The 56,586-nt window shown below is 67.0% G+C and carries 51 protein-coding genes and 1 pseudogene (2 of these 52 cut by a window edge); 23 read left to right on the top strand and 29 right to left on the bottom strand.

Features of this window, described 5'->3' with window-relative positions; translation table 11 throughout:
• The 3 genes in view from ASF98_RS18360 to ASF98_RS18370 are tightly spaced (at most 30 nt apart) and all read right to left on the bottom strand, a layout consistent with a single transcriptional unit that may run on beyond the window.
• On the bottom strand, positions 1-466 hold the 5' portion of the coding sequence (locus ASF98_RS18360; RefSeq protein ID WP_055804868.1) for a 5-dehydro-4-deoxyglucarate dehydratase. It extends 440 nt beyond the left edge of the window; 466 of the gene's 906 nt are visible here — the first part of the coding sequence; it begins with the start codon at positions 464-466; its stop codon lies off the left edge, out of view.
• On the bottom strand, positions 463-1,431 hold the full coding sequence (locus ASF98_RS18365) for an NAD-dependent epimerase/dehydratase family protein (RefSeq protein ID WP_055804871.1): 969 nt from the start codon (positions 1,429-1,431) through the stop codon (positions 463-465). Before ASF98_RS18365 ends, ASF98_RS18360 begins: the two co-directional genes overlap by 4 nt.
• Positions 1,432-1,461: 30 nt before the next feature.
• Positions 1,462-2,931, bottom strand: coding sequence for a Gfo/Idh/MocA family protein (locus tag ASF98_RS18370; RefSeq protein ID WP_055804873.1), 1,470 nt, complete (start codon positions 2,929-2,931; stop codon positions 1,462-1,464).
• 206 nt (positions 2,932-3,137) lie between these two features.
• Here ASF98_RS18370 and ASF98_RS18375 point away from each other — a divergent pair, with 206 nt between their 5' ends.
• Positions 3,138-4,166, top strand: coding sequence for a LacI family DNA-binding transcriptional regulator (locus ASF98_RS18375; protein WP_055804876.1), 1,029 nt, complete (start codon positions 3,138-3,140; stop codon positions 4,164-4,166).
• A 131-nt stretch (positions 4,167-4,297) separates the two neighbouring features.
• On the opposite strand, the gene ASF98_RS18380 is transcribed toward ASF98_RS18375, so the two are convergent.
• Entirely contained in the window at positions 4,298-4,888 is a 591-nt protein-coding gene (locus tag ASF98_RS18380) for a TetR/AcrR family transcriptional regulator (protein ID WP_055804879.1), read from the bottom strand.
• Positions 4,889-4,997: 109 nt separating this feature from the next.
• On the opposite strand from ASF98_RS18380, the gene ASF98_RS18385 reads away from it, so the two are divergent.
• Positions 4,998-6,335 (top strand): MFS transporter, encoded by a 1,338-nt coding sequence (locus tag ASF98_RS18385; RefSeq protein WP_235506077.1) that lies wholly within the window; start codon positions 4,998-5,000, stop codon positions 6,333-6,335.
• Positions 6,336-8,834: a beta-glucosidase family protein gene (locus ASF98_RS18390; protein WP_055804881.1), complete on the top strand. Its 2,499-nt coding sequence runs from the start codon at positions 6,336-6,338 to the stop codon at positions 8,832-8,834.
• 14 nt (positions 8,835-8,848) lie between these two features.
• Here the strand turns inward: ASF98_RS18390 and ASF98_RS18395 are convergent, their stop codons facing one another.
• The gene (locus tag ASF98_RS18395; RefSeq protein WP_055804884.1) at positions 8,849-9,556 is read right to left on the bottom strand and encodes a FadR/GntR family transcriptional regulator; all 708 of its coding nucleotides are present in this window, start codon (positions 9,554-9,556) and stop codon (positions 8,849-8,851) included.
• 93 nt (positions 9,557-9,649) lie between these two features.
• Between ASF98_RS18395 and ASF98_RS18400 the strand changes: the two genes are divergently transcribed.
• Positions 9,650-11,026 (top strand): alpha-hydroxy acid oxidase, encoded by a 1,377-nt coding sequence (locus ASF98_RS18400; protein WP_055804887.1) that lies wholly within the window; start codon positions 9,650-9,652, stop codon positions 11,024-11,026.
• 102 nt (positions 11,027-11,128) lie between these two features.
• Here ASF98_RS18400 and ASF98_RS18405 read toward each other — a convergent pair whose 3' ends face one another.
• On the bottom strand, positions 11,129-11,689 hold the full coding sequence (locus ASF98_RS18405) for an ArsR/SmtB family transcription factor (RefSeq protein WP_055804890.1): 561 nt from the start codon (positions 11,687-11,689) through the stop codon (positions 11,129-11,131).
• 155 nt (positions 11,690-11,844) lie between these two features.
• Between ASF98_RS18405 and ASF98_RS18410 the strand changes: the two genes are divergently transcribed.
• Positions 11,845-12,336 carry a hypothetical protein gene (locus ASF98_RS18410; protein ID WP_055804893.1) on the top strand — a complete coding sequence of 164 codons (492 nt, stop codon included), beginning with the start codon at positions 11,845-11,847 and terminating at the stop codon, positions 12,334-12,336.
• Between the two features lie 16 nt (positions 12,337-12,352).
• Here the strand turns inward: ASF98_RS18410 and ASF98_RS18415 are convergent, their stop codons facing one another.
• Positions 12,353-13,576, bottom strand: coding sequence for an acetoin utilization protein AcuC (locus ASF98_RS18415; protein WP_055804896.1), 1,224 nt, complete (start codon positions 13,574-13,576; stop codon positions 12,353-12,355).
• Between the two features lie 104 nt (positions 13,577-13,680).
• Between ASF98_RS18415 and ASF98_RS18420 the strand changes: the two genes are divergently transcribed.
• On the top strand, positions 13,681-15,114 hold the full coding sequence (locus ASF98_RS18420; RefSeq protein WP_055804899.1) for a TrkH family potassium uptake protein: 1,434 nt from the start codon (positions 13,681-13,683) through the stop codon (positions 15,112-15,114).
• Positions 15,107-15,793, top strand: coding sequence for a potassium channel family protein (locus ASF98_RS18425; RefSeq protein WP_043437835.1), 687 nt, complete (start codon positions 15,107-15,109; stop codon positions 15,791-15,793). The genes ASF98_RS18420 and ASF98_RS18425 overlap by 8 nt, the downstream gene beginning before the upstream one ends.
• Before the next feature lie 54 nt (positions 15,794-15,847).
• Here the strand turns inward: ASF98_RS18425 and proC are convergent, their stop codons facing one another.
• The 8 genes from proC to ASF98_RS18465 all read right to left on the bottom strand — a co-directional run bounded on the left by proC (position 15,848) and on the right by ASF98_RS18465 (position 25,049).
• Positions 15,848-16,681 (bottom strand): pyrroline-5-carboxylate reductase, encoded by an 834-nt coding sequence (proC, locus tag ASF98_RS18430; protein ID WP_055804903.1) that lies wholly within the window; start codon positions 16,679-16,681, stop codon positions 15,848-15,850.
• Positions 16,682-17,171: 490 nt separating this feature from the next.
• The gene (locus ASF98_RS18435; protein WP_082506926.1) at positions 17,172-18,503 is read right to left on the bottom strand and encodes an RNA polymerase sigma factor; all 1,332 of its coding nucleotides are present in this window, start codon (positions 18,501-18,503) and stop codon (positions 17,172-17,174) included.
• A gap of 17 nt (positions 18,504-18,520) precedes the next feature.
• Entirely contained in the window at positions 18,521-18,862 is a 342-nt protein-coding gene (locus ASF98_RS18440) for a YciI family protein (RefSeq protein ID WP_055804909.1), read from the bottom strand.
• Positions 18,863-18,984: 122 nt separating this feature from the next.
• Entirely contained in the window at positions 18,985-19,821 is an 837-nt protein-coding gene (locus ASF98_RS18445; RefSeq protein ID WP_055804912.1) for a sugar phosphate isomerase/epimerase family protein, read from the bottom strand.
• A 1-nt stretch (position 19,822) separates the two neighbouring features.
• Complete coding sequence (locus tag ASF98_RS18450; protein WP_055804915.1) at positions 19,823-20,920, bottom strand: Ppx/GppA phosphatase family protein; 1,098 nt, start codon at positions 20,918-20,920, stop codon at positions 19,823-19,825.
• 82 nt (positions 20,921-21,002) lie between these two features.
• Entirely contained in the window at positions 21,003-21,452 is a 450-nt protein-coding gene (locus ASF98_RS18455; protein ID WP_055804918.1) for an SseB family protein, read from the bottom strand.
• 124 nt (positions 21,453-21,576) lie between these two features.
• A complete protein-coding gene (gene topA / locus ASF98_RS18460; RefSeq protein WP_055804920.1) occupies positions 21,577-24,306 on the bottom strand; it encodes a type I DNA topoisomerase in 2,730 nt (909 codons plus the stop codon).
• Between the two features lie 107 nt (positions 24,307-24,413).
• Positions 24,414-25,049, bottom strand: a complete 636-nt coding sequence (locus ASF98_RS18465; RefSeq protein ID WP_055804923.1) for an ArsR/SmtB family transcription factor — start codon at positions 25,047-25,049, stop codon at positions 24,414-24,416.
• 190 nt (positions 25,050-25,239) lie between these two features.
• Between ASF98_RS18465 and ASF98_RS23825 the strand changes: the two are divergent.
• A pseudogene (locus ASF98_RS23825) lies at positions 25,240-26,364 on the top strand (MFS transporter); the annotation flags it as partial.
• A 183-nt stretch (positions 26,365-26,547) separates the two neighbouring features.
• On the opposite strand, the gene ASF98_RS24900 reads toward ASF98_RS23825, so the two are convergent.
• Positions 26,548-28,227 carry a DUF7059 domain-containing protein gene (locus ASF98_RS24900; RefSeq protein ID WP_055804926.1) on the bottom strand — a complete coding sequence of 560 codons (1,680 nt, stop codon included), beginning with the start codon at positions 28,225-28,227 and terminating at the stop codon, positions 26,548-26,550.
• A 153-nt stretch (positions 28,228-28,380) separates the two neighbouring features.
• Between ASF98_RS24900 and ASF98_RS18475 the strand changes: the two genes are divergently transcribed.
• From ASF98_RS18475 to ASF98_RS18500, 6 genes are all read left to right on the top strand, one after another.
• Entirely contained in the window at positions 28,381-29,547 is a 1,167-nt protein-coding gene (locus ASF98_RS18475; protein WP_055805133.1) for an NYN domain-containing protein, read from the top strand.
• 233 nt (positions 29,548-29,780) lie between these two features.
• Complete coding sequence (gene srmL, locus ASF98_RS18480) at positions 29,781-30,938, top strand: PheS-related mystery ligase SrmL (RefSeq protein ID WP_055804929.1); 1,158 nt, start codon at positions 29,781-29,783, stop codon at positions 30,936-30,938.
• 71 nt (positions 30,939-31,009) lie between these two features.
• Positions 31,010-31,471, top strand: coding sequence for a hypothetical protein (locus ASF98_RS18485; protein WP_055804932.1), 462 nt, complete (start codon positions 31,010-31,012; stop codon positions 31,469-31,471).
• Positions 31,472-32,161: 690 nt separating this feature from the next.
• Complete coding sequence (locus tag ASF98_RS18490; RefSeq protein WP_055804935.1) at positions 32,162-32,392, top strand: hypothetical protein; 231 nt, start codon at positions 32,162-32,164, stop codon at positions 32,390-32,392.
• Positions 32,392-32,964 carry a hypothetical protein gene (locus tag ASF98_RS18495; RefSeq protein ID WP_055804938.1) on the top strand — a complete coding sequence of 191 codons (573 nt, stop codon included), beginning with the start codon at positions 32,392-32,394 and terminating at the stop codon, positions 32,962-32,964. The genes ASF98_RS18490 and ASF98_RS18495 overlap by 1 nt, the downstream gene beginning before the upstream one ends.
• A gap of 72 nt (positions 32,965-33,036) precedes the next feature.
• The gene (locus ASF98_RS18500) at positions 33,037-33,576 is read left to right on the top strand and encodes a hypothetical protein (RefSeq protein WP_055804940.1); all 540 of its coding nucleotides are present in this window, start codon (positions 33,037-33,039) and stop codon (positions 33,574-33,576) included.
• A gap of 6 nt (positions 33,577-33,582) precedes the next feature.
• On the opposite strand, the gene trhO is transcribed toward ASF98_RS18500, so the two are convergent.
• Positions 33,583-34,476 (bottom strand): oxygen-dependent tRNA uridine(34) hydroxylase TrhO, encoded by an 894-nt coding sequence (gene trhO, locus ASF98_RS18505; protein ID WP_055804943.1) that lies wholly within the window; start codon positions 34,474-34,476, stop codon positions 33,583-33,585.
• A 144-nt stretch (positions 34,477-34,620) separates the two neighbouring features.
• Between trhO and ASF98_RS18510 the strand changes: the two genes are divergently transcribed.
• Together ASF98_RS18510 and ASF98_RS18515 are read left to right on the top strand one after the other, a co-directional pair.
• Positions 34,621-35,313, top strand: a complete 693-nt coding sequence (locus ASF98_RS18510; protein ID WP_055804946.1) for a GNAT family N-acetyltransferase — start codon at positions 34,621-34,623, stop codon at positions 35,311-35,313.
• A gap of 114 nt (positions 35,314-35,427) precedes the next feature.
• Positions 35,428-37,854, top strand: coding sequence for a DEAD/DEAH box helicase (locus ASF98_RS18515; RefSeq protein ID WP_055804949.1), 2,427 nt, complete (start codon positions 35,428-35,430; stop codon positions 37,852-37,854).
• Between the two features lie 7 nt (positions 37,855-37,861).
• Here ASF98_RS18515 and ASF98_RS18520 read toward each other — a convergent pair whose 3' ends face one another.
• The 7 genes from ASF98_RS18520 to ssd form a co-directional block, all read right to left on the bottom strand.
• Positions 37,862-38,287, bottom strand: a complete 426-nt coding sequence (locus tag ASF98_RS18520; RefSeq protein ID WP_442854049.1) for an Rv3654c family TadE-like protein — start codon at positions 38,285-38,287, stop codon at positions 37,862-37,864.
• The gene (locus ASF98_RS18525) at positions 38,284-38,766 is read right to left on the bottom strand and encodes a TadE family type IV pilus minor pilin (protein WP_055804952.1); all 483 of its coding nucleotides are present in this window, start codon (positions 38,764-38,766) and stop codon (positions 38,284-38,286) included. Before ASF98_RS18525 ends, ASF98_RS18520 begins: the two co-directional genes overlap by 4 nt.
• Entirely contained in the window at positions 38,763-39,056 is a 294-nt protein-coding gene (locus tag ASF98_RS18530; protein ID WP_055804956.1) for a DUF4244 domain-containing protein, read from the bottom strand. Before ASF98_RS18530 ends, ASF98_RS18525 begins: the two co-directional genes overlap by 4 nt.
• Positions 39,057-39,221: 165 nt before the next feature.
• On the bottom strand, positions 39,222-39,839 hold the full coding sequence (locus ASF98_RS18535; protein WP_055804959.1) for a type II secretion system F family protein: 618 nt from the start codon (positions 39,837-39,839) through the stop codon (positions 39,222-39,224).
• Complete coding sequence (locus ASF98_RS18540) at positions 39,836-40,669, bottom strand: type II secretion system F family protein (protein WP_055804962.1); 834 nt, start codon at positions 40,667-40,669, stop codon at positions 39,836-39,838. The genes ASF98_RS18535 and ASF98_RS18540 overlap by 4 nt, the downstream gene beginning before the upstream one ends.
• The gene (locus tag ASF98_RS18545; RefSeq protein WP_055804965.1) at positions 40,666-41,946 is read right to left on the bottom strand and encodes a TadA family conjugal transfer-associated ATPase; all 1,281 of its coding nucleotides are present in this window, start codon (positions 41,944-41,946) and stop codon (positions 40,666-40,668) included. The genes ASF98_RS18540 and ASF98_RS18545 overlap by 4 nt, the downstream gene beginning before the upstream one ends.
• The gene (gene ssd, locus ASF98_RS18550; RefSeq protein WP_055805139.1) at positions 41,943-42,962 is read right to left on the bottom strand and encodes a septum site-determining protein Ssd; all 1,020 of its coding nucleotides are present in this window, start codon (positions 42,960-42,962) and stop codon (positions 41,943-41,945) included. Before ssd ends, ASF98_RS18545 begins: the two co-directional genes overlap by 4 nt.
• Positions 42,963-43,482: 520 nt before the next feature.
• On the opposite strand from ssd, the gene ASF98_RS18555 reads away from it, so the two are divergent.
• Both ASF98_RS18555 and ASF98_RS18560 read left to right on the top strand, forming a co-directional pair.
• The gene (locus tag ASF98_RS18555; protein WP_055804968.1) at positions 43,483-45,189 is read left to right on the top strand and encodes a bifunctional 3'-5' exonuclease/DNA polymerase; all 1,707 of its coding nucleotides are present in this window, start codon (positions 43,483-43,485) and stop codon (positions 45,187-45,189) included.
• Between the two features lie 161 nt (positions 45,190-45,350).
• The gene (locus ASF98_RS18560; RefSeq protein ID WP_055804971.1) at positions 45,351-45,551 is read left to right on the top strand and encodes a YegP family protein; all 201 of its coding nucleotides are present in this window, start codon (positions 45,351-45,353) and stop codon (positions 45,549-45,551) included.
• A 66-nt stretch (positions 45,552-45,617) separates the two neighbouring features.
• Here ASF98_RS18560 and ASF98_RS18565 read toward each other — a convergent pair whose 3' ends face one another.
• From ASF98_RS18565 to ASF98_RS18575, 3 genes are read right to left on the bottom strand one after another with little or no spacing between them, the layout of a single operon-like run.
• Positions 45,618-46,295 carry an NUDIX hydrolase gene (locus tag ASF98_RS18565; protein WP_055804974.1) on the bottom strand — a complete coding sequence of 226 codons (678 nt, stop codon included), beginning with the start codon at positions 46,293-46,295 and terminating at the stop codon, positions 45,618-45,620.
• On the bottom strand, positions 46,292-47,125 hold the full coding sequence (gene nth / locus ASF98_RS18570) for an endonuclease III (RefSeq protein WP_055804977.1): 834 nt from the start codon (positions 47,123-47,125) through the stop codon (positions 46,292-46,294). Before nth ends, ASF98_RS18565 begins: the two co-directional genes overlap by 4 nt.
• 9 nt (positions 47,126-47,134) lie before the next feature.
• Positions 47,135-48,604 (bottom strand): MFS transporter, encoded by a 1,470-nt coding sequence (locus ASF98_RS18575; RefSeq protein ID WP_055804980.1) that lies wholly within the window; start codon positions 48,602-48,604, stop codon positions 47,135-47,137.
• Positions 48,605-49,095: 491 nt separating this feature from the next.
• Here ASF98_RS18575 and acs point away from each other — a divergent pair, with 491 nt between their 5' ends.
• From acs to ASF98_RS18600, 5 genes are all read left to right on the top strand, one after another.
• On the top strand, positions 49,096-51,213 hold the full coding sequence (gene acs, locus ASF98_RS18580) for an acetate--CoA ligase (protein WP_082506937.1): 2,118 nt from the start codon (positions 49,096-49,098) through the stop codon (positions 51,211-51,213).
• 221 nt (positions 51,214-51,434) lie between these two features.
• Positions 51,435-52,745 (top strand): ABC transporter substrate-binding protein, encoded by a 1,311-nt coding sequence (locus tag ASF98_RS18585; RefSeq protein ID WP_055805144.1) that lies wholly within the window; start codon positions 51,435-51,437, stop codon positions 52,743-52,745.
• A 15-nt stretch (positions 52,746-52,760) separates the two neighbouring features.
• Positions 52,761-53,738: a carbohydrate ABC transporter permease gene (locus tag ASF98_RS18590; protein WP_055804983.1), complete on the top strand. Its 978-nt coding sequence runs from the start codon at positions 52,761-52,763 to the stop codon at positions 53,736-53,738.
• Entirely contained in the window at positions 53,735-54,649 is a 915-nt protein-coding gene (locus ASF98_RS18595) for a carbohydrate ABC transporter permease (protein WP_055804986.1), read from the top strand. Before ASF98_RS18590 ends, ASF98_RS18595 begins: the two co-directional genes overlap by 4 nt.
• Positions 54,650-54,707: 58 nt before the next feature.
• Positions 54,708-55,499, top strand: coding sequence for a DeoR/GlpR family DNA-binding transcription regulator (locus tag ASF98_RS18600; RefSeq protein ID WP_055804988.1), 792 nt, complete (start codon positions 54,708-54,710; stop codon positions 55,497-55,499).
• Positions 55,500-55,517: 18 nt separating this feature from the next.
• On the opposite strand, the gene ASF98_RS18605 is transcribed toward ASF98_RS18600, so the two are convergent.
• Both ASF98_RS18605 and ASF98_RS18610 read right to left on the bottom strand, forming a co-directional pair.
• Positions 55,518-56,540, bottom strand: coding sequence for a LacI family DNA-binding transcriptional regulator (locus ASF98_RS18605; protein ID WP_055805147.1), 1,023 nt, complete (start codon positions 56,538-56,540; stop codon positions 55,518-55,520).
• Between the two features lie 14 nt (positions 56,541-56,554).
• Positions 56,555-56,586, bottom strand: partial view of a Gfo/Idh/MocA family protein gene (locus tag ASF98_RS18610; RefSeq protein ID WP_055804991.1) — the 3' end only. Its footprint extends 1,171 nt past the window's final position; only the last 32 of its 1,203 coding nucleotides appear in the window; its start codon lies off the right edge, out of view; its stop codon occupies positions 56,555-56,557.

A 56,586-nucleotide genomic window follows, 5' to 3' on the forward strand; every position in this document is an offset into this window, starting at 1 on the left:
CGATCACCTTGGGGTTGGCGGCCAGGCGGGCCATGGCGGCGGCCGTGTACTTGGCGTTGCCGCGGTGGTAGACGATCACCGGCAGGCTGCTGGCCGCGGCCACCGCCTCGATGTACGCCACCAGGCCCTCGGTGGGGCCGGTCACGAGGTACGGCGGGAGGACCAGCAGGGCGTCCGCCCCGGCTTCCTCGGCCACGCGGGCGGCGGCGAGGGCGTGTCCCAGCGGCCCGCCGGCACCGGCCACCACCGGCACCTGTCCCGCAACGGCTTCGACGGCGGCGGTCACCACGGTGCGCACCTCGTCAATGCTCAGCGCATGGAACTCGCCGGTGCCGCAGGCCGGAAACACGCCTCCCGGTCCATGCGGCAGGCGGGACGTGATGTGCTCCTTGAGGATGTCCACGTCCACGGTCCCTTCCGGTGTGAAGGGCGTGACGGGAAAGAACAGTACGCCGTCGAATTTCATCGGGTCTCCTTTGATCCTGTGCCTGCCGCGACCAGCACGGCAGGGGTCTCGTCGTTGAGGTTGGTGTCAGTCTTCAGCTCGCTCCGCCAACTTCGCCTGGGTTCCCAGCCGAGCAGCTCGCGGGCCTTGTCGATCGAAAAGGCCGGGCTGGTGCCGGTGAGTCCGGCCGCAAGCTCCGAACTGCCGGGCAGGAACTGCGGCATCAATTCGGAAAGAGGTGTGGTGGCCAGCGCGTCGGCGGCTCCCACGAAGAAGGTCTGGCCGTTGGGGATGGTGTCCATCTTGGCCAGCAGCAGGTCCAGGAAGTCCGCCACGTCACGCGCGTCCACGTAGTTGAAGAGCGCCGGCGCCGAAAGTGCGGGGTCTGCGAGGCGCTCGGCAACGGTGTGGCCCTGCTGGGTGGGCGCCCCGTCCCATTCCTCGGGCGAGATCACATAGCAGGGCCGGAAGGCCGCGTAGCGGATGGCGTCTCCCTGGGCAGCGGCGAACATCTGCACTGTCTGTTCGGCAATGAGCTTGGACAGCGCGTAGGCGTTCCAGGGTTTTGGGGTGGTGCGCTCATCCACCGGGAAGCCCTGCGGCAGCCAGCCGGCCGGCGAACCGTACCCCAGCACGGTGGGGCTGCTCGCCGTGACGATCTTGCCGATGCGCAGTTCGGTCGCCGCGCTGACGACGGCGTATGCCAGCCTCGTGTTGGTGCTGAAGATGACGTCTTCCGGCGCGCTGAACGGTACTGCGATCGCCGCAAGGTGGACGACGGCGTCGGGCGCTGTTTCGCTCAGGAGGCGCACTGCCTCCCCCGGCGCCAGAAGGTCGGCTGTGTGCTGCTCAACGCCGTCGGGCAGCTGGGCCGCGGGGACGGCGTCACGGTCCACGGAGATGACGTGGTGGCCTGCGGCGGCGAGGCCGGCAACAACGCTGCGCCCCAGCCGGCCGGAGCCGCCGGTAACAAAAATCCTGCTCATGGTGCTTCCTTTAGGATTTCAGGCCGCGGGCTAGGCGCCGCGGCGAAGGTCGGCGCCGAGGTCCAGGTCCGCGGTGCGGACCGGCAGCCCGGATTCCAGGGAGGCATTGCCGGCAATGCCTACGGACACGGAGCGGAGTCCGTCGAGGTAGCCGGATGGGCGGCCCAGCGGGTCCTCGCCGGGGCCGTTGAAGAGGTCGGAGAGCAGGAGTTCGTCGCCGCCGCCGTGGCCTCCTTCGCCGTTGACGATCGGCACTTCATAGGCCGCCTCCCAATGCCGCTGGACCACGAGTCGTTCGCCGTTGCGGCGGACCGCGTCATCCTCTTCGACCGGCGTCGCGGAGGGGTCCACCACGGTCTTCTTGTCGGTGCTGTGCACAACTGCTGCGCGTTCCACCACTTCGAGTTCGGCGCGGCCCTCGGTGCCGTTGACGGCCACGCGGTAGCCTTCCCACGGGCTGTGGGCGTTCAGGGAGTAGCTCAGGCGCGGTCCGCCCTGGTACTCCACGACGAGGGCAAGGTTGTCTTCGATGGTGATGCCGCCGGTGAAGACGTCCTGGTCGCGGCGGTAGCCGTCGTAGTGCTCGTTGTCCAGGAACAGTGCCTTGAGGCGTTCGTCTTCGCGCAGGTCCAGTGCGAAGGGGTCCTTTTTAGCGGAAGCCTGCCCGCCGGCGTCGGGCGTTCCACGCTCCGGACGGGGCCCCAGGCCGCGCTCGGCGGCGTTCTTGTCGCCGTAAAACTTCAGTCCGCCCGAGGCGAAAACGCGCTCGGGAACGTCGTCGATCCACCAGTTGACCAGATCGAAGTGGTGGGAGGCTTTGTGGATCAGCAGTCCCCCGGAGTTCTTCTTTTCGCGGTGCCAGCGGCGGAAATAGTCTGCGCCGTGCACGGTGTCCAGGACCCAGCTGAAGTCGATGGAGGTGACCTTGCCGATCACGCCGCTCTGGATGATTTCCTTCAGGGCGCTGTTGCGTGGCGAGTACCGGTAGTTGAAGGTGACCACCACGTTGCGGCCAGTCTCTTCCACTGCCCTGGTGATCCGGCGGCAGCCCTCGGCGTCGATGGTCAGGGGCTTTTCGACGACGACGTCGGCACCGGCCTCGAGGCCTTCCACGATGTAGTCGGCGTGGGTGTAGTCCGGCGTGGTCACCACGACGCGGTCAATGCCGTTGGCCCGGATGAAGGCGGTCAGATCGGCGGGATCGAAAGCCGCGACGGGACCGGGAGCGCCGAGTTCCTGGATGAGCTTCTGGTAGAACTCCACGCGGCCGGGGTTCACGTCGGAGAAGGCCACCAGTTCGGCGGTGTCCGAGTGCTTGCCGAGGATGGCACGGATGTACATTTCGGACCGGCCGCCCGTGCCGATCAGCGCGATGCGGGCTTTGCGGACAGGGCTGGCGGAGACAGAGCCGGCGGCTGCGTCGGCTGTTGTGTCGCTGGCTGTTGTGTCGTCGGCTGCGACGGTGCTGCCCGGAGTGACGGTGTTGGCGGTGTTGCCCATTGCGGTGTAACCCTTTCGGAAGGCAGGAACGCTGGCCGCTTGACGGCCGGTAGTGGTGCGGTGAGAATTGTGAGAAAGCGTTTTCTCGGAGCGTTATAAGCTTTGTATCAAGACTCTGGCGGTCCCGTCAACCATCCACCGAACGGGGAGGCCCGAACGGGAAGACAAAACCGGCAGGAGTCGGAGTAGCCCGGAAAGGGGCAGCATTGGGCAGGAGAGCCACCACCCGGCGAATCGGCATTGCCGACGTCGCCCTCAAGGCCGGCGTTTCGCACGCCACCGTGTCGCGTGTCATGAACGGCAACTTCACGGTTGACCCCACCATCGCCGAGCGGGTCCGGGCGGCCGCAACCGAGCTGAACTATCAGCCAAACCCGGTGGGCCGCAGCCTGGCGCTCGGCAAGACGGACACCATCGGGATCGTGGTGCCGGACCTCTCCAACCCCACGTTCCAGGCCATCCTCCGCGGCCTCAGCATGGCGGCCGCACAGGATGGCTACCGCGTCCTGATCGCCGATTCCTCCGAAGTGTCCAGCGAGGAAGCCATCCTCGCCGGCGAGGCGCGCCGACGCTGCGACGGCCTGGTGTTGTGCGCACCGCGCATGGCCGACGCCGAACTGGAAGAGCTGGCGCCGTCGCTCCAGCCCATGGTGCTGATCAACCGCACCACCGTGGACACCCATACGCCGAGCCTCATGGTGGACTACGGCCAGGGCATCCGGGAACTGGCCGAGCACCTCGTGGGCCTGGGCCATACCCGGCTCGCCTTCCTGGCCGGCCCGGCCCGAAGCGCGTCGAACGGCCTGCGCCTCGCGGGCCTGGCAAAGTTCACGGCGGCCCACCCGGGGATTGAACTGCAAATGCTCGACGGCGGCTCCACCTTTGAGGCGGGGCACCAGTCAGTGGATGCCGTCCTGGCAAGCGGCGCCACGGGCATCCTGGCCTTCAACGACCTCGTGGCCATGGGCCTGCTGAGCGGACTCCACGAGCGCGGGGTCCGGGTCCCTGAAGACATGTCCGTCACCGGCTTCGACGACATTCCGTTTGCCCGCTACACCACCCCAACGCTTACGACGGCGGCGGTTCCCATCACCGAACTTGGCCAGCAGGCCTGGCACCGGATGCGGGACCTGATCCGCAACATACCCTCCGACGAAGCCGCCGGGGGGCCCACGGTGTTCGAGCCAAAGCTCGAGGTCCGCAGCAGCTCGGGAGCCGCACCCGGGACCGCCTAAACCGCCCAGCCCGGACTCGGGCGAGTTCCGCCTAACCCGCTCGCCTAGGCGCCGGGCGGTGCCAGCAGGGGCGCCAGCGGCTCCGAGCCGAGGCGCCGGCCCGGAGCCTCGGCTCCGGGCGGGCCGGCGGCCTAGGCTCCGGGCGGTGCCAGCAGCACGTCGACGAGCTGCGTCAGGCCGTCCGCCATGTCCACGCTTTTGTCGTAGAGCCACTGCAGCTGGAGGCCGTCGAAGGCTGCCACCACCAGCCGGGCCAGCATCGTGGCGGACACGTCCGCGCGCACTTCACCGGCGGCCTGGCGCCGGCCGATATCCTCGGCCAGCTCCGCCACCACCTGGGCATAGCGTTCCTGGAAATAGGGGTGCGAGTCATGCCCCGGATCATTCGCCGTCGCCGAAGCCACGGCATAGAGCGTGGTGAGTCCCGGCTCCTTGCGGTTGCGCTCAGCGATCGGCGCCATCAGCCGCAAGCCCACCTCCTCGTGGTCGCTGATGGCCAGGCTCCGCCGGTCCCGCTCCGCTAGCACCGCCGTCAGCAGCTCCTGCTTGCCCCGGAAGTAGTGGAACAGGGTAGCCTCCTTGACCCCCACCAGCTCCGCTACGCGCTTGAGCGCCGTCCCTTCGAAGCCTTCGGTGGCAAAAACATCGGTGGCCGTCTGGATGATCTGTTCGCGGCGTTCCGCTCCCTTTGCGTACTGGCCGCGTGGCTTCGACGTAGACATTGAGTCAGTGTATTTCACTTTTTTCGTTGAAAATCTAGTCACACTCGGTTTTTGTCGCTACCATCGTTCTCAGGACCCAACGGAGGGTCACTTTTCGTCAGGAGGCAATGTGGCCGTCAAGACCATTCCCCAGGATTCCGAGGCTTCTCCGGCCGGCGGAACACCCATCAGCAGTACTTCAACAAGCACCGCCGCTTCGAGCACCACCGCCTCTGGCGCGGCGCCCGCTGCGGCACAGACCAAGGCCCCGCGCGCCTACGTCATCGGCATGCCCATCGCCAGCGCGGGGCTCTGGATGGCGGTGCTGGCACCGGCCCTGGTGGTCCTGGCCATCAAGGTCTCGGAAATCACCACGCCGGACACCCGCGCCGGGGCACTGAGCCTCGTGGCCGGCGTCGGCGCCCTGGTTGCCCTGCTCGCCAACCCGTTCTTCGGCAGGCTGAGCGACCGCACCACGTCACGGTTCGGCATGCGCAAACCCTGGATCGTCGGCGGCTCCCTCCTGGGGCTCGCTTCCTTGTTCCTGCTGGGTTCAGCCACGGGTGTTGCCGGCGTGCTGGTTGCCTGGGTCATCGCCCAGCTCGGCTTCAACGCCGCCCTCGCAGCACTCGTCGCCACGCTTCCGGACCAGGCAGCCCCGGCTGAACGCGGGCGCCTCTCCGGCCTGATCGGCATGACCCTTCCGATCGGCCTGGTCGCCGCCGCCTTCTTCGCGCAAATGTTCGACAACGCGCTGCAGATGGCCGTGGTGCCCGGAATCGTCGGCACCGCAGTGGCCATTGCTTTCGCATTCACCTTCAAGGACCGCGTGCTGACGGAAAAGCCCGCCCCGCTGAACCTCAAGGAGATCCTGGGCTCGTTCTACTTCAACCCCCGCACCTACCCAGGACTGGGCTGGGCGTGGCTCACCAAGTTCATGGTCTACATCGGCTACTGCGCCGGCCTGCTCTACCTGCCGTACTTCTTCACGGACCACCTGCACGTGGCTGAAACCCAGGTCACCAGCCTGGTGTTCCAGGCCACCCTGGTCAGTTCCGCCGGCACGGTCGCCACGAGCCTCGCCGGCGGCTGGATCAGCGACCGCATCGGCAAGCGCAAAGGCATGGTGATCATCTCCGCCCTGATCATGATGGTGGGCCTGATTGTCATTGCCACCAGCAGCACCACCGGCCAGGTCCTAGTGGGCCAGGCGATCGCAGGACTGGGCCTTGGTTGCTTCAGTGCCGTGGACGTCGCCCTCATCACCGACCTCCTGCCCGGCAGCCAGGGCGACAACGCCAAGACCTTCGGTGTCTTCAACATCGCCCAGGCACTCCCCCAGTCCCTTGTGCCCGCCGTCGCCTTCCCTGTCATTGCCTTCGGCGGCTACCCCGCACTGTTCCTCGGCGGTGCGGCCATCGGCATCATCGGCGCCGTCCTCGTCATCCGCATCAAAGGAGTCAAGTAAATGAACCCCGCACTTTCACCGGCCGTGCTCGCCCCGGCGTCGGATTCCCCGGACGCCGAGGCCCGGATCCGCGAACTCGCCCAAAGCCTCACCCTCGAACAGCAGGTACAGCTACTGACCGGCGCGGACGTCTGGTCCACCCACGCCATTCCGGAAATCGGCCTGAGCCGCGTGGTGATGTCGGACGGCCCCGCCGGCGTCCGCGGTGAAGACTTCGACGAGCGCCACGACTCCGTCTCCCTGCCGTCGTCGTCCGCTTTGTCCGCCACCTGGAGCGTCGAAACGGCGCGCCGCTACGGCCAGGTCCTCGGCCAGGAGGCGCGCCGCAAGGGCGTGCACGCCGTCCTCGGCCCCACCATCAACCTGCACCGCTCCCCGCTGGGCGGCCGGCACTTCGAATGCATGAGCGAGGATCCGCGGCTGACCGCAACCATGGCCGCCGGGTATGTTGCCGGCGTGCAGTCCATGGGTGTCGGCGCCACCCCCAAGCATTACCTGGCCAACGAGGCCGAGACGGACCGTTTTACCGCCGACTCGGTAGTTGACGAACGTCCGCTGCGCGAGCTCTACCTGGCGGCCTTCGAGGACGCCATCACAGAAGCCCGCGCATGGCTGGTGATGAGCTCCTACAACTCCATCAACGGCACCACGGCGAGCGAAAACAAGCTGCTCGAAACCCCGCTGTCCACGGAATGGGGTTTCAACGGCGTCGTGGTCTCGGACTGGACCGGAGTCCGCTCGGTGGATGCGGCCAACGCCCACCAGGACCTGGAAATGCCGGGACCCGTGGGCCACTGGGGCCCCAAGCTGCTGGCCGCCGTCAAGGACGGCCGTGTCAGCCGCGACGCCATCGTGGAGAAGGTCACCCGGATCCTGCGGCTGGCGGCGCGCGTCGGCTCACTCGAAGGGTTCGCGCCTGCGGTGACCGAGCTCCCCGCCCAGCTGAACGGCGCCGCCGTCGCCCGTGAAGTGGCTGTCCGCGGCGCAGTGCTGGTCCGCAACGAAGGCGGAATACTTCCGCTCGACGCCACGAAGCTCGGCAGCGTGGCGGTCATAGGCCACAACGCCGAAGAAGCACGCACGCAGGGCGGCGGCAGCGCCACCGTGATGCCCAAGTACACCGTCTCGCCCCTGCAGGGCCTCCGCAAGGCACTGCCCGACGACGTCAAGGTCACCTATGTCCGCGGCGCCAAGGTGGCCGAGGGCCTCCAGGCCTTCCCCCGCACCTCGCTCCGCAACCCCGTGTCCGGAGTGCCCGGAATCCGCGTGACGTTCCTTGCCCCTGACGGCACGGAGATCTCCGGCGAAGACCGCCTCGCCTCGCACCTGATCTGGTTCGGCATCGGAATTCCCGACGGCGCCGCCTCCATCCGGATGGAGGCCGACTGGACTGCCGAAACGGCGGGCGTCCACCACCTGGGCGTCGGCACCGTGGGCCAGATCCGGCTCGTACTTGACGGAGCCGAGGTGTTCAACAGCGAGCTCGAAGACGACACCGACGTCCTCGGCGCCGCCCTGTTCGATCCGCCCAAGACCGTCCATGCCATCGCAACAGCCGCCGGCCAGAGCGTCCGGATCGAGGCCGAATACCAGCTGCCCGCGGAGCAGGTCATCCCCTTCACCGCCATCCTGCTCGGTGAGGAAACCGTGGTGGCGGACCCGCAGTCGGAGATCGACGCCGCCGTGGAAGCCGCACGGGCAGCCGATGTCGCCGTTGTGGTGGTTGGCACCAACGCGGCCATCGAATCAGAAGGTTTCGACCGCAAGGACCTGGACCTCCCCGGCCTGCAGAACCAGCTGGTGGAAGCCGTGGCCGCAGTGAACCCGCGCACGGTGGTGGTGGTGAACTCCGGTTCGCCCGTGCTCATGCCGTGGCTGGACAAGGTGGGCGCCGTGCTGCTGGGCTGGTTCGGCGGCCAGGAATTCGGCACGGCCATCGCCGACATCCTGCTGGGTGCCGAGGAGCCGGGCGGCCGCCTGCCCACCACCTGGCCGGCCGCGCTGGCGGATGTCCCCGTCCTCAACACCACGCCGGTGGACGGCAAGGTGGTCTACTCCGAGGGGATCCACATCGGCTACCGGGCGTGGCTCAAGCAGGAAGCCGCGGGCGGAGCCGCTCCGGCCCTGCCGTTCGGCTTCGGCCTGGGCTACACCACCTTTGAGCTGGGCACCGCCCACGCGCCCCAGTACGTGAGCGCCGGCCAGGACGTTGTGCTGCACGTCCCGGTCCGGAACACCGGCACACGCACCGGCCGCGAAGTGGTCCAGGTGTACCTCGACCGTGCAGAGTCTGCCGTGGAGCGACCGGTCCGCTGGCTCGCCGGCTACGCCGGAACGCACCTGGCGCCGGCGGGAACGGACAGCGTTGAGGTCCGTATTCCGGCAAAGGCCTTCGGGCATTACGACGGCGGCTGGCAGTTCGAGCGGGGCACGTTCCGCCTGCTGGTGGGACGGCACTCTGCCGACGACTTCCAGACGCTGGAGATCGAACTGCGCTAAGCCATCGCTCATGGCTAAAGCCGGGCTGGGTCCGAATCCTTCGGGCCCAGCCCGGCTTCTTTGTAATACCCCTCGATGTGGGCCGCCACGAGCCCGGCCGCCCTGCCGCCGTCGTGGTTGTTAATGGCGGCGAGGATGTCGCGGTGTTCGGCGCGGAGCCGTGCGGCGGTGGCGTCCCAATCGGGAAGGTTCGCTGTGAGTTTGCCGGCGTAGCTTTGGATCGCTTCCCGGAGGGAGCCCATCATGGCGCTGACCACGGCGTTGCCCGCGGCCTCGGCGAGGGCAAGGTGGAAACGGACGTCGAGGGCCAGGAACTCATCGGTGTCCGGGCAGGCGTCCATCTTTTCGAGCAGCGAGGCGGCCTCCGCCAGGGCCGGAGAGTCCGTGCGGGCCCGGGCAACGGCCCAGGACTCAAGCAGGACGCGGGTCTGCACAATGTCCGCGACCGGCAGGTGCGAGGTGGCCACATGCAGGCGCAGCGCCGAGCCGAGCGCCGCCGTCGGGTCTGCGATGACCACGGTGCCGGCGTCGGGACCGGACCCCACGCCGGCCCGGACTACCCCCATGGCTTCCAGAATGCGGATGGCTTCACGGACGGAGGTGCGCGAGACCTGCAGCTGTTCGGCCAGCGTCCGCTCCGCCGGCAGCCGGCCGCCCAGGGCCAGTTCGCCGCTGGAAAGCTGGTTCTCGATCCATTGCAGGACCAATTGATGAGTACGCATGGGCCAATGGTACTTGATGTGGTTGGACCACATCCCTTAGAGTGTGGTTAGACCACAGAGCCACCACCACAGCCCGATGCCCCGGAGGCAGCAATGACGCACACCATCCAGCCCAACAACCCCGAGACCACCCCGGCCCCCGAAACATCGGATGCGCCGGCCGCTGGCGCCGCCGCGCCAGCGGGCACCTCCCTGTCCGGCGCATTGAACGGCGCAGTAGCCAAGGCCTCAGCCGCGGTCCCGGCAGCCCTCAAGCGCCGCGTGCCTAAATACTCGGACCTAGCGCCGCTGATGCAGTTCAAGAAGCCGGAGTTCAGCCGCGCCGCGAAGCTGCAGCGCGCCAGCACCATCTGGGAACTGCGGGACATGGCCAAGCGCCGCACCCCGCAGGCTCCCTTCGACTACACCGACGGCGCAGCCGAAGCCGAAATCACGCTGCGCCGTGCCCGTGAGGCCTTCCTGGACATTGAATTCCGGCCGGGCATCCTCCGGAATGTCTCCAGTATCGACCTGAGCACCGACATCCTGGGCAAGCCGTCGCGCCTGCCCGTCGGTATCGCGCCCACGGGCTTCACCCGGATGATGCAGTCCGAAGGCGAATACGCCGGGTCCCAGGCCGCCGAGGCCGCCGGGATCCCCTACACGCTCTCCACCATGGGCACTGCCTCCATCGAGGACGTGGCCGCCGCCGCCCCGAACGGCCGCAACTGGTTCCAGCTCTACCTATGGACGGACCGCGACCGCTCGCTGGAACTGATCGAGCGCGCCGCCAAAGCCGGCAACGACACCCTGATGGTCACCGTGGACACCGCCGTCGCCGGCGCCCGCCTCCGCGACGTCCGCAACGGCATGACCATCCCGCCGGCACTGACCATCAAGACCGTGCTGGACGCGTCCTACCGCCCCGCCTGGTGGTTCAACTTCCTCACCCACGAGCCGCTGACCTTCGCGTCGCTCTCCCGCTACACCGGCACGGTGGCGGACCTGATCAACTCCATGTTCGATCCCACCCTGACGTTCCAGGACCTGGACTGGCTGCGCGAAACCTGGAAGGGCAAGCTGGTGGTGAAGGGCATCCAGACCGTCGACGACGCCCGCAAGGTGGTGGACCACGGAGCCGACGGCGTAGTGCTCTCCAATCACGGCGGCCGCCAGCTGGACCGCGCGCCCATCCCGTTCCACCTGCTGCCGGACGTCAAGGAAGCGTTCACCAGGGACAACTCGGACGCCGCAATCATCCTGGACACCGGCATCATGAGCGGCGCGGACATTATTGCCGCGCTTGCACTGGGCGCCGACTTCACGCTGATCGGCCGCGCCTACCTCTACGGCCTCATGGCCGGCGGCCGGGCCGGCGTGGACCGTGCCATCCAGATCCTGGAAAAGGACATGACCCGCACCCTGGCGCTGCTGGGCGTCAGCAAGCTCTCCGAGCTGACCCCGGACCACGTGCGGATCCTCGGCAGGTAGGCCGGGTCCCGTTTTCGGAGACCCGCCCAACTGACTGGCAGTTAACGCTCCCAAAACGCGTTTTCACAGCGTTAACTGCTAGTCAGTTGGGTGAAGGCCGGGCTACTTCTTGCGGCCGAACTTGGGCAGGTTCGCGATGAGGTCGGCGGCCTTCGTGGCGGCCCGGCCCACGGTGCGGCCGATCTGCTGTGGGACGGTGTCATCCCCGGCCGTGGCCACGGGGATCGCAACGGCCGGGCTCAGCTGGCCGCCTTCCGAGGCCGCGGACACCGCCGCAGCGGCCGGTCGGGCGGTGCCAGCAGCAGCCGGCACCGGCGACGGCGCCACGGTTTCCGCGATCTGCTCCGTCTTTACCTCCAGGATCTGGGCGGCCGGGGAGCTGACGACGGCGGCGGCGCGCGGCCCGACGTCGAACGTCCCCAGCCAATCGGCGACGCCGGCAAGGGGCTTGGGGTTCAGCGCGTAGTAACGCTTCTGGCCCTGGGCGCGCATGCTGACGAGGTCGGCCTCGCGGAGTACCTTCAAATGCTTGGAAATGGTGGGCTGGCTGGCGTCCAGTTCCTCTACCAGTTCCCCCACTGCTTTGTCCCCCGAGCGGAGGGATACCAGAATGTCACGCCGGGTTGCCTCAGCAATGACGGCAAATACGTCGTCTGTCACCATGTGATCCACCCTAGCGACATATACGCCGGATGGCATCCACTATTTCGTCCCGCGCACGACCGCCATTGCCCTGTACCGGCGCCGGTGCTAGAACGGACTCACGGTTGCCCCGGGCTGTCCGGCTGCAGCCGCTCAAACATGAGGGGTGGGTGGCAATGGATTTCCTGCGCCAGCAGCTGTTCAACATCATCGCGTTTGTGTTTTTGGGCCTGTTCGTGGCGGTCTGGGGCTCCGTGCTGCTGCGCGTCGGGTTCTGGGTGCCGGACGGAAGGACGGTTGCGCCGCCACTGAACGGTGCCCTGGTCACCGCGGCGGGCGTGCTGGCCACCTCACTGAGCTCGCTGACGGCGTCGGCCCTCGGATTCACCATCGCCGAGGTGCGCCGCGACGAAGAGGCCCGCCGCGACCTTGCGCCAGGCGACGCGGATGCCGTCTCCTTCAACCCGGCCGAGGTCACTGCCCGCCTGTCCGGCCGGATTGTGGCCGCAGTGGTGGTGTACCTGGCGGTGGGGCTGCTGGTGTTGCTGCTCTGGCTGGTGAAGGGAACAGCGTCCACCGACTTGATCGGCGCCTTCGCGCTGTCCTTGCTGGGCTGGCTCATCGGGGCCGCCGGGGTGGTGTTCCAGACCGAGAAGCCGATTTCCTAGCCTAGACAGGCCAGCGCTAGTCGAACCAGGGATCCAGTCCGTACAGCGGGAACACTTCCTTGCGGGTGGCCATCACGGTGCGGTCCACTTCGTCGTTGGGATCGAAGCCCACCTCCCACGAACGCCACCACACATCCACGTCGTCGCCCATGAATTCGGGCGCCGGCACGCCGTAAACGGCCCCGTACTTTTCCTGGACGTACTGCCGCCAGTCGGCCGGGACGGGGGTGCGGAGCGGCACCGGACGGCCGGCCGCGATGGCAATCAGATGGCTCCAGGACCGCGGCACCACGGTGATCACGTTGTAGCCGCCCCCGCCGGTGGCAATCCACCGGTTGTCGCAGTAGCGGGCAGCGAGATTCCCGACGGCGGTGGCCGCTTCACGCTGGCCGTCCACGCTGATGTTGAGGTGCGTCAGTGGATCCAGCCGGTGCGAGTCGCAGCCGTGCTGGCTCACAATCACCTCGGGCTCGAAGGCACCGATCAGTTGCGGCACCACCGCGTGGAATGCCCGGAGCCAGCCGGCGTCGCCGGTGCCGGCTGGCAGGGCCACGTTCACCGCGCTGCCTTCCGCGTTGGGGCCGCCGATCTCGTTCGCGAAGCCCGTCCCGGGGAACAGGGTCAGGCCGGTCTCGTGCAGTGAAATGGTGAGGACCCGGGGGTCATCCCAGAAGATGCTCTGCGTCCCGTCGCCGTGGTGTGCGTCGACGTCGATATATGCGACGCGCTGCACACCGCCGTCGAGCAGTTTCTGGATCGCCAAGGCCGCATCGTTATAGATGCAAAAGCCGCTGGCGCGTTCACGGGAGGCGTGATGCATGCCGCCGCCGAAATTGACGGCCCTGACTGCGCTGCCGTCCAGGATGGCACGGGCAGCCAGCAGTGAGCCGCCGGCAAGCCGCGCGCTGGCCTCGTGCATGCCGGCAAAAGCGGGGTCGTCTTCCGTCCCGAGGCCCCGTTCAAGGTCGGGGACGTCCGGGTTTGAGCTGACGCGGCGGACCGCAGCCACGAATTCGGGACTGTGGACGGTGCACAGTTCGTCGTCGCCGGCCACGTCCGGGGCGGCCACGGTGACGTGTCCCAGGTCCAGCAGGCCCAGGCTGCGGGCCAGGCGGGCGGTCAGCTCCATGCGTTCGGGTGCCATCGGGTGCCCGTGGCCGAAGTTGTAGGCAGTCATGGCCATGTCCCACACCACCATCGTTGGCAGTGCGGGCTGCGTGAGTCCGGGCAGGAATGTCATCAAGGACAGGCTACCTGAGCCGGGCACCCGGATTTCCCGGTCATCGCGCGGAATATAGTGGTTTACTACTGAAGGAAGCCGATTCAACCGAGGAAAAGCCGCACATGACGCAAAGCCAGCCGAGGTCCCAGAGCCCGGCTAACTGGCATCCCGGCGTGCCGGAGCGTGAGGGCCTGTGGATTTTCACGGGTATCCGCGACTTTATCGACAACATCGCCAACACGTCGCCGGCACGGCTGGCGCTGACCGCGTTCGGTGTCGTCATCATCTTGTTCACGGGGCTTCTGTCCCTGCCGGCGTCCTCCGCCTCCGGCGATTTCACTCCCCTGCACCAGGCGCTCTTCACCGCGGTGTCCGCGGTCTGCGTCACCGGCCTGACCGTCGTTTCCACCGCGGTGCACTGGTCCTTCTTCGGCCAACTGATCATCCTGATCGGCATTTTCGTCGGCGGCCTGGGCACGCTGACGCTGGCCTCGCTGCTGGCGCTGATGGTCAGCAAGAAGCTAGGCGTCCGCGGCAAGCTGATTGCCCAGGAGGCCATGAACAACGCCGGCCGCCTTGGCGAAGTGGGCACCCTGCTGCGGATCGTCATCACCACCTCCGTGGTCATTGAGGCTGCCCTCGCCGTTGCCCTGGTCCCCCGCTTCCTGGCGCTGGGAGAGAGCTTCGGCCAGTCGGTGTGGCATGGCGTCTTCTATGCGATCTCAGCCTTCAACAACGCCGGTTTCACGCCGCACTCGGATGGCATCGTCCCGTACGAGACCGATCTCTGGATCCTGGTCCCGCTGATGCTCGGCGTCTTCCTGGGCAGCCTGGGTTTTCCCGTGGTGATGGTGCTGCAGCAGAACGGGCTGAACTGGAAGAAATGGAACCTGCACACCAAGCTGACCATCCAGGTGTCGTTCATCCTGCTGGCGGCCGGAACAGTGCTGTGGGGGCTCATGGAGTGGGAGAACATGCGGACCATCGGTTCCATGGACATCGGCGACAAAATCACCCACTCGCTGTTCGCCTCCGTGATGACCCGGTCCGGCGGCTTCAACCTGGTGGACCAGAACCACATGGAATCCACCACCATGCTCCTCACCGATGCCCTGATGTTCGCCGGCGGCGGTTCGGCCTCAACGGCCGGCGGCATCAAGGTGACCACCATCGCCGTCATGTTCCTGGCCATCGTGGCCGAGGCCCGCGGCGACGCCGATGTGAAGGTTTACGGCCGCACCATCCCGCAGGGAACCATGCGGGTGGCCATCTCGGTGATCGTCGCTGGCGCCACGCTTGTCTCCGTCTCAGCCTTCATGCTGCTGCACATCAGCGGGGCGTCCCTGGACCGGGTGCTCTTCGAAACCATCTCAGCTTTCGCCACCGTGGGCCTCAGCACGAACCTCAGTGCCGAGCTGCCGCCGTCGGGCGTTTATGTCCTGTCCGCGCTGATGTTTGCCGGACGCGTGGGCACCGTGACCCTCGCCGCTGCGCTGGCCCTGCGCCAGCGCAGCCAGCTGTACCACTACCCGGAAGAGAGGCCCATCATTGGCTGATTCCTCAGGCGCCGTAAATCGCCCCGCCCACAACGCCCCCGTGCTGGTGATTGGACTGGGCCGCTTCGGCTCATCCACCGCCGAACAGCTGGTCAAACAGGGACGCGAGGTCCTGGCGATCGAACGCGACCGCAACCTGGTGCAGAAATGGGCTCCCGTACTCACACACGTCGTCGAGGCCGACGCCACCAACATCGACGCCCTGCGGCAGCTCGGCGCGCAGGAGTTCAGCTCCGCCGTGGTGGGGGTGGGCACGTCCATCGAGTCCTCGGTGCTGATCACCGTGAACCTTGTGGACCTCGGGATCCAGCACCTCTGGGTCAAGGCGATCACCCCGTCCCATGGCAAGATCCTGACCCGGATCGGCGCCAACCACGTGATCTACCCGGAGGCCGACGCCGGCGTCCGTGCCGCGCACCTGGTGTCCGGACGGATGCTGGACTTCATCGAGTTCGACGACGACTACGCGATCGTGAAGATGTATCCGCCGCGGGAGACTGTCGGGTTTACCCTCGAGGAATCCAAGGTCCGTTCCAAGTACGGAGTGACCATTGTGGGCGTCAAGACCCCGGGCGAGGACTTCACATACGCCCGCCCGGAGACCAAAGTGTCATCGCGGGACATGCTGATCGTGTCCGGCCACGTGGACCTGCTGGAACGGTTCGCCGCCCGCCCGTAACCGGTGCAGCCCGTAACCGGTGCAGGGTTTGTGCGGCGGCCCCGGCCGACGCGTCTAGCCCAGTTGCTGGGTGATTTCGGCTGCCCGGGCGGCCGCGGCGCGGGCGCCGTCGGCGATGATCGCTGGCAGGCCGCGCTCGTCGAACGTGGCAATGGCGCGCTCGGTGGTGCCGTTCGGGCTGGTCACGGCCTTCCGCAGTGCGGTGGGATCCGCGCCGGGCTCAGCCAGCATCAGGCCGCCTCCCGCAACCGTTTCCCGTGCCAGCAGGAGTGAAAGCTCCGGATCCAGCCCCAGTTCGACGCCGGCCGCCGCCATCGCCTCGGCCAGGTAGAACACGTAGGCCGGCCCCGAACCGCTGATGGCGGACAGGGCATCCACCTGCTCTTCGGGCACCTCCACGACGGTCCCGGCACCTTTGAGGATGTCCTTGGCCAGTTGCAGCTGTTCGGGCGAGCAGTTGGTTCCGGGCGAGACGGACACGACACCGCGCCCGAGTTTGGCAGGCGTGTTCGGCATGGTGCGGATCACGGGCTGGCCCGCCGGCAGCGCAGCTTCGAGCTGCGCGATGGACACCGCGGCTGCCACACTGATCACGATGGTTTTCGGGGACAACGCACCGCTGATTTCCCTCGCGAGGTCGGCAATTCCCACAGGCTTGACGCCAAGGATTACGACGTCGGAGCCGGTGGCCGCCTGCATGTTGTTCTCCGGCTCCTCTTCGCCGGCTATGGCCGTAATGCCGGGGTGCCGCTGGGCAAGTTCGGCGGCACGCTCTGCGCGCCGGACGGTGGCCACGACATCCGCGGGATCCGTTCCAGCCTCCAGCATGCCGCTCATGACGGCCTCGTTCATGGATCCACAGCCAAGGAATGCGATTCGGTTGCTCATTGGTCCATCATGGCAGTTCGCCGCGCTTTGTCGCATCCGGCCCTATTCACAGCTCGCTCACATGATGGCCGCAGCTTCTTCACAAAGTGGACCCATAACGTAGTTATTACCTCATTGAGGGTGCGAGTGATGAGGCAAGCATGGGGATGTTTGCCTGGCACCGGTGGTCTGCAGCAGGTTTCCCCCATTTTCCTGCAAGGGCCGCCGGTGCTTCTCTTTTAAGTCCTGACTCCCGGCCCGGCCCTCAGCCCCGGCCGGTGCACATTGCCAGCCAACGCACAGGGAAAATTCCTGAAACACCCAAACTGGGTCGCTAACTTGGAAAGTGCCTCACAGGTGCGAGTGATGACAGCCGGTTCTTCGGAACCGGCGCGGCGCCGGGCGGCTGCGGAAGGGTTCCCCCAATTCCTTCGGCAGGACCGTCCGGCGCTTTCTCTTTTAACCGGCGCCTTTCTGGTTTACAAGTGCTTTGCGCCTGGAACGGAAGCGTTCAGGACAACGGCTGGTCAGCCGCGGGTAGTTCAAGCAGCCGGCCGTCAAGGAACCGGCGCTCCGCCGCGTTTCCGGCCAGGGCAAGCGCGTTCTGGTATTCCTGGCTGGCTTCGGAGTAGCGGCCCAGGCGCCGGAGGAGGTCCGCACGCACCGAGTGGAATACGCCGTAGCCTCCAAGGTCCAGCCCGTCAACCAGCTCGAGGGCCGCGGCGGGGCCGTTCACTTCGGCAACAGCCACCGCCCGGTTGAGGGCCACCACCGGACCGGGCGACGCCTGAAGCAGCTGATCGTACAGCCGCAGGATCTGGTCCCAGTCCGTCGCACCGGCCGACGCGGAGTCGCTGTGGACCGCGTTGATGGCGGCCTGAAGCTGGTAGGGTCCCGGCCGGTTCAGGCGGAGGCACCGGCGCACAATAGCCTGGCCTTCGAGGATCAGGTCCTGATCCCACAGCGCCCGGTCCTGGTCCGCCAACAGTACTGTGCCGCCGTCGGGCGTCATTCTGGCTGCGCGCCGCGATCCAATCAGCAGCAGTAGCGCCAGCAGCCCCTGGGCTTCGGGTTCGTCCGGCATCAGCGAAACCAGGACCCGGGCCAGCCTGACGGCCTCCGCGCAAAGCTCGTCCCGGACCAGTGCCTCGCCGGAGCTGGCGCTGTAACCCTCGTTGAAGATGAGGTAGACGACGGCGAGCACGGCCGTCAGCCGCTCCGGCAGTTCCGCGCCGCGGGGAACGCGGTAGGGAATCCGGGCGTCACGGATTTTGGCCTTGGCCCGGACCAGCCGCTGGGCCATGGTCGTTTCCGGCACCATGAAGGCGCGGGCAATCTCCGCGGTGCTCAGCCCGCCCAAGAGGCGAAGCGTCAATGCCACGCGTGCCGGCGTTCCGAGGGCGGGGTGGCAGCAGGTGAAGATCAGCCGCAGCGTGTCGTCGTTCACTCCGGCCTCCCCTCCCAGTTCATCCAGCAGGTCTTCGGGCGCCGCTGCCGAGGCGTCCCCGCCCCGGGCGTCAAGCAGCGCCGCCTGGGCATATTTGTCGTCGCGGGCGGCGTCACGCCGGAGCCGGTCAATGGCCCTGTTGCGGGCAGTAGTGATGATCCACCCGGCCGGGCTGGGCGGGATGCCCGCGGACGGCCAGTGCTGCACGGCCGCGGTGAACGCGTCCTGGACGGCGTCCTCGGCGATGTCAATGTTGCCGAATACCCGGACCAGGACTGCCACGGCGCGGCCGTACTCCCGGCGGAAGATCCGTGCCATCGCGACGGCGGGATCCGCGAGGCCGGGATCCCCCGGACTTGGACCCCCCGGACCGGTCCCGGAATCGTGTCCCGTCATCGGAAGCGTCCGAACGCCTAATGCTGGAAAGGGCGGACTTCGACCGGCAGGGTCACGATCTTTGCCAGCCTGCGGGCCCAGCCGAGTGCAGCGTCGAGGTCGTCCACGTCAACGACGGTGAAGCCGCCCAGGTGCTCCTTGCCTTCCGTGAAGGGGCCGTCGGTGATGAGCACGTCGTCCCCCTGCGGTCGCAGGACTGTGGCGGTGTCCGCCGGATACAGGCCGGCAGCGAACACCCAGGCGCCGGCCGCCTTCATCTCCTCGTTGAGGGTCCCCAGCTCGCGCATGATGGGCTTCAGGATCTCCGCGTCCGGCACGGGACCGTCGGGCTGGTAGATGCTGAGCAGGTACTGTGACATTTGGTTTTCCTCCTTGCGGATCCGGCCGGCCTGGTGCCGGCGTCTCACCCTCTACACGAACGGCCGCCGCCCGTATCGACGCATCCCGCTTCCCTTTTTGAGAAAACCTGTGGAAAGGGTGGCTAGGCCTCCCGCGCCGCGACCAGCGGGTGGCTGAGATGCTGGCGTGCGAACGTCAGGGTTTCGTTCAGCCACTCTTCGCGCTCCCCCGCGAACTTCGCCCGTCGGGTGGAGATTTCCGCCACCACCACGCCGTCGAATCCGTTACTTGCCAGGTGCTGCAGCGCTTCGGCGCAGCCCTGGTTGCCGCGCCCGGGAATGAGGTGCTCGTCCCGTCCGGAGCCGGACCCGTCCGTGAGGTGGATATGCCTGAGCTTGCTGCCGAGGGCTTTGATCGCCTCAACGCTGTTGGCCCCCGCGGTGGCGGCGTGCGAGAAGTCCCAGGTGACGTCGTCGTAATCCTGCCCCAACGGGTCCCAGTGCGGCAGGTAGGCGACCGTCTCCCGCCCGCGCACGCGCCACGGGTACATGTTTTCGACGGCGATCCGTACCTGGTACATGTCGGCGAGCTGCCGGATGCCGGCCGGGAAATTCTCCGCGTAGTTGTTTTGCCAGCGGAACGGCGGATGAACCACCACGGTGCCGCAGCCCACCTCGCGGGCCATCCGGCAGGACATTTCGATCTTGTTCCACGCCGAACCCCAGACTTTCTGGGTCAGCAGCAGCGTGGGCGCATGGATGGAGACGATCGGCTGCCGGTAGCGGTGGCTGAGCTCCAGGAGGGAGTGCGGGCTTTGGCTGGTCGTGTTGTTGGTGACCATCACTTCAACGCCGTCAAAGCCGAGGTCCTGCGCCACGGCGAAGGCGTCGTGCACGCTGAGCGGGTAGACGGACGCGCTGGACAGCGCCACCGGGATCACACGCTTTTCGTCAGGGGAACGTTCGACGCCGGCGCTCATCTCAGTCGGCCCTACCGCCGGCCGCGCCGGCCGGGGCCGCTGCGGCAGCCGCGGCAGCTACGGGGGCGGGGCCCGGGGCGGTTATCGGGGCGGGGGTGGTTGCGGCGGCCGGGCCCGGGCCGGCCGCTACCGGCGGCAGCGCCACGTGGGACGCGGGTTCCAGGGGACCCTCGAAAATCAGCTGGTCCAGCCTGCGGAGGATCAGTCCTTCACGCAGCGCCCACGGACAGATCTTCACCTTCTTGAACTCGAAGAGTTCCAGGGCGGCTTCGGCCACGAGTGCTCCCGCGAGGAGCTGGTTGGCGCGGGCTTCGGAGACACCGGGGAGGTGCAGCCGGTCCTCGGTCTTCATGGCCGATATCCGCTGTGCCCAGATGCCGAGGTCCGTGGCGCCCAGTTCGCGCTTGACGTACGGTCCGGCGGCGCTCGGGGCCGCACCGGCTATGCGCGCCAGGGAACGGAAGGTTTTGGATGTCCCGGCCACCACGTTGGCCCTGCCCAGCTCATTGAAGCTTTTTACAGCGGGTTTCAGGGTGGCCCGGATGTAGCGCCGGAGCTCCTTGACGCTTTTCGCGGTGGGCGGGTCCTCGTGCAGCCAGTCGCGGGTGAGGCGGCTCGCTCCCAGCGGCACGGACGTGGCCAGTTCCGGCAGCTCATCCTGGCCCAGTGCCATTTCGAAGGAGCCGCCGCCGATGTCGAGGTTCAGGATGGGTCCGGCGCCCCAGCCGTACCAGCGCCGGACGGCAAAGAACGTCATGGACGCTTCTTCGCTGCCGGTGAGTTCCTGGAGCGTCACGGTGGTTTCGTGCTTGACCCTGGCCAGCACGGCCGGCCCGTTGGTGGCTTCGCGGATGGCCGAGGTACAGAATGCCAGCAGGTCCTGGGCTTTGTGCTTGGCAGCGAACTCCCATGCTTCCAGCACGAATTCGATGAGTTCGTGCTGGCCGGCGTCGTTGATGTTTCCCTCGGCGTCGAGGAACTGCACGAGCGACAGCGGGCGTTTGTGCGAGGCAAAGGGCACCGGTCGAGCGCCGGGATGCGCATCAACCAGGAGCAGGTGGACGGTGTTTGATCCTATGTCGAGGACGCCAAGACGCATTCTGCCATTATTCACCGATAGCAAGCCGCCGGCGCAACTGCGTCGGCGGCTTGCCTGTCTGCGTCGGGATTAAAAGCGGCTGCTACTCGACTGCTGCTTCGGTGGACTCCGTTGAAGGCTGGTCGGCCCGCTTGAAGTCGCGGCGGATGTTGGCCACGCCCTCGGGGTCGATTTCAAAGCCGAAGGCGCTGCCCGGATTGATCACCATACCGAGCTCATCGCCGAGGTTGCCGATGATGGCGGCTCCCTGGGTGCCCAGGACGTTGGGGGCCGCGTCGAGGAACTGCTGGTCCACCCGGCTCGGGTGCGAGAAAACGGCGAGTACGGGCTTTCCCTCGGCGTTGGACAGCACCAGTGGTTCCACCTGCGCGTCTTCGCCTTCAAGCGCATCGGAGCTGATGATGTAGACCTCGTTGTTGAGGAACGACAGGATGACGTCCACCGGGTTGGCATCCGGGTGGTCACCTGTGGCGAGCTTCTCTTCAAGGTCGTTCAGGGGCTGGATTTCCGCGGGTGCAGGCTGTTCAGTCATGTCTCTACTCGACCACGTTTCCCGGGCGGGGCGCAAACGCGAATTCGCCGGACAGCTGCGAAATCGCCGGAAATTTCCGGCGAATTCGCAGGCTTCCGGCGAATTCAGCGAGCACGGGGCCACTCTACTTCTTGGCGACGGCCTTCTTCTTGGCCGGGGCCTTGCGTGCGGCGGCGGGACGCTTGGCCGGGCCCTTGGCGCGCTTCTCCGCCAGGAGTTCCACGGCCTGCTCGCGCGTCAATTCCTCCAGCGAGGTGGAGCGCGGAACGGTGATGTTGGTGATGCCGTCGGTGATGTACGGGCCGAAGCGGCCTTCCTTGACCACGATGTTCTTCTCGGACACCGGGTCCGGGCCGAACTCGGCGAGCGGCGGCACGGCGGCGCGGGCGCCCCTCTGCTTGGGCTGGGAGTAGATCTCCAGCGCCTGTTCCAGCGTGATGGTGAAGATTTCCTCTTCGGAGCCGATGGACCGCGAGTCCGTGCCCTTCTTCAGGTACGGGCCGAAGCGGCCGTTCTGAACGGTGATGACGTTGCCTTCGGCGTCCTCGCCGAGTACGCGCGGCAGGCTCATGAGCTGCAGGGCCTCTTCCAGGCTGACCGTGTCCACGCTCATCGAGGCGAACAGCGAACCGGTGCGCGGCTTGGCCTTGACGGGCTTCTTCGGCGGCTTGGGCTTGCCGTTCTTGTAGTACTCCACCGGCTGGTTGGCCAGTTGCTCGTCCGTCATTTCCGGAATGACTTCCGTAACGTACGCGCCGTAGCGGCCGTTCTTGGCGACCACCGTGTGACCGGTGTGCGGGTCATCGCCCAGGACACGTTCCTCCGGCGCGGCCGTCTCCATCAATTCCTTGGCTTTGGCGGCCGTCAGCTCATCCGGAGCCAGGTCCTCGGGGACGTTGGCACGGGCAGACTCGACCACCTCGCCGGTCTTTGGGTCGACCGTGGGGATTGAGCTTTCCAGGTACGGGCCGAACTTGCCCACGCGAAGGGTGATGCCCTCGGCGATCGGCACGGAGTTGATTTCCTTGGCGTCGATTTCGCCCAGGTTGTTCACGATGCTCAGGAGACCGGGGTCGGAGTCTTCGCCGTAGTAGAAGTGCTTGAGCCAGGCGGCGCCCACGGCCTGGCCGTTGGCGATCTTGTCCAGGTCGCCTTCCATGTCCGCGGTGAACTCGTAGTCCACGTAGTCATGGAAGTGCTGTTCGAGCAACCGGATCACGGAGAAGGCGATCCAGCTCGGGACCAGCGCGGAGCCCTGCTTCCGCACGTAGCCGCGGTCCTGGATGGTGGAAATGGTGGAGGCATAGGTGGACGGGCGTCCGATGCCTTTCTTTTCCAGCTCTGCCGTCAGGGAGGCTTCCGTGTAGCGCGGCGGCGGCGAGGTCTCGTGGCCAACGGCAACAATGTCCGAGGCGGTGAGTGCATCATCCTTGGCCACGTTGGGCAGGCGGCGGGCTTCCTCGGAATCGTCGTCGCCGCGGCTTTCGTCCTTGCCTTCCTCGTAGGCTGCCAGGAAGCCGGGGAACGTGATGACCGTGCCGGAGGCGGAGAACTCGGCATCCCGGCCGTCCGCAGCCACCGCGCCGAGGCGGATGGTGGCCGTGGAGCCCTTGGCGTCGCCCATCTGGGAGGCGACGGTGCGCTTCCAGATGAGCTCGTAGAGCCGGAATTCGTCACCCGAAAGCTGCTTGGCCACCTGCGCCGGGGTGCGGAAGGAGTCACCGGCGGGGCGGATAGCCTCGTGGGCTTCCTGCGCGTTGGCTGCCTTGCCGGTGTAGACCCGGGGCGACTGCGGCACGTACTCCGGGCCGTAGAGTTCGGAAGCCTGGCGCCGGGCGGCCGTCACAGCTTCGTCACTCAGCGCGGACGAGTCCGTACGCATATAGGTGATGTAGCCGTTTTCGTAGAGGCGCTGGGCCACCTGCATGGTGCTCTTGGAGGAGAACCGCAGCTTGCGCCCGGCTTCCTGCTGCAGCGTGGAGGTGGTGAACGGAGCGGCCGGACGGCGGGTGTACGGCTTGGTGTCGACGGAGCGGACACGGAATTCGGCGGTCTGCAGGCCCGCCGCGAGGGACGTGGCGAGTTCCTCGTTCAGGTGCGCGACGTTGCGGGAGGTGAGTTCGCCGTCGTCGTTAAAATCACGGCCGCTGGCCACCTTGGCGCCGTCAACGGCCGCCAGCTTTGCTTTGAAGGAACCGGAGCCGGCGCCGAACTGACCCGTGAGGTCCCAGTAGGACGCTGCCTTGAACGCCATGCGTTCCCGTTCACGGTCCACCACCATGCGGGTGACCACGGACTGGACGCGGCCGGCTGACAGGCCGCGGGCCACCTTGCGCCACAGCACCGGGGAAATTTCGTAGCCGTACAGGCGGTCCAGCACGCGGCGTGTTTCCTGCGCATCCACGAGGTCCTGGTCGACGTCGCGCAGATTGCCCATGGCGCGCTGGATGGCTTCCTTGGTGATTTCGCCGAACGTCATCCGGTACACCGGCACTTTGGGCTTGAGCACTTCCAGCAGGTGCCACGCGATGGCCTCGCCCTCGCGGTCCCCATCGGTTGCGAGGTAAAGTTCGTCGGCGTCCTTGAGCGCTGCTTTGAGCTCAGACACCTTCTTCTTCTTGTCCGCGGACACCACGTAGTACGGCTTGAAGTCGTTTTCGATGTCGACGGCGAACTTGCCAATGGAGGTCTTCTTGAGTTCGGCGGGGAGCTCCGAAGGCTGCGGCAGATCACGGATGTGACCGATGGAGGCCTCCACGATGAAGCCCTCGCCCAGGTACTTGGCGATGGTCTTGCTCTTGGCCGGAGACTCCACGATCACGAGTTTTTTGCCGGTTTTGGCCTTGCTTGGCACGGTGCTCCTACAGAAAAAGGTTGGCTCGGGCAGATGAGCCCATACTCGCCTAGTTCACCATATTTTGAAGGATGATGCGCATTCATGTGGAAAACGGGTGCCGGGCATCACTTGCGGTCGTCAGGAATCATGGACCACATTGTGGCCATTCTCTCGGCACCCTCGGGGACCTGGTCCGGGTCCTCCAGCTCGTATTCCTTCAGCAGCCCGAACACCTTCGCGGTGAGCTCCGAGCGCTGCGCCGCTGTCAGGTACAACAGGTGCGTGGAGAGCACCACGACACCGGGCGCCTCCGTGGATTCGCTGATTTTCCGGCGTTCGTCACGGACCTTGGCGTAGGCATCGACCCTGCGCCGGAAGGCGTCCAACTCCAGGTCCAGGACGGCAAACTCGGGGCTGGCCACTCCCCCGCCTGAATTGATGGTGAAGTCCGTTCCGGCAGCCCGCCACCGGCGTTCCCGTGCATCGCCGGCAGTGGCGGCCGGCTCCACGATTCCCCATTTCTGCAGGGCCCGCAGATGGTAGCTCATGGCGCTCGGCGTCAGGCCGGTCTGCGCGGCAAGCTCCGTGGCCGTCCGGCTGACCTGAGTGGAATACAGCTCCGAGATCACTTCCAGCCGTGCCGCGTGGGCAAGCGCGCGGATGGCCTTGGGGTCGGTGATCTCCACCTTCTTCTCCGGCCGTGCCCTGCGCCTGGCACCCTCTAGTGCGGCCGGCTCCGTTTGTGGAGTTTCTGCATTCACGCCTCCATTCTATCGGCGATCCGGCAACTCTGAAAGAAACGCTTGACATTCCCTTGCGGCGGGGGGTAGTTTCGCGGACATGGGGGACACGGCCGGGAGATCGCCTGCCTTAATACAAATAAGTCCAGCGCTTTGGCGAAACCGGGACTTCCTGCTGGCAAGCAGCGCCCGGTTCATGGCTGCCGCCGGCATGGGTGCCGTTGTGGTCAGCGTGATGCTGCATCTGCAGGCAGTCACCGTGGCCGGCACCGTCCCGCTCGCGGGCTCCTGGCTCGTAGCCACCTACCTGCTGTGTTCGGCCCTTCCGCTGGTGGTCCTTGCTCCGTGGGCAGGACGGCTCGCTGACACCAGGGATTCCCGGACACTCGCGACGGCGGCTTCCGCAGGAAGTGCCGCAGCGGTTGCAGGCATGGGGCTGAGCATGCACTATCTGGAAAACTACATTCCCGTGCTCTTCGCCCTCACGTTCCTTCTGAACGCCTGCCAGGCCGTGGCCGGCCCGACGTTTCAGGCCCTGTTGCCCCGGATTGTCGGGGAAGAACGAACACCCAGTGCCGTGGGCACCATGCAGGCAACGATCATGATCGCGGGAATGGCAGGGCCTGCGGCAGGCGGAGTGCTCAGCGGGTGGGGCGGTTCACTGCTCGTATTTTCCGTGGCGAGTGCCCTATACGTCCTGATGGGAGTAGGCGCGTTCCTGATCCGGACCCGGAGGGGCACGTCCGCCGACCGTGCCGGGCGGAAGCTGCCCGCTCTGATGAACGGGCTCGGGCTTATCCGGCGGGACAGCCTGGTGTGGGCACTGGTGCTCGGCGCACTGTTTTTCATTGCCGTGGGGGAAGCAACCAACGTCCTTGAGGTGTTCCTCGTCCGGGGCGAGATGGGCGCTTCCGAAACGCAATACGGCCTGCTCGTGGCCGCTTTTGCCCTGGGAATGGCCGCCGGGGCCGTTCTCGCCGGCCGGATCAAAACAGCCCCGGTCCGGCTCCGCATCCTCTTGGGGTCCATGGCGCTGACGTCCGCGGTACTCGCCGTCATTGGGCTGGTGCCCACCGTGGAGATGATGTTCGTCGCGTACACCGGGATGGGGGTATTCTGCGGTGTCCTCAATGCCTGCTTCGGAGCGATCGTGATCCTGCGGATGCCCGAGGAAGGCCGCGGCCAGGCGATGTCCATGATCGGCGGCCTGACCCGCGCCATCACCGTTGTGGCGTTGGCGTTCGGGGGACTCCTCGGCGTCCTGCTGCCGGTCCGGGCCGCCTTCCTACTGGTCGGCGGGATCGGCGCGCTGGTGTCCTTGACCATCGCCATAACTGTTCTGTGGCGCTTCGGTTCAGACGACCTGGCTCCGGCCGGACAAGCCGGAGCCGGACGAGCCGGAGCGGGACAAGCCGCAGCGGGCCAAGCCGAAGCGGGCCAAGCCGGCGCCGGGCAGACCGGCGTCATCGCAGATCCGGCAGGTCCGGGCGGTCCGGAGGAAGCGCCCGCAGTGTCCGGTTCAGGCCGGCAGGAGGAACCCGTCGAGGACCAGGTTCCGGACTTCGGCGAGGAGCCCGTTCCGGAACGTTTCGCCGTCGAACCCGTCGCCCCCGCCCAGCAGCGCTTCAAGGGCACCGGTGATCTGCCCGACGGACAGATCACCGTCGCACGCTGACACGAAGCCGGCAAGCTCAGTACTCAGCAGGTTGGTGCGCCGAAGCCCGGAGCCCTGGCGCAACAGGATCACGCCGGGGTGTTCCGCACCGGGCCGCTGGTGGCGCTCCTCCGTGACGTCCTCCGCCACCAGCAGGTGGGTGGCGGCAAGATTGTTCGCGGCCACCCAGTCGGCCCGCTCCACCGCTGCGCCCAGGCACGGGCCAATGGGCTGCTCGATGGGATAAGTGATTTCCTCGAAGCGGCTGATGACCGGCCGGGCGCCCGCGGCGGGGCGCCGAAGGAAGATCATGCCGAAGCCGATCCCGGCCACGTTGCGTGAGGCAAAGTCGTCCAGGTAGGCGGCGTAGGCGTCCTGGTAGTGCTGCCGGTCGCGGGATTCCGAAGCGTCCCGCAGCCACGTTTCGGCGTACTGTTCCGGCCCCACGAGCTCGCGCTGGATGAACCAGGCGTCCACGTCCGGTCCGGCCCAGCTTTGCGGCCGCTCCTGCCAGGAGGTCCCCGCGGTGACCTCCCAGTTGCCCAAGAGCTGGGCTGTTCCGGCCGGAGCCAGGACGGACGGCAGTTGCCGGACCAGCGACGCGACAATGTCGTCGCCGGGCAGCCCGCCGTCGCGGTAGGTGAACTGGTCTGCGGCGGCCTCCCCCAGGCTCCGGGGCGTGATCACGAACGGCGGATTGGACACCACCAGGTCAAAGGTTTCGCCGGCCACGGGTTCCAACAGCGAACCCAGCCGCAGGCTCACCCGGTCCTCCGGCTTGGCCGGGTCGATATGCAAGGCTTCGGCGTTCAGGAGAAGGTTGAACCGGGTGAAGGCAAGGGCCCGCGCAGAGATGTCCGTGGCTGTCACGTGGTCCGCGTGGTGCAGGAGATGGAAGGTCTGGATGCCGCAGCCGGTGCCCAGATCGAGGGCCTTGGAAACCTTCCGGCGGATGGTGGTCTGCACCAGCGTGGTGGAGGCTTGCCCGATCCCCAGCACATGGTCGTGGCGCAGGACGCCGGGCTGCTGATGCGCCGCGAGGTCGCTGGCCACCCACAAGTCGGCGCCGCCGCTACTGTCCGCATCCCTATCGTCCGGGTCTGCCTCGTCTGCGCCTGTCACGGCATTGCCGCGCCAGCCGTACGGCCGGAGATCGGCCTTCGCCCTGACGGTTCGCCAGACAGCATCCGTGCCGACCTTCCCCGAGGACGGTTCGACGAGCCCCAACGCGAGGAGACCCTCCGTGCGGATCCCCGGGAGGGCGGCGTCGAGCACTTCAGCGTGCTGCGGCACGGCCAGGAGCCACAGGCGTACGACGGCGGCGAGCGCCGCTGCGTTAGGGTCGCCTTGCGCGGCGGCGTCGGTGGCAATCAGCGACGGGATGAGCTGGTCGCGGCCGAGCGCGGAATAGGCGGATTCGCCGAGCAGCCCGGCGACTCCGTCCACGGTGTAACCGATGGCCCGCAGGTCCGCCGCGAGGGCGGACAGCAGCTCCGGGAGGTCGCTGCGTGGGGCGTCGGAGGTGTTGCCGGCCGTGAAGTGCATAGCTGTTTCAGTCACGGTGCAAGTCTAGGGTTCCGGGGCGTGCCCGCTGGGCTTCGTCCGCCGGTGTACGCTCGCCTTCGTTCGCCGGCCCGATTCACCGGGATAGTCCCGCCTACGGCGGGATTGTCAGCAGCACCACCTATGCTTCTGAGCATGAGCCGCAAAAGTGTGATCTTCGTTGACGCAGGTTTCCTCCTGGCCACGGGCGGGCTGCGGGTCACCGGGAACTCCCTCCGCTCGGCATTTTCGGTTCAGTACAAGAACCTTGTGGACGGCATCCAGGAATTTGTCAGCGAACGCGACAGCCGGGATCTGCTGAGGATGTACTGGTATGACGCCGCCAAGGATGGCGTGTTCAGCGACGAACACAAGCGGATCGGCCTGCTGCCCGGAGTCAAGGTCCGGCTGGGGCGGATGTCCTACAACGGCGAGCAGAAGGGCGTGGACCTCAAGCTCGGCCTGGACCTCGTGGGAGTTGCGCGGAACCGTTCGGCCGACGTCGCCTACCTGTTGTCCGGCGACGACGACCTTGCCGAAGCGGTGGAAGCAGCGCAGGACCTCGGCATGAAAGTGGTGCTGCTGGGGATTGAGAACCAGGGCCACCGGCTCGGCGTCACAGCGGTGGCCGAGCATCTGGCGCTGCAGGTCGACGACATCGCCACACTGCCGCAGTCACTCTTGGACCGTTGCTTTGCGAAGTCGGCGCCGGTGGCGGGGGTTGCCGTCCAGGCCGCTGCGCCCGCCGACGTCAGCGTTTCGAGCAACGGCGCGGGCCATGCTCCCGGCACGAGGCCTGTTCCGGGGCCTGGTGTTTTGCCGGCCTTCAGTCCCGCGGGGTCGGAAGCAGGCGCTGCCGCAGCCTCCGGTGCCGAGGCTGCCGGCGCTCCCGCTGGCGCCGAGCCCGCCGATGACTCCGTGTCCGCTGCTGCCAGCCCGGCAGGCTCACCCGGCCGGCCCGTGCCGACGCCGGGCCCACGGCGCGTACCGCAGGACCTGCGGCCGGTGCCGCCAGCCGGCATGGTGCGCCGGGAACCGGTGTATTCCACCGCAACAGGCGCCCCTGCTGCCCAGAGCCCCTGGTTCGACCTGGTGGAGAGCGCCGAGGCGGTGGCAGTCAGCCTGGCGGACAACTGGCACGGCAGCGTCAGCCAGCGGGAACTCAACGAACTCCTTGCAGAGCGTCCCCTGCTCCCGCCGACGATTGACCGGGTCCTGATCAAGGACTGTGCCGCGAAGATCGGCGAAGCGAAGACGGACCTCCAGGACATCCGGAAGGCCATCCGGGCTGCGTTCTGGCGCCGCCTCGACGAGCTGGTTTAGCAGCGCCATGGCAACGCCCCGCAGAGGCCGGCAGCGCCGAAGTTGGTTGCGGCCGGGGCGCGTTCCGGGGCACCATGGTCCTATGCATCTGCAGCAACGATTTATCAGCCCTCGGCCGCTTTCCGGCCGCACGGGCTTCTTGTTGCGCGCATAATTTGCGGGCGCCGGGGTCCGTCCGGTGCAGCGGCTGAGGGTGATTCTTCCCTTCCCAAAGCTGCCCCAAAGGATCCCCCATGAAGAACTACCTCTCCCTGACAGAACTCAATGCCGCACTCGCCCTGCGCGACCTGACGGACCCCGCCACCGGAGCACACGCCATGCAGCGGCTGCTGGCGGACGTCGTCGCAGCGCTGGAACGGCGCTGGGACATCCCGTCCGAAACCCACCGGCTCAACCCGCTGGTGGCCACCGCGGACAACTACGACCGGCTGGGCTATGCGCCCGGGGACGTCACCCGGAACTCCCGGTATTCGCGCCATGTCAGCCCCACCGTGATGCTGCGGAGCCACACGTCGGCGGGCATCCCGGCAGTCCTCGACTCACTTCGCGGCGAGCAGGGCCGCTACGACCGGCTGCATGTGCTGCCCGGGCTGGTCTACCGCCGGGACGCCATTGACCGCACGCATGTGGGGGCGCCGCACCAGGTTGATCTGTGGCGCATCACGGCGCGCGGCTTGCTGGGGCCCGCGGACCTGCAGGCGATGATGGCGGCAGTTGTTGAAGCTGTACTTCCGGCGGCAGAGCACCCCGGCGTGCAGTGGCGGGCAACCCCGGCCACGCACAGCTATACGGCGGCCGGCCGGCAGCTGGACGTATTCGTCACCCTGCCGGACGGCCGCAGCGGATGGCTGGAACTCGCCGAGTGCGGCCTGGTGGCTGCCCCGGTGCTGCGCAGCTCCGGCTTGGATCCCCGGAGGTGGGCCGGCCTGGCCCTCGGCATGGGGCTGGACAGGGCGCTCATGCTGCGCAAGGGCATGGACGACATCCGGCTGCTCCGCTCGGAAGATCAGGAGATCCAGGCGCAGCTGCTGGACTTGACGCCCTACCGCCCGGTTTCACTCATGCCTGCAGTCTGCCGGGACCTCTCGCTGGTACTCACGGACTCTGCCGACGCCGACGTCGAGCTGCTGGGCGACCTCGCACGGTCCGCCCTTGGCAAGGAGGCGGATGTCCTTGCCACCCTGGAGATCAAAGCAGTGACGCCGACGGCGGAACTGCCGCCGGCCGCCGTCGACCGCCTCCGCATGGGGCCGGGCGACGTCAATGTCCTGCTCCGTCTGGCGCTCCAGCCGCTCGACCGGACGCTGACCGATGAGCAGGCGAACCGGCTGCGGGACCGGGTGTACGTTGCGCTGCACCAGGGAAAGGTGCAGGAGCTGATCGCCGGCTAGGCTTTCCCCGGGGCGGGTCAGGGCCCCGGCAGGGGTCCGGACCAGCCCTTTTCAACAGGTAAGTTGGAGGTATGTTTTCACGTTCAACCGGGCCCTGGCGGCTGTCTGCGCTGAGGCGCGTCGTCGGCATGGCGGCTCTCGGCGCCTGCCTCGTGGTGGCCGCTTCGGCCTGCTCCTCAGCCGTGTCCATCGAGAATGCGGACGTCCCGGCCTGGAAGGCCACGGCCCTGCCAACCGTCGGCGGAACCGTGCTGGAGGATGCCGGCAGGATCCTGAACCGCCAGCCGCTGGTCAAGGACGCAGCCGACGTTCCGGCCGGCGTCTACACGCTGACGATGACGTGCGACGGCGGGGGCAAGGCCTTCTTCACGGTCAGTACCGGAGGAACGAAGCTCGCCGAAGCCGGGGCCGCCTGCAACGGCAGCCGCGAGCGCGCCAAAGTCACTGTCCCTGCCACCGGGCCCGTGCAGATCAGTACCTCCAGCGTGGACGCTCCGCTTATCTACGCCTACTATTTGGCGGCGGCGGGCTAGCTGTGTGACTTGCACCGTCAGCGATGGTGCGTATGCTCAGGGGCATGTCAGCTCTTTGGGGGAAGCGGATGGTCAGCGTTGCCGTGGTTGTGCCTATTCTGGCCCTGCTCGCCGCGGTGCTAGGCGGTTGCGAATACGGCACGGACCAGTACGCGGACGACGGCGATCCTGATCAGTCCCGACCGACCGCCGGTGCGTCCCAGCTGCCAACGGATGCTGGCCGGGACCTCTCGGATTCCCGGGCCGCCCGACGTAGCCCGCAGGACAATATCGACGCGCTGGCCGAGCTGCTGGGCAGCCCTGACGGGAGCGGGCTTCCCTACATGTCAGGCGGCACGGCCTCGTGGACCGCTGACATTCCTGCCGGGGAGTACTTCCTTACAGCTGCATGCGTTGCCGCACCGGGCGCGGAACTGGTGGTGCGACTGGGGAGCGCCGACCCGGAACGCACCTCTTTCCGCTGCGGAATGGGCAAGGTGACGTACTTGGACCACAAGGGTGGCAGGATCAGCGCCGAAGTTGTGCCGCCGGCCGATGCGCCGTACTTCGTCACAGGCGTCAGGCTGGATCCCGACAAAGCGCCTCGTGGCCCCTCTGCCGCCGTAACAACAGCCTGGGCTGCCGGAGAGCTCGGCCGAATTCCGGGGTTATCCATGGGAAGGCCAGTGGCATCATTCCGGCGCGCCCGCAGTGGCGGGCAAGCTTACCTTCACGTTCGTCTGCGACGGGCCCGTCATGGTGGACATCACCGTTCTCCGGCCCAAGGGTACGGATCTGTTCCGAGGCGACGTTCCCTGCGGCAGGCCGTTTTCGGCCGATTTGCCAGTAGGACCCGACGGCGTAATGGTGATGATGGACTCGAACAACTATCCCGTCCAGTCTGCCTACAGCCTGGTGCCCGCCGCCGGAGGCGGGCAGTGATGGGGACCCTGGCCCGACGCCGGGCGGCCTTGCTGGCGGCAGCGGCCCTGATTGCGGTCGCCGTGGCCGGGTGTGAATACGCGGACGATGTCGGGCCAAATCAGTCCCGACCGACCGGCCGCCCGGCAACCACGGTTGCCGGGCGGCCGGTTCCGCTCGCTAGCATGGATCCCGCACTCGAGGCTGAGCTGGAACGAAACATGGCCGCCGTCGAACTGAAGCTGGCGGACCTGCCCGCGGGGGCGAGCGGCGGCGCAGGGAGTATCGGCGGGCACAGCAGCGCGGGCGGCGGACTCACATTCAGCGTCGTCCTGACACAGGCGGGGACATATACGCTCACGGCCATCTGCGTAGGCGCGGACAAGGCGAAGCTGATGGTCACCTCACGCGGAGCAGTCAGCAGCTCCCAAGGCAACGATGTGCTGTGCGGAACGCTGGTCAAATGGCGGGTGGAGCTGGGAACCGGGCCGGTCACCGTCCACCTCGTGAGTCCGGACGAAGCCGGCCTCCACAAAGCCGCAGTGGGCGTTGTACGCATCTTCGACCCCGTGCCTGGCGACCCCGTGCTCTGACGTTCGCGTGGCTCGGTTGGCCGCGTCCGGCCGCCTCTGGTTCGGGCCTGTCTGCGGGCCTAGAGTCAGAGTATGCACACCGTGCGGGCACCCCTGGTGCCACGGCGGACGGCCGCGGCAGCCGCCGTCGTGCTTTCCGGTGTTCTGGCCGCAGGAGCGGCGCTGGGCGGCTGCGAGTACGTGTACGACGACGGCCGCGGGCCGCTGCCGACCGCAACGGCGCCGCCGTTTACGGATCCGGCACTCCCGCAGGACCCCCGCCGGAACCTGCCGGTGACCGGCGCGGAACTTGATCAATGGGTGGAACAGGTCCTCCCGGAGACGGCCGGGCAGGTTTTCCATACGGGCTTCGGGCTGCTCAAAGCGGGCACCACGCGCCAGGAAAGCACCGGGCACCTGCCAAGCGGGACGTACTCGCTGACGCTGGCCTGCAAGAGCCCCCGCCGGGTGTCGTTCACGGTACGCAACGGGGAGCTCGCGCTCGTGGACCTAAGCCTGCGGTGCGGAACGTCAAGGGTGAACGTGATCCATGTGGCGAATGACGCCGTGCTCAGTGTGGAAGTGGCAGCACAGTCGGCAGCGAACTTCGCCTACCGGATCAGCCGGCTCTGAACCGGACTAGGCAGCGCAGCCTTCCGGGCAGCGGAGGGTCTCCGGGCTGGAGGCGCACTCCGCGCAGTACAGCGTGAGGGTGCGGCAGCTCGGGTTGGAGCAGTTCTCGAATTTGCTGGTGGGGCCCGAACAGCGAACGCACTCGCCGATCGTTTTGGCGTCCTCGCTGAATTCGAGGTGCATGCGCTTGTCGAAGACGTAGAGCGACCCTTCCCAGAGGCCCTGGTCCTTGAAGGTTTCGCCGTAGCGGACAATTCCGCCGTCGAGCTGGTAGACCTCCTTGAAGCCTCGGTTCACCATGAGGCTGGAGAGCACCTCGCAGCGGATTCCGCCGGTGCAGTAGGTGACCACCGGTTTGTCCTTGAGGGAATCGTACTTACCGGACTCGAGTTCCTTGATGAAGTCGTGCGTGGTGGCCACATCCGGAACTATCGCGTCCTTGAACTTGCCGATCTGGGCTTCAAACGCGTTGCGGCCGTCGAAGAACACCACGTCCTCGCCGCTTTCCTTCTTGGCGTCCACCAGCTCGTGGAGTTCCTCGGGCTTGAGATGCGTGCCTCCACCCACCACGCCGTCGGCGTCCACCTTGAGTTCGCCGGGGGCACCGAAAGACACGATCTCATCCCGCACCTTGACGCTGAGGCGGGGGAAGTCGGCCGCTCCACCGTCCGACCATTTGACGTCGATGCCGTGGAAGCCCTTGTATTCGCGCGTTGTCTTCACGTACTGTTTGACAGCGTTCAGCTCGCCGCCCACGGTGGCGTTGATGCCGTCCTTGGAGATGAGGATGCGGCCGGTCAGGCCCAGCTTTTCGCAGAGGGCGCGCTGCCACAGGCGCACGGCGTCGGGGTCCGCGATCGGAGTAAAGCCGTAAAAGAGCACAATTCGGTTCAAAGCCACGTGTTTAAGGGTACTTGCTGACTGAAAGCGGCTGAAACGGGGCCTTTGCCTCTACCGGCGGCTCCGGTCACAATTCAGTAAGCAAGCCCGCTTCCCGGCCCATACCCCCTGTTGCTCGCGGCAGGGCTGGAATACTCTCATCACATGAGCCCAGACGCCATGGTTGAAGACATCACCCGCCTCGTGGAAATCTGGGTGACCGGATGGGCCGGTTGCCGAGGCTACGAGACGCGAACGGAAGGCCGCTTCCCGGCCGCGCTGCGCGCGGACACCACCAAGGAGTGGGAGTACTTCGCCCACGATCCCTCTGACACCGAATTCGCCGAGCTCGCCGCCAAGACCGCCGAAGCTCCGGCCAGGATCCTCACCATACTGACCAACGACGTCGCTCGATACACCTATTTGGCGCAGCAACACGGGCTGAACGTCACATCTGCATCCCAGACGATGATGATCGTGGACATGGAAACCCAGGACTCCGAAGATCCTTGGCTTTCCGACGATGACTTGAAGCTGACCACATCCAAGAAGGACAACGTCCACCACGCCGTGGTGCGCGCCGGTGAGGCCGTTGCCGCCAGCGGACGCGTTTTTGTGGTGGGTCACACCGCCGTCTTCGACAAGATCGTCACGGAACCGGCCTACCAGCGGCGCGGCCTGGGAAGTTTCATCATGAAGGCGCTGGCGGCGCAGGCCTTTGAGCACGACGTGGAAAATGGCCTGCTGCTGGCTTCCCTTGACGGGCAGAAGCTGTACTCGCACCTGGGCTGGACCACCTTGTGCCATGTGCTGATGCTGTCCGCCTCGGACGAAGGCTCCGACCTGTCCGTCGGCTGACGCTGCCTGGACCGGCAGGCTTGTTGATGCTGGTCGTCGCTGCCGGCTGCGTCCGGGGGCGTAATTCCGGCTGTTCGTGCCGGGCGATTTGAGCCCGGATGAAACAATACTGAAGTGAACCCCCATGACTCCCTGATTCCCCTGCTGGGCCGTGGCCCGGACCCGGAACAGCTGCGTCATGTCCGCACCATTCCCGCCCGGCAGGCGGTGAACGAACCGTGGCCGGAATGGGTCCACCCCGACCTCGTCAAGGCATACGGCACGCTGGGTATCCACGAGCCGTACCGTCACCAGATCCAGGCGGCAAACCTTGCCCACGGCGGGGAGCATGTGGTGATCGCCACCGGCACAGCGTCCGGCAAATCGCTTGCCTATCAGCTGCCTGCGCTGGACGCGATCCACCGCTCGGAGCTGCGGGTACTTGCCGAACCTGGAAAGATCCACGACGACGGCGCCGTCGCCTTATACCTCTCACCCACCAAGGCCCTGGCCGCCGATCAGCTCGCTGCCATCAGCTCTCTCAGGCTCCCGACCGTCAGGGCTGAAACGTACGACGGCGACACGGACCCCGCGTCGAGGCGCTGGATACGGGACCACGCGAACGTAATTCTGGCCAACCCCGACATGCTGCACTTCGGCATCCTGCCCAACCATGCCTGGTGGGCCAGCTTCTTCCGTCGGCTCAAGTACGTCATTGTGGACGAGGCCCATAGCTACCGGGGTGTCTTCGGTTCCCATGTAGCCAACCTGATGCGGCGACTGAGGCGAATCTGTGCCTATTACAGCGCCGGCGCCTCCCAGCCCGGCCCGGTGTTCATCGCGGCCTCGGCAACGGCATCCGAGCCGGGAACGTCCTTCGGCCGGCTCATCGGGGCACCCGTCCGGGCTGTGTCCGAGGATTCCTCACCGCACGGCTCCACCACGGTTGCCTTCTGGGAGCCGGCCCTGACGGAGCTGCGTGGCGAGAACGGTGCGAAGGAACGCCGGACGGCCGTGGCGGAAACCGCCGAGCTGCTGGCCAATCTGGTGTCCTCCCGCATCCGGACGATTGCGTTCATCAAGTCCCGGCGCGGGGCGGAGACCATCTCGGCAATCACCAAGCGGCTCCTGGATGAGGTGGATCCCAGCCTCCCCCAGCGCGTTGCCGCCTACCGTTCCGGCTACCTCCCGGAGGAACGGCGGGCTCTGGAGAGGGCCCTGAGGTCCGGGGAACTCCTGGGTGTCTCCAGTACATCGGCGCTCGAACTCGGCATCGACATCTCCGGGCTCGACGCCGTCCTGGTCGCTGGCTGGCCCGGCACCAGGGCTTCCCTGTTCCAGCAGATTGGCCGGGCGGGGCGGGCCGGCCAGGACGCCATCGCCGCTTTTGTGGCCAGCGACGATCCCTTGGACACCTACCTGGTGAACCACCCCGAAGCCATCTTTGATGTTTCGGTTGAAGCGACGGTATTCGATCCCTCCAATCCGTACGTGCTGGGGCCGCACCTGTGCGCCGCCGCAGCTGAACTGCCGCTGGGTTATGCAGAACTTGAACTGTTCGGCCCCACGTCGGAGAAACTGCTGGACCAGCTGGTGTCCCAGGGTTACCTGCGGAAGCGGCCGGCAGGCTGGTTCTGGACGCATCCGCAAAGCGCGGCGGCCATGGTGAATCTGCGCGCCGACGGTGGGGGTCCGGTGAGCATCGTCGACGCCGAGACAGGTTCCCTGCTCGGCACGATGGACTCTCCGCAAACGCATTACCAGGCCCACACGGGTGCCGTGTACGTGCATCAGGGCGACAGCTATGTCGTGGAGGACCTGAAGGAGGGAGACCACTGCGTGATGGTGCGCCGCGCCAACCCGGACTACTACACCACGGCCCGCGACGTCACCCAGATCGAGGTCCTGGAGACGCAGCGGACAGCTCAGTGGGGCGACGTCGCCGTGCACTTCGGCGATGTGAAGGTAACAACACAGGTGGTCTCCTTCCAGCGCAAGGCACTGATTTCGAATGAGATTTTGGGCGAGGAACCGCTTGAGCTGGGCGCCCGGGACCTGTTCACCAAGGCTGTGTGGTTTGTGGTGGACAACCGTTCGCTGACGGGGGCGGGGCTGATCGAAGCCCAGTTCCCCGGCGCATTGCACGCCGCCGAACATGCTGCCATCGGGCTGCTCCCGCTCGTCGCTTCCAGCGACCGCTGGGACATCGGCGGGGTGTCCACTGCCATTCACGCCGACACCGGAGTGCCCACCATCTTCGTGTATGACGGGCACCCCGGCGGCGCAGGCTTTGCCGAACGCGGCTTCGACAAGGCCAAGGTATGGCTTTCCGCGACCCGTGACGCCATAGCGGCCTGCGAGTGCGACGCCGGCTGCCCGTCCTGTGTGCAGTCGCCCAAATGCGGCAACAAGAACAACCCGCTGGACAAGGCCGCGGCGATCACCTTGATCGACGTCCTCCTCAAGGACGCCACCGAGCAGCCCGCCGGGCAGCCTGCCGGGCAGCCGGGAGCTCCCCGGCCGCATACCGCCGGGGCGGAAGAGCGCGCGGCCCGCTTCTGAGACCGGCCTATGGCGGCGGGCCTGCCCGGGCATGCCCGGTGGCCGTGCCGAACATGCTTCGGTTCAGGAGCTCCGTCCGCACCTCCATTGTGTTGCTTCCCCCTTCCGTGCAGCTGGTGATTTTCGCCCCGTGCAGGCCTGCGACGTCGGCCGCAACGGTGCACGGCACACCCTGGCTGATCCCTCGCAGTGCGTCCGCGGCGGCCAGCGCTGCGAGGTCCGCAGCTGCTGCAGCCCTTGACGCCATCACGGCTGACTGAGCCAGGAGCAGCATCAGCGCCATCGCCACCATCAGCACCATCCCGAGCCCGGCGGCAAGAACCGTCCCGGATCCGCGCTCATGAGCCTGGCCCGGATGGCCATTTTCCACAGTCAGCGGGTCCGGAAGCCCGGCTTCCGAGTTTCCCCGCGGCGAAATTGCCGGCGCGCTCACGAGGCCTCAGCTTCCAGATCTTGAAGCCTCCCCTGTGCGGTCGGCGCCCGTACGGGCCACGCCTCCTGCGGACGCAGGCGTGCGGACTCGGCCGTTTCGCCCCGTGCCAACGCCCGGGCAGACAACGTCCACGGCACAATCGACCCGACGGGGCCGGAGACCCTGCCGGACACCGTGACACTGACCCATTCACCGTCCGCCACGACCGATGATGACGCCGAGGCTCCGGCGAGCTGCCGCACGATTCCCTCGACCGCGCCCGCATCCTCCCCGCGCGCCAGGGCCCTCGCCCCTGCCCTGGCAGCCTCCTCCAGCCGAAGCTGGGTAATCCCCGCCGCCGACCCGGCAAGCAGCAGTGCCAGGAGAAGGAGGACGGCCGGCAGTGCCACCGCAAATTCGGCAGTGACCGCCCCGCGGTCCTTCCCCGAACCCCGGAAGGCCTTCATCGCTGGCGCACGCCGGCGCAAGCCCGGCATCATGGCAACGCCAGCGCCGTCCGGATCAGGTTCAACAGGAAGCCCCGCACTTCATCGCTTCGGAGGATGAACACCAGGATTCCCGCAAAACCTACGGCAGCCAGTGTGGCGATGGCGTATTCCGCGGTGGCCATTCCCACCTCGGATCCCATGAGCCGGCCGCGGGCCGGGGCCGTAACGGGCGCCGCGTCCCTGGCGCCGGGGTAGATCTCGTGCACCTCCGCGTCGGCCTGGCCAGCGGCTTCGGAGGGCTCAGGCTGAGCTTGGGGACGGTGGTTGGAAGTGATTGACATGGTATTTCCTCTCATTGGTTTCCGGCTGATGTGCCGGCTGACTCGACTCTCCCGGCTGGGCCGAACGGAGATAAGGGGGAAGCCCGGCTAAGTGGATAAGCCCGGAAAGTCCCGGCTGTGGAGGAACACTTGGACGTCGTGACGCCCCAGGCCCGGCTGCAGGAGTCAGCTTCCCGACGGCAGCATCGCGAGCAACACCGGGACCACGCCAAGGCAGATAAAGGCGGGCAGCGAACAGAGGCCGAGCGGGACCACCAGCCGCACGCCGAGCGCGGCCGCGCGCTTTTCCGCTGCCCTGAAGCGCTCCCGCCGCAGCCTTGCGGCCTGAGCGTAGAGAATGGCCGACGACGGCGCCCCCGTCAGGGCCGCAAAACCCAGGGCCTGCCGCAGGACCAGCAGCTCAGGGGTCCGGACCTCGGAACTGCGCCACGCTGTCTCCCAGTCGGCACCAATGGCCAGCGCGGACACCACGGGCCGCAGCGACCGGTGATACTCAGGTGAGGCTGAGTCCGCGACGAGCTCCAAGGCACGCCCGATCCCCGACCCGGCGTCCAGCATTGCTCCGATCAGCTCCAGCATCATTGCTATGTCGCGCAGGCCCTCGCCGGCCGGCCGAGTGGCCCCGGTTGTGGTTCCACCCTGGCCGTTAATTCCGACGCCGGGACGCCCCTGGCGCTGCCGGAGGAGCCTCCTGTGGGTGCTGGCGCGCCCGGTCAAAGCCAGTGCCGCGGCGGCGGCCAGCATCAATGCCACGGCCACGGACGGCAGCCATGCCGCCGTCATGATGTTCCAATGGCCGAGCGGACAAGCCTGGCAGACCAGATCCGGCCAGCCACTGTCAGCACCACGCCGGCAGCGAGCGCAGCAATCCCTAACGGCGTGCCGAGCAGGATGGACAGCGGATCCACACCCAGGGCGACGCCCAGCCCAAGACCCAGGACGGGAAGCCAGGTCAGGAGGGTAACGGTGGCTTTCGGCCCGGCCAAGGCGGTCTGGCGGGCTGCTTCTGCGTCGTCCTCCACTTCAAGCTGCGCCGCCAGGCGGGTCAGGACGCCCGCCAGCGGGCATCCGCTCGCTGCGGCAATGTCGAAGCACGCGGCGAGCTCACCCCAGATTCGTCGTTCGCGGCTTTCGCTACCGGGGAAGGCCGCAGCGGACGCCGACCGGATGGCCTCGGCCACGGGGGAACCCCGCATCGCGGCCGCCCTTGCCACGGACACCATCGACAAGGACGCAGGAGAGAGTCCCTGAACGTCGTCCGGTCCGGCCCCGGGACGCTCCTCCGCGGCATAGACCAGCCAGAGTTCGTCCCACAGCCGCGACGGTGTTCGGCCGCCTTTGAGCAGTGCAGCCAACTGTTGGACCACAACAGTGAGGGGCACGTAGCGGGATCGTTGACGGGGCTTTCCGGGCAAGACGGAGAGCCGGGCCCTTGCCGTATCGCGGGAGGCGCCGCTCCGCCTGCCATTACGGGCACTTGGGCCGCCGGTCCGGCCCCGCGATGCGGGGTGCCCGGTACGCAGCGCCGTGCGGATTCTTCCTGATCGGCCGCCGGGAGGCCGGGCCACCAGCCACGCAGCCAATGCCAGCACGGTGATCAGCAGAATCATCATCCGTTTGCCCCGGACCCGGGTTCCGTCGGCACCGCATCGCAGCCACCGGTCAGGGATTCGTCAATGCCCAGCCTCCGGGCCAGCCCCGGCCACGACGGACCCGGGCTGATGGTTCCACCGCGTACGGAAACAGCCACTGAGACTTCCAGTCCGTGGGCGCCGTCTTCAACGACACCGATGCACGCCACGTGACGGAGGCCGCGGGACCGTTCAACGTGCACGACGACGTCCAGGGCACTGGCAACCTGCAGCCGCATGGCGTCCTGGTCCATCCCGGCGAGGGCGCCGAGCGCCGTGAGCCGGGCAGGCACGGCCGCCGCTGTGTTGGCGTGGATGGTTCCGCCGCCGCCGGTGTGTCCGGTGTTCATGGCTGTCAGCAGTTCGCGAACCTCTGCCCCGCGGCATTCCCCTACCACCAGGCGGTCGGGCCTCATCCGGAGAGCCTGCCGGACCAGTTCGGCCAGATCCACTGCACCGCCGCCTTCGAGGTTTCCGTGCCTCGATTCAAGCGACACCACGTGGGGATGGACGGGATTAAGTTCGGCGGCGTCTTCGATCAGGACCAGCCGTTCGCCGGGATGGCTCAGCCCCAGAAGCGTGGACAGCAGGGTGGTTTTACCTGACCCCGTGGCACCGCTGACCAGGAAGCTCAGGCGCCGGGAAACCATGCGTTCCAGCACGTCCTGGACCAGGACACCGAACATGCCGCCGTCCCGGAGTTCGTCCAGCGTGAACACCTCATAGCGTCGGATTCGGACGCTCAAGAGTGTCCCAGCGGTCGAAATGGGCGGCAGGACCGCGTGGATGCGGTATCCGGCCTCCAGCCTGACGTCCACGCAAGGGGACCCGTCGTCAAGGCGCCGCCCGCCCGCAGCCACGAGGCGGGCCGCCAGGGAACGGACCTCATTTTCAGAGGAAAACGACACCGGCGCCTGCTCCAGCCCGTTTCCGCGGTCCAGCCAGACAGAGTCCGGGGCGTTGACGAAAATGTCGGTCACGGCCGGGTCCCTCGTCAATACCTGCAGCGGCCCCAAACCGTTGAGCTCAGCGCTGATCCGCTCGACGGCGGCCAGCGATCCGGCCGTACCCAGGAGTCTGCCCGTGGCCTGAACCGCCGCTGCCACGCGGGACGGGGTCACCGGGCCGGAATCGGCCATCACTGATTCCCTCACCGATTCGAGCAACCCGGCGTCCAGGGCGCTGCTCTGCCGCCGCCTTAAGCCTCCGGCCGGGCCGGGAAAGCGGGGCAGCCCCGGCGACTGCGACGGCGTGGTCATGGCAACCCGCCGCCCAGCAGATCCAAAACCGAGGCGGCGAACCGGCGCACGGTGCGCCGCCGGCCCATCTCCAGCAAGCGGCCGAGCTCCGTGGCATTGGCCGTGCCCTTCACTTCCGGGACGAGTCCCTGCAGGGGCAGCCCCACGGATTCGGCGATCAGCGGCCCGTCGAGGACGGCCCCCGCTTTGCCCCGGATCACCAGGGCCGTGTCCACCGGCGGAAGTTCCTGCAGCAGCCTGGCGGATGAAACGGCGGCTTTCAGCTGCGCGGGCGCCACTACCAAAATGCGGTCGCAGTCCCAGGCGAAAGTCCGCAACGGTTCCGTTCCGCGGCCGATGTCCACCAGGACCAGTTCGTAGCCCCGCCGCGCAGCGTCGAGAACGCCGCCCACAGTGGCGGCTTCCACGCCGGGCTGGCGTTCGCGGCTGCCCGGCCAGGACAGGAAAGAGAACCCGCCCGCCACAGGAAGAGCGTCGGACAACTGTTCAGGATCGATGCTCCCGCTGGCTTCCGAAAGATCGGTCCATCGAAGGCCCGGTATTTCCTCCGCGGCCAAGGCAAGCTCCAGGCCACCGCCCCACGGGTCGCCGTCGATCAACAGGACCCGGGCTCCCCACTCCGCCGCGGCCTGGGCGATCCAGATCGCAGCGGTGGTGGCACCGGCTCCGCCGCACCCCCCGGTCACCCCCAGGACCAGTCCGCCGGCTTCCGGCGACCGCGAGCGGCTCAGGTATTCTGCCAGCCACGCGGCAGCGTCCGGCAGCACGGCCACCCGTTCGGCTCCCAGGACCGCGGCGAGGTGCCAGAGGCTGTCGCCTTCGCCGCTGAGCCCGACGAGTACAGCGGGTGCGCGGCGGCGGGGCGGCAGTTCGCGGATATCACTGCCCACGAGGACCACGGCCGCGGTGTCCCAGAACGGTGCCGCCTCGGTGGCGTCGGCGGCGACGCGAAGCTGGCCGCCGGCAGCCGCTACGATCCGCTCAACCTCGCCGCGCAGGAAGTCGAAGCCGGTCACCAGGAGCGTTTCCGCGGACTCGGCGGGAAGCCATGCGCCGGGAGCCCGCTCCCCCGCTGACGCGCCCCTGCCCGAGGCAGCTGCCGCGGGTACACCGCGGGCCGCCGGACCGGCCAGGCCGGCCGGATCAGGCGGCCTGCCTCCGTCAGGCTGCCGCCCCAACTGCTGCCGCCCCCGCGTTTGCTGACTCCGCGCTTGCCGGCTCCGCGCTTGCCGCTTCCTCGCCTGCCGGCCGGTTGGCTCCTGCGTACCGGGGACGGCGGCCGTCACGTGGCCGGGACTGGTGAATTCCGGTGTGAACTCCGGTGTGGGTTCCTGAAGATGCTGCCTGCTCATCCTGCCACTGTGCCGGGCGGCCGCGCCGCCGGACAGCCCCACGGCAAGCCATGTGGACAACCCCCTGCACCGAGCACCTGTGGAGGGATAGTGAGCCCACAGGACCAGCACTCGGAGGCAGGCCGTCAGCGATCGCCGAACCTGCGGCGCAGACCATGCCGCTCCACAAGGCAGAATTGAGGCTATGTATCTGCTGCTGTCCGCCCACGCTGACGGCGCAGCCCTCCAGGAGCTCACACCGGACGGCTCCCCCGCCCCGGGCAGTCCCGAACCGCGCCTGATCAGCGCCGGTGAGCTGGCCGGCGTCGTACGTCAACTCGAAAAGCGGCGCCCGCGCTGGATCTGGCACCGGACGCAGGAGTGGTACCCGGCGCTACTGGCGGCAGGGGTTGAGCTGGAGCGCTGCCATGACCTCGCGCTCTGTGGCGCCATCCTGGCCCATTCGGAGTTCACCGCCCACACGGACTACGCCCGCAACGCCGAAAAGCTCACGCAGGACGACGACTCGCAGCAGCCGCCCCGCACCCTCCAGCCGCCGCCCCAGCCGGCACACCAGGGGGCACTCTTTGAAGACTCCGGACTCGGCCGTCAGCCCAGGCACTCGCCGGAAGAGCTGCGCACCGAGTTCGCAGCCCAGCAGGAAGCGCTGGGCCAGGCGGGCACGGATGCGAACCGAAGGCAGCGCCTGCAACTGCTCCTCGCCGCGGAATCCGCCGGCGCCATGATCGCCGCGGAAATGCAGCACACGGGCGTGCCCTGGCGGGAAGAACTGCATGAGCAAATCCTGGCGGACTACCTGGGCCCTCGCCCGCCGCTGGGCCACCGGCCCGCCAAGCTCGAGGCGTTGAACACCGAGCTCCGCAGGCTCCTGAATTCCCCAAGCCTGAACCCGGATTCGCCGCAGGACCTTATGCGCGCCCTGCACCGGAACGGTATCGAGGTCAAGACCACACGGCAATGGGAGTTGAAGGAATCCAGCCATCCGGCCATCGAGCCGCTCCTTGCCTATAAGAAACTGTCCCGGCTGCACGCGGCCAACGGCTGGGCCTGGCTGGACGCCTGGGTGAACAACGGCCGCTTCCAGCCCGAGTATGTGGTGGGAGGTGTCGTCTCCGGACGGTGGGCATCCCGCGGCGGCGGTGCACTGCAGATTCCGCGCCAGATCCGCGGCGCGGTGCACGCCGATCCCGGCCACAAACTCATCGTGGCCGACGCCTCCCAGCTTGAGCCGCGCGTTCTGGTTGCCCTGGCCCAGGACTCCAAAATGGCCGAAGCAGCCCGGGACAAGGACCTCTATGCCGGTATCGCTGCGCAGGGTTTCGGCGGTGACCGCGCCAAGGCGAAGGTGGCCCTGCTCGGTGCCATCTACGGTGCCACAACGGGCGAATCCGGGCGGCTCATGCCGCAGCTGACGCGCACCTATCCGCGCGCCGTCGGCTTCGTCGAACAGGCCGCCCGGGATGGCGAAGCGGGCGGAACCGTCACCTCGAGGCTGGGCCGCAGCAGCCCGCCGCCGTCGGACCGCTGGCTGCAGAGCCAGCAGTCCACTACGGCGGAGGAACAGCGCCGCGCAGATGCAGTTGCCCGCTCGCGCGGCCGGTTCACCCGCAACTTCGTGGTCCAGGGCTCTGCCGCAGACTGGGCAGCCTGCTGGCTGGCGGAATTACGACGGCGGCTCCGCGCAATGCGGTCGGCCGGCGGCACCGCCGGCGAACTGGTGTTCTTCCTCCATGACGAAGTGATGGTCCACTGCCCTGACGATTCAGTGGATGCCTGCATTGGCGCCATCGAGGAGGCAGCCGCGGCGGCCAAGGAACTGCTGTTCGGCCGGATTCCGGTGGAATTTCCGGTGAGCGTGGCCGTTGTGGACTCCTACGACAAAGCCAAATAGCTCTCCGAAAGACGCGGCCTGTAACGTACCCGCGGGTAGCTTTGTGAACTGTCTCACCTCCCGGTTAAGCTCAATTAGCCGGTTCGCAGCAGTGGCAGTGCAGCACCGAAAAAGAACCGGCCGATGCAATGACGCATGGAAATTTGGGGAGGCACCACACAATGGCTGGCACATTCGAAATCATCAACGCTGAAGAAGAAGCTTTCTACTTCCGGCTCAAGGCCGACGACGGCACGGTAGTGGCGGTTTCGCCGCGGTTCAAGACACTCAAAGGCGTGGTCGCTGGCATCGATGCCGTCCGCGAGAACGCAGCCACAGGACTCGTGGTCAACCGTGCCCGGCGGGAACTGGCCACCGGCTAGCCCCGGGCCGACGGGGCGGGTGCCCTGAGGCGGACGCCGGTCCGGCCCGCAGACCCGTCCGGGAAGTCAAATATCGATCTGGTGCAGCCGGGTCCGGTCCCACGGAACGGCCCAGCCCAACTGGTCAAACAGTTCGTTCAGGATCATCCCGGTGAAACCCCAGACCACTACGTTGTTCACTGCAAAGGCGGGGCTCAGGAACGACTGGCCGCCCCGGCTGACGGTTGCCATCACCCTGTTGTCCGGGTCCAGCAGGTCGCGGACCGGGATCCGGAACACCTGGGCCGATTCACCGTAGTCCACCACCCGGACCGGAGACGGCGAGTGCCACCAGGCGAGCACCGGCGTCACCAGGAAATTCCCGCGCGGCAAGGCCAGCTGCGGCATGGCGCCGAGAACCTCCACACCGGCCGAATCGAGGCCGGTCTCCTCCTCCGCTTCACGGAGGGCAGCTTCAATGGGTGTTTCGCCCGGGTCGATTCCGCCGCCCGGAAACGCCACCTGGCCGGGGTGGTCGTCCAGGGTGTGGGCACGTTCCAGCAGCAGGACATCGAGGTCGGCCGGGGCCAGGTGTTTCGAGGAAACGGCGGGCACGTTGTCCAGGGCGCCGAAGAGCATCAGCACGGCGGCCTTGCGGGCAACGGAATCGTCCACGGTCAGGTTCCGCCAGTAGGGATTGCGCTCCGGGCCGTTCCCGGCGGTGATGGCGTCAATGAGGCCGACGAGGTCCTGGCGGGCAGTCATTTCCCCCGCTTTTGTGATTCCATCCGGATTTCGGCAGCCCGATGGGTCTCCGCCAGGAGCTGGGCCAGAAGGGCTTCCTGCCCCGGGGCCAGCTCGTATTTGAGCAGCTTGGCTGCTTTCACCGGATCCGTCTCCCCTGCTCCGTAGCTGGGGCACCACGTGGCCACCGCGCACGCACCGCAGGCGGGTTTGCGCGCATGGCAGACGCGCCGCCCATGAAAGACCACCCGGTGCGACAGCATGGTCCAGTCCCTCGGTTCGAACAGCTCGGCCACGTCGGCTTCGACGCGCACGGGATCATCCGAGTCGGTCCAGCCGAACCGGCGGGCCAGCCGGCCAAAGTGCGTGTCCACGGTGATTCCGGGAATGCCGAAAGCGTTGCCCAGCACCACGTTGGCGGTTTTCCGGCCAACTCCGGGCAGCGTCACCAGGTCCTGCAGCCGGGGCGGCACCTCGCCGTCGTACTCGTCCACCAGCCGGTTGCAGAGCGCCATAACGTTCCGCGCCTTCGCGCGGAAGAACCCCGTGGGCTTGAGGATCACCTCAAGCTCGGCGGGGTCCGCCTCTGCCATGCTCCGGGCGTCCGGATAGCGGGCGAACAAGAGCGGCGTGATCTGGTTGACCACGACGTCGGTTGTCTGGGCCGACAGGACCGTGGCCACCAGCAGCTCGAAGGGGCTGCGGAAATCCAGCTCGGCGTGCGCGTAAGGGTAGAGCTCCGCGAGCGCCCGGTTGATCCTGCGGGCGCGCCGCTTGAGCGCCAGCAGGGATTCGCCCGCCGCCCTGGGGGTGATGCTGCCCGGATTCGGAGTCCCGGAAACGGTGGCCATCAGGACCGGCTAGCCGCGCTCGATGTTGCTGAGGTCCCGCAGCACGCCGACGCGGCCGTCGGTATGCTGCACCAGGAATTCGTGCCCGCGGTCTTCCAGGGCCAGAACCCACCCGCCGGGTTCGATCACGAACGCAGGCATGCCCGTCCGCTCGTCGACTGCAGTCCGGGGCTGGGCGACGGCGAACCAGAACGCCTCGTGGACCGGCTGTTCGCCGTGTTCTTCCGGACGGCTGTAGGGGTCTACGGTGGCGCCGATGGGCTCCTGCGACTTCACCTGCGGGTTCAGCATCGTCGCAGCGGGCGCCGAAGCTGCCGGAGCCGCCGCTGCATGCTCCGAGGCAGCGGGCGCCGACGTTGCGGGCGAAGCACCCGTGGCGGGACCGGTGGCTGACTCCCGGCCCACGGCCGCGGGAACTGCGGCAGCCTGCGTCCGCTCTGCAGCGGAAGGAACGACGTCGGCAGCCTGCGTTGCGGGCGAAGCGTCTGTACCGCGGCTGGCGGCCGCGGCACCTACTGCTGCTGCCGCAGTAGCGGCAGCAGCGTTGTTGCCGGCTGCGTTGCCAGACATGGCAGTGGCGGCCGCAGCCGGCACTGAGTCTGCCTGCGGCGCGGCGCCCTGCGTCTTACCCCGCTGCGTTGCTGCATGCTGCGTCTCTCCGTATGAGGTTGCTGCGTGCGGGGCTTCACCGGAGCCAGCTCCGGCGTACGGGCGGTCGGCCTTCGGCGCACCGGTGGCCGTTGCGCTTCCTGCTGCTGCGGCGCCTGCTGCACCCGCGGCACCCGCGGCACCCGCGGTCAGTCGCTTCGACCAGCCAGCCAGCGTGCTGGAACCCGGCTCCTTGGCGGCCTTGGGCTCCTTCGGGGCGCTGGGCTTGCGGAACGGCGCGGCGGACTCTCGGGCCACAACGTGTGCGGGAACTTCCGCGCGGTCCAGGAAGTCACCGGCAAGGACGGGAATGAAGCGTGCCAGCACCGTGGCGGCAAACAGTCCGACGGATCCGATCAGGCCCACCAGCATCACCGGAATGAAGGCTTCGGCGGCGGACAGGAAGAAGAACCCTGCGGAGAACGACGCCACCACGGACGCGAACTGGTCAATTGACAGCGATCCCACCCGCACCTTGGACTCCGGGCTAAGCCGGCGCGCCACGAAGAGGGCCGTCACGATCAGCGGCAGGATGATGCCCAGGCCCAGGAAGAACAGGCTGCCAAGGTTCCACAGGTTGTAGCGGGAATCGAACATCGGGATCAGCGACGCGACGAACAGAATCAGCGTTGAGGTGAAGACGGTGAGGTCCCGCACGGTGAACGGGCCGAGCACCGTTTCGTTCTTCTTGGCCGTCAGCCTGCTTCCCGCAGACTTTGGCTCGCCGGAGCCTGCCGGCTTACCGGAATTCGCCGGGCCGGTCGCTTGGCCGTTCGCCTGACCGGGATGCGTATGGACCGCCTTATGCTGTCCATGGCTTTGCTGGTTCATTCTGTTCTCCTTAGCACGGCGACGCCCTGGACAGCGTCTCCTAACGGCAGGCAGGAACGGGACCGCAAGCGGTCCTGTCGCCTCCATCGGATGTCACAACTCCATCTCAGCCTAGCCAAGTGGTTGGCTGATCACTAGCTGACGGGCCGGAGGCGGGACCGGCAAAACACCCGCGGATTTCCCTAGCACACCCGCCTGTTTGCCGGGTGAACGCGGGGCGGCCGGGAAGGCCGGCGGAGGCTCCGGCTCCGGCACGGGAGGGCACGGCCCCTGCCGCCCGGGAACCATTCGGCGCTTAATAAACACCGCTCACGGTTCGCTATGTGACGAGGCACACGTCTGGTGCGGGGCAGGCGTTAGTGTGTATTTCGGAACAGCTCTTTGCGGTACAGCCGCGACCAGCCGATGCCCGATGCCGCGCATGCGGCCCGGCTGCGGCCCGGTGGCGGCCCGTCCCGCGCAGCAAAGATCGATGAATGATGAGGTTCACCATGTCCCAGGACACACCCAGCTCCACGGCCACCGCTGCACACACCGACGTGCCGGCCAACTTGTCCACCGCCGGAGCCGTTGCAGTCTCCGCAGCCGCAAGCCCGTCAGCCAACGGAGCCCAGGGCGGGAACGGCGACGCCTTCGAAAACCTCTCCCAGGAGAACCGGAAGTTCGCCCCGTCAGAAGAGTTCGCTGCCAACGCGGTGGTCACCGCTGCGGATTATGCTGAGGCCGACGCCGGCCGTCCGGCTTTTTGGGCGAAGCAGGCCCGCGAACTGCTCACCTGGAGCAAGGACTTCACCGAGACCCTGGACTGGTCCAACCCGCCTTTCGCGAAGTGGTTCGTCGGCGGCGAAATCAACGCCGCGTACAACGCCCTGGACCGGCACGTGGAGAACGGACTCGGGGACCGGGTGGCCATCTACTTTGAAGGCGAACCGGGCGATTCCCGCTCCTACACATATGCGCAGCTCACCGAAGAGGTGAAGAAGGCTGCGAACGCGTTCGAGTCCCTCGGCGTGGCCAAGGGCGACCGCGTGGCCGTGTACCTGCCCATGATCCCCGAAGCCGTCATCACGTTGCTGGCCTGCGCCCGGATCGGCGCCGTCCACTCGGTGGTGTTCGGCGGCTTCTCCGCCGAGGCCCTGCGCTCCCGGATCGACGACGCCGGGGCCAAACTCGTCGTCACCGCCGACGGCACCTACCGCCGCGGCAAGCCCAGCTCCCTGAAGCACGCGGTGGACGACGCCTTGTCCCACGAAGGGGACGGCAGCGGGCACACCGTGCAGAACGTCGTCGTCGTCAAGCGCAACGGCCAAGACGTGGACTGGCACGAGGGCCGGGACCACTGGTGGGCCGACACGGTTGGCACTGCTTCCCCGGACCACACGGCCGTGGGCCATGACTCCGAGCACCCGCTGTTTATCCTCTACACCTCCGGCACCACCGGCAAGCCCAAGGGAATCCTGCACACCACCGGCGGGTACCTTGCCCAGGGCGCCTACACCCACAAGGCCGTCTTCGACCTGCACCCGGAAACCGACGTGTACTGGTGCACCGCCGACGTCGGCTGGATCACCGGCCACTCCTACGTCGCCTACGCCCCGCTGATCAACGGCGCCACCCAGGTCATGTACGAAGGCACGCCGGACTCCCCGCACCAGGGCCGCTGGTGGGAGATCATCGAGAAGTACAAGGTCTCCATCCTCTACACCGCACCCACCGCCATCCGCACCTTCATGAAGTGGGGCAAGGAGATCCCGGCCAAGTTCGACCTCTCCTCGATCCGCGTCCTGGGCTCCGTGGGCGAACCCATCAACCCCGAAGCCTGGATGTGGTACCGCGACGTCATCGGCGCCAACGCCGGCAAGAACGGCGAGAAGAAGGAGAACCCGGCACCGATCGTGGACACCTGGTGGCAGACCGAAACCGGCGCCCAGATGATCGCCCCGCTGCCCGGCGTCACGGCCACCAAGCCCGGCTCCGCCCAGGTTCCGCTGCCGGGCATCGCCGTCGATGTGGTCGATGAGCTCGGCGAATCCGTGCCGAACGGGCACGGCGGCTTCCTGGTGATCCGCGAACCGTGGCCGGCCATGCTCCGCGGCATCTGGGGCGACCCGGAAAGGTTCAAGGAGACTTACTGGTCTCGCTTCGAGACCATGTACTTCGCGGGCGACGGCGCCAAGAAGGACGACGACGGCGACGTCTGGCTCCTGGGCCGCGTGGATGACGTCATGAACATCTCCGGCCACAGGCTTTCCACGGCGGAAATCGAATCCGCCCTGGTCAGCCACCCGGCCGTTGCCGAGGCAGCAGTCGTGGGCGCCGCCGACGAAACCACCGGACAGGCCGTCGTCGCGTTCGTGATCCTCCGCGAAGATGCTGTGGACTCCGGCGACGCGATCGTCCAGGAACTCCGCAACCACGTGGGCAAGGAAATCGGTCCGATCGCCAAGCCCAAGACCATCCTGGTGGTGCCCGAACTGCCCAAGACCCGCTCCGGCAAAATCATGCGCCGGCTCCTCAAGGACGTCGCCGAAGGCCGCGAGGTAGGAGACGCCACCACGCTGGCCGACAACACCGTCATGGCGCAGATCGCCCACTCGCTCCGAAAGTAGCGGCCGCTCAGAAAGTAACAGCCCCGGAAGCTTTCCGGGCACCAGCCGGCCCCGTTTTCCCTTGCCACGGCGGGGAAAACGGGGCCGCGGTGCTTTGTGACGATTCAAATAACGGTTGCCGCCAAAATGTTCTTTCCCGTTCTTTCCTGTTCCCTTTTGAGACGTTATAGTCATGAGCATGTGAGGTGTCTCACATGCAGCTATTTTTCAAGGGAGAGAACATGGCAGCACAGTTTGATGCGTCGGCAACCGCTTTTCCGAGCCGGCGGACCATCCTCAAGACCGTCGGCGTCGGCGCAGCAGGCGTGGCCGGGATTCCGTTCCTCGCGGCCTGTACCGGCGGGAGCGGGCCGTCGGCCACAGGTTCCGACTCGCCCGGCCTGACGTTCGGTTCCGGGTCCTCGGATGATGTTCCCAAGCGCGCCTACCAGGCCGTCACGGATGCCTTCACCGCCAAGACCGGCAAGAAAGTCACCACCAACGTGGTGCCGCATAACGATTTCCAGAACAAGATCAACTCCTACCTGCAGGGCTCGCCGGACGATACCTTCACATGGTTTGCCGGTTACCGCATGCAGTACTACGCGGGCAAGGGACTCCTGGCACCCATCGACGACGTCTGGGAGAGCATCGGCGCCAACTACTCCGACGCGCTGAAGAAGGCTTCCACCGGACCTGACGGCAAGATGTACTTCGTCCCCAACTACAACTACCCGTGGGGTTTCTTCTACCGGAAGAGCCTCTGGGCGGAGAAGGGCTACGAGGTTCCGGAGACTTTCGACGCGCTCAAGGCCCTGGCCACGAAGATGAAGGCTGACGGCATCATTCCCATCGGCTTCGCCGACAAGGACGGCTGGCCGGCCATGGGCACCTTCGACTACATCAACATGCGGCTCAACGGCTACCAGTTCCACGTGGATCTGTGCGCCCACAAGGAATCCTGGGACCAGCAGAAGGTCAGCGCCGTTTTTGACACGTGGGCCGAACTCCTTCCGTTCCAGGACCCGGCAGCCCTGGGCCAGACGTGGCAGGACGCGGCAAAGGCACTGGAAGCCAAGAAGACCGGCATGTACCTCCTCGGTTCCTTCGTGACCCAGCAGTTCACTGATCCCGCCGTCCTGGCGGACATCGGCTTCTTCGCCTTCCCGGAGATCGCCATGGAAGGCCGCGACGCCGTCGAAGCCCCCATCGACGGCCTCCTGTTGTCAAAGAAGGGTGGCGAAAACAAGGCGGCCCGGGACTTCATGGCCTTCCTGGGATCTGCCGAGGCCCAGGACGCGTACGCCGCGGTGGATTCGTCCAACATTGCCACGGCCAAGGGCACCGACACGTCCAAGTTCACGCCGCTCAACAAGACGTGCGCGGACACCATCGCGAACGCCAAATACATCAGCCAGTTCTTCGATCGGGATGCCCTTCCCGCGATGGCCAACAACGTGATGATCCCTGCGCTGCAGAGCTTCATCAAGGACGGCAAGATGGACGTCAAAAACCTCGAAGCCCAGGCCAAGACGCTGTACGCCGCCCAATAGCGAGGGAAGACTTCCATGAGCAGCACCGCACGAGAACTGATTCCGCCGGAATCCCGGGAGCCTGAAGGCGCTCCCGGGAGAACCGGCAAGGCCAGGGGCGGGCGGGTCCGCCGCCTGTCCGGGCGGGACAAGCTTGTCCTGTCCCTGATGGTAGGCATCCCCACCCTGATCGAACTGACCCTGGTGTGGCTGCCCATGCTGATGTCGGTGGGCCTGAGCTTCACCCGGTGGAACGGCCTGGACCTGGGCGACATCCGCTCCGCCGGCCTGGACAACTACCAGTACATCTCCCAGGACTACCCGCCGTTCTGGCCGGCGGTGCAGCACAACATGCTGTGGCTCCTGTTCCTGGCACTCATCGCAACGCCGCTGGGCCTGCTGCTGGCTGTGCTGCTGGACCAGAACATCCGCGGCAGCAAGATCTACCAGAGCATCTTCTTCGCCCCCGTGATGTTGTCGCTGGCGCTCATCGGCATCATCTGGCAGCTCTTCTACCAGCGCGATAACGGGCTGCTGAACTTCCTGCTGGGCACGGCCGGGACGCCGCAGGCCGTGGACTGGTTCGGGGACTCCTCGGTGAATATCTGGGCAGCCATGATCGCGGCCACCTGGCGGCATGCCGGCTACGTCATGCTCCTGTATCTGGCCGGGCTCAAGGGGGTGGATCCCAGCCTCAAGGAGGCCGCCGCGATCGACGGGGCCAACGGCTACCAGACGTTCTTCCGCGTGGTGTTTCCGGCCATGCGCCCTATCAACATCGTGATCGTGGTCATCACCATCATCGAGTCGCTGCGGGCCTTTGACGTGGTGTACGTCATCAACCGCGGCACCAACGGCCTGGAAATGCTCAGCGCCCTGGTGATCCAGAACCTCGTGGGCGAAGGCCAGGTGATCGGCGTCGGCTCGGCCCTGGCGGTGGTGCTGCTGGTCATTTCCCTCGTCCCCATCGTCTTCTACCTCAGCCGCACGTTCGGCAAGGAGAACAAAGCATGAGCACCACCACAGCCCGCGCCGGCGGACAAGATACCGCCCCCGCCCCCAGGTCCGGCAGCCGGCCGAAGCGCCACTACGGGACCCACATTTTCCTGACGGTCATGGCCGTCATGTGGCTGATCCCGTTGGGCTGGTCCGTCTTCACTGCCCTCCGGCCGGTGGCGTCCACCAACGAGCACGGCTATTTCAGCCTGGCCGGGGCCTTCAATTTCGACAACTTCATCCAGGCCTGGACGCAGGGCGGATTCGCCACGTATTTCTGGAACTCGGTCATCATCACGGTTCCCGCCGTGCTCGTGACCCTGTTCCTGGCGTCCCTGATGGCGTTCGCCGTGAGCCGGGTGAACTGGAAGTTCAACATCACCCTGCTCATCATGTTCACCGCCGGTAACCTGCTGCCGCCGCAGGTCCTGGCCGCGCCGTTGTTCGAGATGGCCAAACACTTCGAAGTGCCCTATTCCTTCAGCGATTCCGGCAACATGCTGAACACATACATCATCGTCATCGCCGTCAACACGGCCTTCCAAATGGGATTCTGCACGTTCGTGCTCTCCAACTACATGAAGGCACTCTCCGCCGACCTGACCGAAGCCGCGTTGGTGGACGGCGCCGGCATCTGGCGGCAGTACCGCGAGATCATCCTGCCGCTGTGCCGGCCGGCGTTTGCTGCGCTCGGCACCCTGCAGGTCATCTTCATCTACAACGACTACTTCTGGCCGCTCCTGTTCATCCAGAGCGGCAACCGGCTCCCGATCACCACTGCCATCAACAACCTCCAGGGCCAGTTCCTGAACAACTACAACCTGCTGGCGGCCGGCGCCGTGATCACGGTCATCCCCACGCTGGTGATCTACCTGCTCCTGCAGCGGCAGTTTGTTGCGGGGCTGACTCTTGGTTCTTCCAAGGGGTAGACCATGATGGAACTTGACGGGGGCAGCACTCCCCCGCCCGCAGCCCGAAAGGAATTCCATGCTCCCCGCAGCACGCCACCAGGCAATCGTGGACGCCGTCCAGCGCGAGAGGGTGGTCCGCGTCTCGGACCTGGCCCAGCAGCTTGGTGTGTCGCTCATGACCGTTCGGCGGGACATCGAGCTGCTCGAGGAAGGCGGCCGGGTGGAGCGGATCCACGGCGGCGCCAAGCTTCCCGGCGATGCCAGCACGCACGAACCGGGCTTCGAGCAGAAATCCACGCAACTCACAGCCGAGAAACGGGCCATTGCCCTGGAAGCGGCGTCGCTTGTCCATGAAGGGATGGCGGTGGGGCTGGGCGCCGGAACCACCACGTGGGCGCTGGCCAAGGAGCTTGTCAACGGACCACGGATCACGGTTGTGACCAACTCCATCCGCATTGCCGACGTGTTCCATCACGGCTCATCCTCCGGTGCCGGACGGTACGGTTCCACGGTGATCCTGATCGGCGGCGAACGCACGCCGTCGGACGCGCTGGTTGGACCGATTGCGATGGCGGCGCTGAAGCAGCTGCACCTGGACCTGCTGTTCCTGGGCGTCCACGGCATGGATCCCGATGCCGGCTTCACCACGCCCAACATGCTGGAGGCCGAGACTGACCGCGCGTTCGTGGCGGCCTCGCGCAAGGTGGTGGTGGTGGCCGACCACACCAAGTGGGGCACCCAGGGCATGAGCACCATCGCGGGGTTCGAGGAGGCCGATGAGGTCATCAGCGACGCCGGCCTCAGCTCGGACGCGCGCCGGTTCCTGCAGGAAAGCGTCAGCCGGCTGCGGATCGTCGACGCCGGCTAGCGGTGTTGCCGGAAAACTCTATGGGCAGCCGCAGGACTGCCTGACCAGCAGCTTCGTGGGAAAGACGTGGTGCCGGGGCGGCTCGCCGCGGCCCGCACCGACCAGCGCGCGCACTGCGGCGTCCGCCATGGCACGGACCGGCTGTTCCACGGTGGTCAGCGGGGGCCAGGAATATTCGGCCTCCACCGAGCCGTCGAAGGCGGCCAGGGCAATGTCGCCCGGCACAGTGAGTCCCGCTTCGTGCAGGGCCCGGAGGATGCCCACCGCCTGCATGTCCGAACTCGCAAAAACAGCGGTGGGCCGGTGCCCCGACGCCAACAGGCGCTTCCCGGCGGCGTAGCCTCCGTCCCGGGTGAAGGCGCTGCGCGCGATCGGGCCCTCAGGCAAGCCGGCAGCCTTGAGCGCCTGCAGCCAGCCCTGTTCGCGGTCATCGGCCTCGTTGGCGGTGGTGGTACCCATGGCCAGTCCGATGTTGGTGTGGCCATGCCCGATCAGGTGTTCCACGGCAGTGCGGGCACCTGCGGCGAGGTCCACGCCGACGCTGGTGACGCCGGCGGGCCTCTCGCTGTGGCTTAGCAGGACCGATGAAATCTCCGCCGCTTCCAGGTCCGCTAGGTCCGGTTCGGAGAGGACGCTGGCGAGCACCACTCCGTCCACCTGGCGCGCGGCGAGGTTCCGGATGTGCCGGCGTTCCTTGGCGAGGTCGCCGTCGGAGTTGGTCAGGAACAACGCGTAGCCGAGCTCGCCGGCTGCGTCTTCCACCGCGTGCGCCAGCAACGAAAAGAACGGGTTGCTGTTGTCCGGAATGATCAGGCCGATGGTCTCGCTGGACCCGAGTTTGAGCGCGCGTGCGGCGGCGTTGGGACGGTAGCCCAGGACGCGGATCGCGTCCTGGACCTTCGCTTCCGTGGCAGGCGCCACCCGTTTTGGGCCGCCGTTGACAACGTAGCTGACCACCGCCGTGCTCACACCCGCATAGCGGGCAACATCCTTGCGGGTTACTACCGGACCTCGGGTCGGGTGCGTTGCGGGAATGGTCATGGAGTACATGCTAGCTATGCGTCCCGCGGTGCGTCGCCAAAATCGC

Origin of the sequence: Arthrobacter sp. Leaf337 (genome assembly GCF_001423745.1) — a bacterium.
Lineage (GTDB): Bacteria > Actinomycetota > Actinomycetes > Actinomycetales > Micrococcaceae > Arthrobacter.

What these genes read in the sequence shown, in the direction of transcription:
- ASF98_RS18365 (WP_055804871.1), bottom strand. Translation starts at nt 1,431, where the DNA reads ATGAGCAGGATTTTTGTTACCGGCGGCTCCGGCCGGCTGGGGCGCAGC.
- ASF98_RS18370 (WP_055804873.1), bottom strand. Translation starts at nt 2,931, where the DNA reads ATGGGCAACACCGCCAACACCGTCACTCCGGGCAGCACCGTCGCAGCC.
- ASF98_RS18380 (WP_055804879.1), bottom strand. Translation starts at nt 4,888, where the DNA reads ATGTCTACGTCGAAGCCACGCGGCCAGTACGCAAAGGGAGCGGAACGC.
- ASF98_RS18390 (WP_055804881.1), top strand. Translation starts at nt 6,336, where the DNA reads ATGAACCCCGCACTTTCACCGGCCGTGCTCGCCCCGGCGTCGGATTCC.
- ASF98_RS18395 (WP_055804884.1), bottom strand. Translation starts at nt 9,556, where the DNA reads ATGCGTACTCATCAATTGGTCCTGCAATGGATCGAGAACCAGCTTTCC.
- ASF98_RS18400 (WP_055804887.1), top strand. Translation starts at nt 9,650, where the DNA reads ATGACGCACACCATCCAGCCCAACAACCCCGAGACCACCCCGGCCCCC.
- ASF98_RS18405 (WP_055804890.1), bottom strand. Translation starts at nt 11,689, where the DNA reads ATGGTGACAGACGACGTATTTGCCGTCATTGCTGAGGCAACCCGGCGT.
- ASF98_RS18410 (WP_055804893.1), top strand. Translation starts at nt 11,845, where the DNA reads ATGGATTTCCTGCGCCAGCAGCTGTTCAACATCATCGCGTTTGTGTTT.
- ASF98_RS18415 (WP_055804896.1), bottom strand. Translation starts at nt 13,576, where the DNA reads ATGACATTCCTGCCCGGACTCACGCAGCCCGCACTGCCAACGATGGTG.
- ASF98_RS18420 (WP_055804899.1), top strand. Translation starts at nt 13,681, where the DNA reads ATGACGCAAAGCCAGCCGAGGTCCCAGAGCCCGGCTAACTGGCATCCC.
- proC (WP_055804903.1), bottom strand. Translation starts at nt 16,681, where the DNA reads ATGAGCAACCGAATCGCATTCCTTGGCTGTGGATCCATGAACGAGGCC.
- ASF98_RS18435 (WP_082506926.1), bottom strand. Translation starts at nt 18,503, where the DNA reads ATGACGGGACACGATTCCGGGACCGGTCCGGGGGGTCCAAGTCCGGGG.
- ASF98_RS18440 (WP_055804909.1), bottom strand. Translation starts at nt 18,862, where the DNA reads ATGTCACAGTACCTGCTCAGCATCTACCAGCCCGACGGTCCCGTGCCG.
- ASF98_RS18445 (WP_055804912.1), bottom strand. Translation starts at nt 19,821, where the DNA reads ATGAGCGCCGGCGTCGAACGTTCCCCTGACGAAAAGCGTGTGATCCCG.
- ASF98_RS18450 (WP_055804915.1), bottom strand. Translation starts at nt 20,920, where the DNA reads ATGCGTCTTGGCGTCCTCGACATAGGATCAAACACCGTCCACCTGCTC.
- ASF98_RS18455 (WP_055804918.1), bottom strand. Translation starts at nt 21,452, where the DNA reads ATGACTGAACAGCCTGCACCCGCGGAAATCCAGCCCCTGAACGACCTT.
- ASF98_RS24900 (WP_055804926.1), bottom strand. Translation starts at nt 28,227, where the DNA reads ATGCACTTCACGGCCGGCAACACCTCCGACGCCCCACGCAGCGACCTC.
- ASF98_RS18475 (WP_055805133.1), top strand. Translation starts at nt 28,381, where the DNA reads ATGAGCCGCAAAAGTGTGATCTTCGTTGACGCAGGTTTCCTCCTGGCC.
- srmL (WP_055804929.1), top strand. Translation starts at nt 29,781, where the DNA reads ATGAAGAACTACCTCTCCCTGACAGAACTCAATGCCGCACTCGCCCTG.
- ASF98_RS18485 (WP_055804932.1), top strand. Translation starts at nt 31,010, where the DNA reads ATGTTTTCACGTTCAACCGGGCCCTGGCGGCTGTCTGCGCTGAGGCGC.
- ASF98_RS18495 (WP_055804938.1), top strand. Translation starts at nt 32,392, where the DNA reads ATGGGGACCCTGGCCCGACGCCGGGCGGCCTTGCTGGCGGCAGCGGCC.
- ASF98_RS18500 (WP_055804940.1), top strand. Translation starts at nt 33,037, where the DNA reads ATGCACACCGTGCGGGCACCCCTGGTGCCACGGCGGACGGCCGCGGCA.
- ASF98_RS18510 (WP_055804946.1), top strand. Translation starts at nt 34,621, where the DNA reads ATGAGCCCAGACGCCATGGTTGAAGACATCACCCGCCTCGTGGAAATC.
- ASF98_RS18525 (WP_055804952.1), bottom strand. Translation starts at nt 38,766, where the DNA reads ATGATGCCGGGCTTGCGCCGGCGTGCGCCAGCGATGAAGGCCTTCCGG.
- ASF98_RS18530 (WP_055804956.1), bottom strand. Translation starts at nt 39,056, where the DNA reads ATGTCAATCACTTCCAACCACCGTCCCCAAGCTCAGCCTGAGCCCTCC.
- ASF98_RS18535 (WP_055804959.1), bottom strand. Translation starts at nt 39,839, where the DNA reads ATGACGGCGGCATGGCTGCCGTCCGTGGCCGTGGCATTGATGCTGGCC.
- ASF98_RS18540 (WP_055804962.1), bottom strand. Translation starts at nt 40,669, where the DNA reads ATGATGATTCTGCTGATCACCGTGCTGGCATTGGCTGCGTGGCTGGTG.
- ASF98_RS18545 (WP_055804965.1), bottom strand. Translation starts at nt 41,946, where the DNA reads ATGACCACGCCGTCGCAGTCGCCGGGGCTGCCCCGCTTTCCCGGCCCG.
- ASF98_RS18555 (WP_055804968.1), top strand. Translation starts at nt 43,483, where the DNA reads ATGTATCTGCTGCTGTCCGCCCACGCTGACGGCGCAGCCCTCCAGGAG.
- ASF98_RS18560 (WP_055804971.1), top strand. Translation starts at nt 45,351, where the DNA reads ATGGCTGGCACATTCGAAATCATCAACGCTGAAGAAGAAGCTTTCTAC.
- ASF98_RS18565 (WP_055804974.1), bottom strand. Translation starts at nt 46,295, where the DNA reads ATGACTGCCCGCCAGGACCTCGTCGGCCTCATTGACGCCATCACCGCC.
- nth (WP_055804977.1), bottom strand. Translation starts at nt 47,125, where the DNA reads ATGGCCACCGTTTCCGGGACTCCGAATCCGGGCAGCATCACCCCCAGG.
- ASF98_RS18575 (WP_055804980.1), bottom strand. Translation starts at nt 48,604, where the DNA reads ATGAACCAGCAAAGCCATGGACAGCATAAGGCGGTCCATACGCATCCC.
- acs (WP_082506937.1), top strand. Translation starts at nt 49,096, where the DNA reads ATGTCCCAGGACACACCCAGCTCCACGGCCACCGCTGCACACACCGAC.
- ASF98_RS18585 (WP_055805144.1), top strand. Translation starts at nt 51,435, where the DNA reads ATGGCAGCACAGTTTGATGCGTCGGCAACCGCTTTTCCGAGCCGGCGG.
- ASF98_RS18590 (WP_055804983.1), top strand. Translation starts at nt 52,761, where the DNA reads ATGAGCAGCACCGCACGAGAACTGATTCCGCCGGAATCCCGGGAGCCT.
- ASF98_RS18595 (WP_055804986.1), top strand. Translation starts at nt 53,735, where the DNA reads ATGAGCACCACCACAGCCCGCGCCGGCGGACAAGATACCGCCCCCGCC.
- ASF98_RS18600 (WP_055804988.1), top strand. Translation starts at nt 54,708, where the DNA reads ATGCTCCCCGCAGCACGCCACCAGGCAATCGTGGACGCCGTCCAGCGC.
- ASF98_RS18605 (WP_055805147.1), bottom strand. Translation starts at nt 56,540, where the DNA reads ATGACCATTCCCGCAACGCACCCGACCCGAGGTCCGGTAGTAACCCGC.